Source organism: Centipeda infelix ATCC 43532, assembly GCF_000234095.1.
GTDB classification, from domain to species: Bacteria; Bacillota; Negativicutes; order Selenomonadales; family Selenomonadaceae; genus Centipeda; species Centipeda infelix.
In genome coordinates, this window is record NZ_JH376799.1 from 153,217 (window position 1) to 210,887 (window position 57,671).

A 57,671-nucleotide genomic window follows, 5' to 3' on the forward strand; every position below is an offset into this window, starting at 1 on the left:
GAAGTGGCGAGCGCAGCGAGTCGATAGGGGCGTTCGTGCAACAGTCCCTTTTCTATCGAGCAAATACACCTTAGAGCTGTGGGCCCGCAGGAACGAGCGCCTTGCCCTCCTCGTTCCCCTCGTACTTCTTAAAGTTCTTGATAAAGCGTGCGGCGAGATCGCGTGCTTTCTCATCCCACTCCGAGCGGCTCGCATAGGTGTCGCGCGGGTCAAGAATCTTCGGATCAACCCCCGGCAGCTCCGTCGGAACCTCGAAGTCGAAATATGGGATCTTCTTCGTCGGTGCGCTGTCAATCGAGCCGTCCTGAATCGCGTGGATGATGCCGCGCGTATCCTGAATGGAGATGCGCTTGCCCGTGCCGTTCCATCCCGTGTTCACAAGATAGGCACGCGAACCGTGCTCCTCCATCTTACGAACAAGCTCTTCCGCGTACTTCGTCGGGTGCAGTTCGAGGAACGCCTGTCCGAAGCATGCTGAGAACGTCGGGGTCGGCTCGGTGATGCCGCGCTCCGTACCCGCGAGCTTCGAGGTGAAGCCCGAGAGGAAGTAATACTTCGTCTGCTCCGGCGTCAGGATCGAGACCGGCGGCAGAACACCGAACGCATCCGCCGAGAGGAAGATCACGTGCTTTGCGTGTGGGCCGGCAGACTTGTCCGCGACATGACCGACCACAACGTTCTCAATGTGGCTGATCGGATAGGAGACGCGCGTATTCTCCGTCACACTCTTGTCCGCAAAGTCAACGTGCCCTGCAAGATCGACCGTAACGTTCTCAAGCAGCGCATTGCGGCGGATCGCCTGATAGATGTCCGGCTCCGCATCAGGGTCAAGGTTGATGACCTTCGCGTAGCAGCCGCCCTCGTAGTTAAACACGCCCTCGTCATCCCAACCGTGCTCATCGTCGCCGATGAGCAGACGTGCATTATCCGTCGAGAGCGTTGTCTTGCCCGTGCCAGAGAGTCCGAAGAAGAGCGTTGTGTTTTTCCCCTCTTTGTCCGTGTTCGCCGAGCAGTGCATGGAGGAGATGCCCTTCAGTGGGAGGTAGTAGTTCATCATTGAGAACATACCCTTCTTCATCTCTCCGCCGTACCACGTATTGATAATGACCTGCTCGCGGCTCGTGAGGTTGAACATGACTGCTGTTTCGGAGTTGAGACCGAGATCGCCAAAGTGCATGACGCGTGCTTTTGCGGCGTTGTAGACCACAAAGTCGGGCTTAAAGCTCTCGAGCTCCTCTGCCGTCGGACGAATGAACATATTCGTGACAAAATGCGCCTGCCATGGAACTTCCATAATAAAGCGGACGGCCATACGCGTATTCACATTGGCACCGCAGAACGCATCCACAACAAAGAGACGCTTGTTGCAGAGCTCGCGGATGGCAATGTCGCGCACGGCGTTCCACGCCTTCTGCGTCGCGCGGTGGTTGTCATTCTTGTACTCATCGGAGGTCCACCAGACTGTATCGTGTGAGGTCTCATCGTCAACGATGTACTTGTCCTTCGGGGAGCGTCCCGTATAGATGCCCGTCATGACGTTGACGGCATCGCCCATCTCCGTCACCTGTCCGCGCTCATATCCCTCAAGATCGGGGCGAAGCTCCTCGCGGAACAGCTGATCGTAGCTGGGATTGTGAACAATCTCTGTCGTCCCCGTAATGCCGTACTGTGTCAGATCAATCGTTGCCATGATATAACCTCTTTCTCCAATAACAGATTGGGAAGCATTGATAACTGTACTGTGTGAAAATTCTTCACACAGTCTGGAAATCCTTCTTTATCACGAAAATTTTATTGTTTTTTCTTACGAAATCGCTGATACGCGCCCCCTTATGATCGTGCAAATGACAGAACCGCCGCACGCATACCGTCGCGTTCGCAGATTCCCTCGTGCAGCACCGCTGCCGCACGCAGAGCCGCAAGGCGCGCGGGAATCTCCATCCCACTCCGCGCGTGCAGACGCTCCATCTGCGCGAACTCATCCAAGCCCGCCGTATCCTCACCGAGCGCGTGCAGTACACTCGCGCCGAACTTATACGGGCTTGCCGTTGAGAGCACAACCATCGGACGCGTGTCACCCGTCGCACGTCGATAGCCCTCCGCTGCACGATAGGCGACCGCCGTGTGTGTGTCGAGTGTGTACCCCGTCCGTTCATAGACTGCGCGGATCTCCTCCTCCGTCGCAGCATCATCCGCAAACGCCGCCCAGAAGCTTTCACGGAGTGCGGGCAGGAGGCGGCTCGCGTCATATTTTCCGACCTCTGCGAGTTCCCGCATCCACGCGGCGACCTGCGCCGTATCCTCCGTCAGATGGTAGAGCAGACGCTCAAGGTTGCTCGATACGAGAATGTCCATGGACGGCGACATTGTCTGATAGAAGTCGCGCTTGCGGTCATAGATGCCCGTCTGCAGGAAGTCCGTGAGCACATTGTTCGCATTCGACGCGCAGACGAGCTTTCCGACGGGCAGTCCCATGCGCTTTGCATAGTAGCCCGCGAGGATGTTGCCGAAGTTCCCCGTCGGTACGGTGAAGTTCACCGCATCGCCCGCCGCAATGCTGCGCTCCCCGAGGAGATCGGCATACGCGCTGAAGTAGTAGACGATCTGCGGGACAAGCCGCCCCCAGTTGATCGAGTTAGCCGAGGAGAGTTTCGTGCGGAGCGCGGCAAGTTCCTCCGCCATCGCCGCATCGCCGAAGATCTCCTTGACCCCGCGCTGCGCATCGTCGAAGTTGCCGCGCACCGCCACGACGGAGACATTCGCTCCCGTCTGCGTCACCATCTGGAGGCGCTGCACGGGGCTGACACCGCCGTTGGGGTAGAACACCATGATGCGGATGCCCTCGGTATCGGCAAATCCCTCAAGCGCGGCTTTCCCCGTATCGCCCGAGGTCGCAACGAGGATGAGAATCGTGTCTCGCTCCCCCTCCTTCACACGCGCTGTGCTCATCAGCTGCGGCAGGAGTTGCAGTGCCATATCCTTAAACGCGCTCGTCGGCCCGTGCCAGAGTTCAAGCACCTCAAGCTCCCCGACCGTTCGCACGGGCGCACGCCGTACATCATCGAACGTACGCCCGTAGGCACGCTCCACACAGCCACGCAGTTCAGCCTCTGTATAGTCCGTCAGGAAGAGGCGAAGGATGCGTACGGCACGCTCCTCATAGGAGAGCGGCACAAGAGCCTCGATCTCGGTGAGCGTCATCTGCGGGAACGATGCGGGGACAAAGAGCCCGCCATCCGAAGCAAGCCCCTTGAGAATTGCCGCAGCGGAGGAGATACACTCCGACGCACCGCGCGTGCTAAAATAATCCATTGTATACATCCTTTCGCGAATGATGTGTGCTATACTTATGTTACTAAATTATACCATCCTGACGTGTTAAAAATCAAATGCAAGGAGCAGCATCATGAAAATTGCACTGATCTCTATGGAGATCATTCCCGGTCGTCCGGATCTAAACGCGGCACATATGCGTGAAAAAATAAAGGAGGCGAAAGCGGCGGGTGCGGAGCTTGCCCTTTTTCCTGCGCTCAGTCTCTCGGGGCTCTTCCTCGGCGGTGTATGGAAACAGGAGGCATTCCTGCGCGACCTCGCGGACTACGCTGAGGAGATTGCCGCAGCCGTTGACGGCATCACCGTCGTCTTTGGAAATGCCGCGCAGACGGATAGCTGCACGGGTGTGCGCCGCACGCTGATGAAGGCGCGGGACGGCGCACTGCACGAGGTGGCACATACGCCGCTCCACGGCACAGGCACAAATTTCTCTCCGCTGCTCTATGAGCTGCCAAATGAAAACATCATCCTCGCCGCAGATGCATCGCCCTTCCCCATCTGCTTCGGTGCACGCACACTCGCAGAGACAGCACGCGAAAAGCATAAGTCTATTTTCTATGTCAATATGCTTGGACTACAAGACAAGGGCAAGACCGTCTACGCCTTCCCGGGCAGAGCACACGCATTCAACGAAAAAGGGGAACGCGTCCTAATATCCCCTGCCTATACCGAGGGTGTGAGCGTGATTGACACCGCACAGCTTCCCCCCGCCGTCACACAGCATACCGAGGAATCAATCGCCCCCATCCACCGTATGCTGCGCTATGCCGTGCAAAAATTTCTTGCACGCATCCATATGAAGCGCGTTGTCATCGGCATCTCGGGCGGCATCGACTCTGCTGTCGCCGCGGCTCTCTACGTCGACGCGATCGGCGCGGAGAACGTCCTGCTCGTCAATATGCCGAGCCGTTTCAACTCTGCAACAACGAAGGGGCTTGCCGCACAGCTCGCGGACAATCTCGGCTGCCGCCACATGATCGTCCCCATCGAGGAGAGTGTCACGCACACGGTCGATCAACTCACGAATGTTCCCATCATGGGAAAATGTGCGGCAGAGGGTGAGCACCTCACGATCTCCTCGTTCGTGCGCGAGAATATGCAGGCACGTGACCGCAGCGGACGTGTCCTCTCCGCCGTCGCCGCCGCATGGGGCGCAGGCTTTACCTGCAACGCAAACAAGGCGGAGTCCACTGTCGGCTACGCGACCCTCTACGGCGATCAGGCGGGCTTCCTCTGTGCGCTCGCCGACCTCTGGAAGTATCAGGTCTACGACCTCGCACGCTATCTGAACAATAGTGTCTATGGGCGCGAGGTCATCCCGCAGGGCATCATCGACATCGTACCGAGTGCCGAACTCTCCGACGCACAGAACGTTGACGAGGGCAAGGGCGACCCCATCCGCTACCTCTACCACGACTACCTCTTCCGTGCCTTTGCAGAAAACAATGAAACGCCCGAGGAAATTCTGGAATACTATGCCAAAAACACACTCGAAACACAGATTGGCTGTGAAAAAGGGCTTGTCGCAGCGTATTTCCCAACGGCAGCAGACTTTATCGCCGACCTCGAACGCTGGTGGGGACTCTATACAGGCATGGCAGTCGCCAAGCGCATCCAATCGCCGCCGCTGCTGTCCGTTAGCGGGCGTGCCTACGGCAGCGACCATCCCGAGTCCCAGATTGGTGCATATGAGACGATTCGTTATCGCGCATTGAAAGAGAAGCTGCTCGGAAAATAATTTGGAAAACACATATTGGCGTCCCTGTGTATTCGTGCAGGGACGCTTTTCATTTATAAAAATATCATCATTGAGAAATTTTCTCATTTACAAGATTCAATTTTTGTGCTATTCTCAATACAAATGAAAGGATGGTGCAAATATGCACGCAAAAAAATTATTCCCACGATTCCTGCTCACCCTCGCACTCGCCATGATGGCACTGGTCGCCGTCGGCTGCGGCGGAGGAGGCACAGGCAGCGACAAGGCAGCCGACACGAAGAAAACCGTGACGGTCACAACCTCATTTTTACAGGATATGACAAAACAGCTCGCGGGCGACTATGTGAACATCGAGCTGATTATCCCCGCAGGTGAGGATCCGCATCTCTACGTCGCGCAGCCTGCCGACCTTGAAAAGATCAAGAAGGCAGATCTCCTCCTCTACCACGGCCTGCACTTCGAGGGCAAGATGGCAGAGGTGCTTGAGAAGAAGGGGGTCGCGGTCACGAAGAACTTTGCGGACGCGAACATCAACTACATGGAGGAGGACGGCAAGAAGATCGTCGACCCGCATTTCTGGTTCGATGTCGCGCTCTACAAGCAGGCGACGGAAGCGGCGGCAGCCGAACTCATTAAGCTCGTTCCCGCACACGAGAAGGAGATTCAAGAGAATCTGAAGAAGTATCTCGCCGATCTGGATGCCCTTGATGCGGAGATCACACAGAAGATTGCACAGATTCCCGAGGGTCAGCGCAACCTCGTCACACCGCACGACGCATTCAACTACTTCTCTCATCGCTACCATGTGAACGTCATTGCACCGCAGGGTGTCAGCACAGATTCCGAGGTCGCAAATGCAGATATTGAAAAGACAGCAAATTACATTGTCGACCATAAAGTCAAGGCAGTGTTCGCCGAGAGCACGACAAATCCCGAGCGCATGAAGAAGCTGCAGGAGGTCTGCAAGACGAAGGGGTTCGATGTGGAGATCGTCGGCGGCGAGGGCAGCGAGCTCTTCTCCGACTCACTCGCGCCCGTCGGACAGAAGGGCGACACCTATATCACGATGTACCGCAGCAACATTGATCTGATTGTTTCGCATTTGAAGTAACTGTTCATATGCCCTGCGAACTCCACGCGAACACTTAGTTGCGCAAGCGATCACGTGCTTGTATGCTTAAATACCGGCGGACTTCTTAAACGCGCTTCGCTTGAACGAAAGAAATCCGCCGGGGCATACCGCACGTTTTACTCGCTTGCTCCACTAGGGTTCGCTTAGGAGCATCGCATGGCAACATACCAAACCATACAGAAGGGGCTCAGAATGACAGGAACAAACAGTGTGATCCACGTCGAAGACCTCACAATGGCATACCGCGATACCCCCGTGCTCTGGGACATCGACCTCGATGTGCCGGAGTGCGTGCGCTGTGCGATCGTAGGACCGAACGGCGCGGGCAAGTCCACCCTGCTGCGGGGCATCCTCGGGCTGCTGAAGCCCGTCTCGGGCGCAGTGCGTCTCTGGGGCAAGGCACTCTCCGCCGTGCACAAGCAGATCGCCTATGTGCCGCAGCGCGGCTCGGTACACTGGGACTTCCCGACGACGGTCTTCGATGTCGTGCTCATGGGACGATATGCGCATCTGGGACTTGTGCGCCGCCCCGGCAAGGAGGATCGCGCTCTGGCGATGGACGCGCTCGATAAAATGAAGATGGCAGACTTCGCCGACCGTCAGATCTCGGAGCTGTCGGGCGGGCAGAAGCAGCGCGTCTTCATCGCACGCGCACTCGCACAGGACGCACAGCTCTACATCATGGACGAGCCGCTTGCAGGCGTTGACGAGACGACGGAACGCATCATCATGGACAAGTTCATGGATTTACAAAAAGAAAAGCGCACCGTCATCGCCGTCCACCACGATCTCAGCACACTCGATGCCTATTTCGACTATCTCGTCGTGCTGAACCGCACGGTAAAGGCATCGGACTATCTCGCAGATATCGACAAGGAGGCGGCACTCGCGCGCGCCTACCGTGTGAAGGAGTGAGCGATGGACATTCTGACGAACTACACCTTTCAGATTGTCGCGCTCGGCAGCATTATCCTCGCCGTCGCCGCCGCCCCCGTCGGCGCATTCAGCGTCTACAAGGGGCAGAGCCTCATCGGTGATGCAATCGGGCACTCGACCTTTCCCGGTATCATCCTTGCCTACATGGCGTTCGCGACGCGCAGCCCCGTCATCCTCCTCGCGGGAGCAATCGCGGCAGGTGCGGCAAGCTACGCGCTCATCCAGCTCGCGCACAGGGACAAGCGTCTGGGGCTCGATGCAAACCTCGCAATCTTCCTCTCGGGCTTCTTCGGTCTTGGTATGGCACTCAAGAGTTTTATCCAAGGAAATCCCGACTACGCGGGCGCGTCACAGGCGGGGCTCGGGACGTACATCTTCGGACAGGCGGCATACATGCTTGAGGCGGATGTCCTGCTGATCGCCGTCGTGTCTGCCCTCGTGCTCACGCTCCTGCTGCTCTTTTACAAGGAGCTGAAGCTCTTCGTCTTTGACGCGGAGTATGCGGAGGTGGTCGGACTGCCCTGCCGACTGCTGAACCTCCTCCTGCTCGTCATGACGATTGCCGTCATCGGTATCGGAATCAAGGCAGTCGGCGCAATCCTCATCAGCTCCTTCCTCATTATCCCCTGCGTTGCGGCAAATCAGTGGTCGAACAACTTTGCACGCGTGCTCCTGCTGAGCAGCCTCATCGGTGCCGTCTCCGCACTCGTTGGAACATACATCAGCACGCTCGAACAGGGCATGTCGACGGGGCCCTCCATCATCCTCGTTGCCTCGCTGATCGCCTTTTTTTCCATTGTTTTCGGGACAAAGGGCATCCTCGGCAGCGTATTGAAACGGAGGCACTCACATGGATGACGCACTGCTCGTACTCCTGCTGACGGCGGCAGCGTGCGCACCGCTCGGCGTATTCCTCATCCTGCGCCGTCTCTCCATGATGGCAGACGCAATCAGTCACACCGTTCTGCTCGGCATCGTGCTCGCCTTCTTCGTAACGCATGACCTCGGCTCTCCGTGGCTGCTCTTCGGTGCGGCACTCATGGGCGTTGTCACGGTGTCTCTCGTCGAGCTGCTCGGCAAGACGCGCCTTGTCAAATACGACGATGCGATCGGTGTCATCTTTCCCCTGCTCTTTGCGCTCGCCGTCATACTCATCAGCAAATATGCGGGGAACGCCCACCTCGATACCGACATGGTACTCATGGGCGAAGTTATCTACGCAGGGCTGAACACGGTCGGGATCGGCGGCGTGGAGATTCCCGCTGCCGCGCTCAAGATGAGCGGGCTCGCCCTCCTGATTGCAGTGTTTATCACCGTGTTCTACAAGGAGCTCAAGGTCTCCACGTTTGACGGCGAATACGCACGGCTCATCGGAGTACCGACGGGCATCCTCTTTTACGCCTTTATGTCGCTCACCTCGCTCACGACGGTTGCGGCATTCGACGCGGTCGGTGCGATTCTCGTCATCTCGTTTTTCATCGCCCCCGGTGCGACGGCACTGCTCTTTACAAAACACCTGTCGCACACGCTCCTCCTCGCCCTCCTCGTCAGCATGGTGAACTCCGCTCTCGGTTACGCGCTTGCCGTCCATATGAACGCCTCGATTGCAGGGCTGTGTGCCGTCATAAATATGCTCGTCTACCTGCTTGCCCTGCTCATGGGGCCAAAGGGAGCTGTCACGGCATACATCCGCCGCAAAAGAAGTATGCGGCAGATGCAGCGGGACCTCTTCCTGCTTCACATCGGCAGACATACGGCTGAACGCGTTGAGAGTACGGAGAACCACGCGGACGAGATCGGCGACCATCTGAAATGGGAGGAAAGCAAAGTGCGCCGCGTCAGCCGCGAGCTCATCGATCAGCACCTCCTCCATCGCGAGGGCAGCTACTATCTGCTGACCGATGCGGGCGCGGCAACATACACCGCCCTGTGCAAAAGATACTATATCTGATTCAAAAAAGGCTTCTGTACGAATAAACTGCTCGTACAGAAGCCTTTTGATTTCCCAAAGATCAGCGCATAAAGTAAGACACACCCGACTCAAAGATCATCTGGTTCATTTCACCGGGCACATTCTTTGAGATGTTTTCACCAATGCGCTCCGCGTGCGCCATGCGCCCGTAGATGCGCCCATCAGGGCTCGTGATCCCCTCAATGGCGTTAACGGATCCGTTCGGATTATACGGCTGATCGAGTGTCGGCATTCCCTTTTCGTTCACATACTGGGTCGCAATCTGACCACGGATGCGGAGATTCGCCACGGTCTTTGCGTCCGCATAGAATCGACCTTCCCCATGCGAGACTGCAATCGTATGCGTATCCCCGACGCTCACGCCCGCAAGCCACGGCGAGAGATTCGATGCAATACGCACGCGCACGGTCTGCGAAACGTGCCGTCCGATATTGTTGTAGGTCAGTGTCGGCGAGCTCTCATTCAAATCAGTGATCTTCCCGTAGGGCAGCAGGCCGAGCTTCAGGAGTGCCTGGAAGCCGTTGCAGATACCGAGGATCAAACCGTCCTGATCGCGCAGGAGGCGCTGTACCGCCTCGGCAAGCACGGGTGCACGGAACATCGCCGCGATGAATTTACCCGTACCGTCCGGCTCATCGCCGCCGCTGAAGCCGCCCGGCAGCATGAGGATCTGTGATCGACGCAGTGCCGCAGCGAGTGCCGTCACGGTTTCTTCGACTGCCTTCGGCGTGAGATTCTGCACGACGAAAATCTCGGGAATCGCCCCCGCGCGTTCCCACGCACGCGCCGAATCGTACTCGCAGTTCGTCCCCGGGAATACGGGGATGCAGACACGCGGCTTTGCGATCTTGACCGAACTGCCAACGAATTTGCCCTGCGTATAAGGTGCATAGGTTGGACGATCGATCTGCCGCACGATCTGCGGCACTGTCGTCGGAAAGATCTTTTCAAGAGGCTCTGTAAACGCTTCATGCACATCACTGAGAACAATGGTGTCGATCTCCGTGATAATGCTCGGCACATCACGCGTCTTGCCGATCTCGACCGCCCCCGTTCCCGCGAGGTTCGCCGCCGTATCGAACGCAGAGGCGACCTCAAGCAGCATCGTTCCGTAGAGCGGCTTAAAGAGGTCGTCCTGGGGGATGAACGAGGTAAACTTGAAGCCAAGGTTGTTTCCAAGGCACATCTTTGAGATCGCAGCCGCAATGCCGCCACGCCCAACGCTCATAGCGGAAAACACCTTGTTCTCCGTTATCAGCTGATGAATTCTTTCAAAATTCTTGTTGAGGCGTGGAAATACCGGGAGATCCTGCACATCACGCGGAACAGGGATCATGACGACCTTGTTGCCAGGGTACTTGAACTCGGGCGAAAGGACCTCATTGGCGCGCATGGTCGCAACGGCAAAGGCAACGAGGGTCGGCGGGACATTCAAGTTCTCGAACGAACCCGACATGGAGTCCTTTCCGCCAATCGCGGGTATGCCCATCTCATGCTGCGCCCGCAGCGCACCAAGGAGTGCAGCAAAGGGCTTGCCCCACTTCTTTGGATCGGTACCGAGATGCTCGAAATACTCCTGCAAAGTTAGGCGTACCTTTGCCGCCTCACCGCCCACAGCAACGATCTTTGCCACCGCCTCGACAATGGCGTAGACCGCACCGTGGAACGGACTCCACGTCGAAAGATCGGGGTTGAACCCAAACGCCATCGCGGATGCCGTATTCGTCTCCCCGTGACGCACAGGCAGCTTTGCCACCATCGCCTCCGATGGAGTCAGCTGGTTCTTGCCTCCAAACGGCATAAGTACGGAAGCAGCACCGACCGTCGCGTCAAACCGCTCACCCAATCCCTTCTGGCTGCACACATTGAGATCACGCAAATTCTCGATCCACATATCCTCGAGTGCACGTCCCACTTTTTTCACAAGCGGCGGAAGCTGCTGCAGATATGGATTTTTTTCATTGGGCGGCTCAACGATAACGCGAACGTGCTGGCGCACACCGTTCGTTGCAAGGAAGCTGCGTGCAAGCCGCACGATTTCTCTGCCGCGCCACTTCATGACGAGGCGCGGTTCTGCTGTGACAATGGCGACTTCGGTCGCCTCGAGATTCTCCGCATCCGCATGACGCAGGAATGCAGCGACATTCTTCGGTGCGAGCACGACCGCCATGCGTTCCTGCGACTCTGAGATCGCGAGCTCTGTCCCATCCAGCCCTTCATACTTCTTCGGAACGGCATCGAGATCGATCGTCAGCCCGTCGGCAAGCTCGCCAATGGCAACGGCAACACCGCCCGCACCGAAGTCGTTGCAGCGCTTTATCATGCGACTGACCTCAGGGTTCCGGAAAAGCCTCTGAATCTTGCGCTCCGTCGGAGGATTTCCCTTCTGCACCTCCGCCCCCGAAGTAGTAAGAGAGTCTGACGTATGCTGCTTCGACGAGCCCGTCGCACCGCCGATGCCGTCACGTCCCGTACGCCCGCCGAGGAGGATGATGACATCTCCCGGCTGCGGACATTCACGCACCACCTGCGCGGCGGGTACGGCACCGATGACCGCACCGATCTCCATGCGCTTTGCGAGATAGCCCTTGTGGTAAATCTCGCGCACCTGTCCCGTCGCAAGTCCGATCTGGTTACCGTAGGAGCTGTATCCCTCCGCTGCACCGAGCGTGATCTTCTTCTGTGGGAGCTTCCCCGCCAGTGTTTCCTCGATCGGTACACGCGGGTCGGATGCCCCCGTCACACGCATCGCCTGATAGACATACGAACGCCCCGAGAGAGGATCACGGATCGCGCCGCCGAGACAGGTCGCCGCACCGCCGAACGGCTCAATCTCCGTTGGGTGGTTGTGTGTCTCGTTCTTGAACATGAGAAGCCAGTCCTCATCCTTGCCATCCACATCGACGGTCACACGAATGCTGCACGCATTGATCTCCTCGGATTCATCGAGATCCTTCAGCTTGCCCTCTGCGCGCAGCACCTTCATCCCGATGACGGCGATATCCATAAGTGTCATATCGCGTTTGTCGCCCGCATAGACCGCCCTGCGATCATCCGTATACTGCTGATAGGTCTCGATGATCGGCAGGGAGAAAAAGCCGTTCTCGATATTCACGGCATCAATCGCCGTGGTAAATGTCGTGTGTCGGCAGTGATCTGACCAGTAGGTGTCAATGACACGCAGTTCCGTAATCGTCGGGGCACGACGCTCCGTGTCACGGAAATACTGCTGCACAAATTCGAGATCCGCCTCGCTCATCGCAAAGCCATGTTCCCTACGGAACTGCTCGAGCTGCCCCCGCGAGAGCTGATTGAACTGCGCGAGAACCTCCACGTCCATCGGCTGCACAATGCGGCTCTCCAGTGTGGCAGGCGTTGCAAGCGATGCCTCACGGCTCTCCACCGTGTTGATGAGATACGCCTTGATCTGCTCATACACACGATCATCAATTTTTCCAATCAGAACAATGACGCGTGCCGTCCGCACATCGGGACGCTCCCCCTGTGTCACGAGCTGCACACACTCCGCCGCCGCTGCCGCTGTCGGATCGAACTGCCCCGGCAAGGGCTCGATCGCGAACATCCGCGCATCTGAAAAGAACGGCAGTGCATCCTCATAGACCGTATCGACCGGCGGATCGGCAAAGACGATGTTTCGTACCTGCGCAAACTCCTCGTCGCTCAGTCCCTCGATGTCATAGCGTGTAATGATGCGCACGGCACGCAAATCCGTCAGGCGAAACGTCTCCACTAGATCGTCACAGAGCCGCTGTGCGGGAATATCGAAGAATCCCTGACGTTTCTCCACAAAGATTCGTTTGACAGCCATAGGAAGCCTCCTTCTTGAACGCCATTTCCCCACGTTCTATTTTATCGGAAGTTAATGAAATATGCAAGGTTGATTCTGCATACAAAAAAGGGACTGTTGCACGAAGCTAGAAAACTTCATGCAACAGTCCCGTCCCACTATGAAAAACTATTCAACGGCCTTCAGCACATAGATGCGTGAATCAAAGTCTGTGGTCAAGCCGTTCTCTGCATTCGGCTCACCCGCCGTACCGTCCGTCGTAATGAGTCCGTAATTCATCAGCTCATCACCGTAGCAGCATGCACCGCTGCGGCTGTTCTCGTAGAGCACATCCGGCAGGAGCCCCGCAAGACGTACACGCTCGAAACGATAGTTCACACGGTTCAGTGTGCGGTACCAGCCGACGATCGCCGTCTTTTTGTCCCCGCTCACGCTCATCCATACCGTTACATTTCCCTCGAAGGGACTTTGCAGACGGTAGAATGTGCCGAACTGGAGGACCTCACGGTACTCCTTCATAAAGACGACCTGCTCCTTGACTTCGGCGATTTCCTCCTCCGTAAGTTTGTTGAGATCGAGCTCATAGCCAAACGTCCCGAAGTACGCCGTATTTGCGCGCGTATGCAGCGGAGTCATGCGGTTGACCTGATGGTTCGGCACGACGGAGACATGGCTGCCCATGCTGCTCACGGGGTAACACATGGATGTTCCGTACTGGATCTTCTGCCGCTCGGACGCATCGGAGTTGTCGCTCGCCCACGTCTGCGGCGCATAGTAGAGCATGCCGGGATCGAAGCGGTTGCCGCCCGAGGCGCAGGACTCAAAGAGCACATGGGGGAAGTTCGCTGTCAACCGCTCGTAGAGATCATAAAGTCCGAGGATGTAGCGATGGAACACCTCGCCCTGCTGCTCGGCGGGCAGTGCGTGCGACCAGCACTCCGTGATGCTGCGGTTCATATCCCATTTTACATAGGAGACCTTGCCGTTCGCGAGAATCGCCTCCATCTGCCCATAGATATTATCGACCACATCCTTACGCGAAAAGTCGAGCACGCACTGCGAACGTCCGAGCGACTTGCGCCGTCCCGGCACGGAGAGCACCCAGTCCGGATGGGAACGATAGAGGTCGGAGTCCTCGTTGACCATCTCAAGCTCAACCCAGATGCCGAACTTCATGCCGCGCGCCTCGATCTTCTCCGCGAGCCCGTCGATGCCGTTCGGCAGACGGTCGCGATTGACCGTCCAGTCCCCAAGTCCCGCATAGTCGGACGTGCGTGCGCCGAACCAGCCGTCGTCGAGCACGAAGAGTTCGATGCCGCACTCCGCCGCCTTGTCCGCGATCGTGAGCAGCTTCTCCTCCGTAAAATCGAAATACGTCGCTTCCCAGTTGTTGATGAGGATCGGACGTACCTTCTCGCGCCACTGCCCGCGCACAAGACGCTTTTGATAAAGACGATGATAGGTCTGACTCATGCCGTTCAGCCCCTCATCCGACCAGACGAGCACCGCCTCGGGGGTCTGGAACTCCGCACCAGGTGCAAGTTTCCAATCGAAATCCGTGCTGTGGATGCCTGCCTGCAGTCGCGTCACACCGTGGTTGTCAACCTCTGCAAGCATCTCGAAATTGCCGCTGTAGACGAGGCTCATGGCGAGCACCTCGCCCTGCGTTTCCGTCGTTCCGCGCCGCAGGAGTGCCGCAAACGGATTATACTGCCCCGAGGAATGCCCGCGACGGCTGCCGATTGCCGTGATGCCCGTTGCAAGCGGACGGATCTCGACGTGACGCTCACGCGTCCACGCCCCCGTCAGCTCCATCCAGTCGTATTCCGTATCGGGCAAGTCAAGCGACATACTCATGACCTTCTGCAGGTGCAGCACTTCCTTGCCGTCGTTGCTATAGCGCACACTGCGCGCAATCGCGGCGCCCTCGGCAAAAATTGTATAGAGGAGTTCCGCACGCAGCCCCGTGACCGCATCCTTCACCTCAACGATGAGGGTCTTTGCCTCATCGTCCGACTCCACGTAGGTCGCGGGCAGCCCCGCGAGCTTCGGCTTGCCGTCCACGATACGATGCGCTGTATACTGCATATCAAGGATGCGGCTGCCGTTCTCCTGCAATACGTTCAGCGCGGGACGGCGAAAATCCGACGAACCGTAGGTCGGAAGCTCCTGCCGAATCGCATCCAGAGAGTAGTCGCGGCAGTCCGCAAAGACGCACGCCGACATGCCGCGATGGACACGCTCAAAGAGGTGCTCAAATCCCGCGCGGTCGCGCAGCACTTTTCCGTAGTAGAGCGATCCAAGCCCGCCGTGGGGCAGTACCATGAAGATGTAGCTGATGGAATCGTTGAAGAGATGAAAGACCTTGCCCCGCTCATGATATACGATATTCATTTATATCCCCCTTCGATTGGTTGTTCGTTTTACTCCATGCGAAAGCCCGTCGTCTCACGCTCAACCACGGTATTGGCAAGCATGACATTCTCCGTCACGTTCTCCTCGATCTGCTTTAACATGAGACGTGCCGCCTCCCGCCCGAGATCGCCCATATGCTGATCGATGGTTGTGAGCTTCGGTGCGGTATATTGGCTGAGTGCCGTGTTGTCGTAACCGATTACCGAGATGTCCTGCGGCACGCGTCGCCCCATGCGCTGACAGGCGTTGACCGCCCCCATCGCCATGAGATCGTTGCAGCAGAAGATCGCCGTCGGTGCGAGCCCCTGCATCATATCCATGAGAATGAACATGGTATTTTCCACCGTCTCGATGCGGTTGCCCTCGCCGACGTTTACAATGTCCTCCGGATGGAACGCCCCGCGCTCCCGCATGATCTCGCGGTAGACCTTCTCCTTGATGCGGTAGGAATCACTGTTCTCGCCCTGCACAAAGAGGATACGCTCATGCCCATAGTGAAAGAGATGCTCGAGTGCCGCACGCGCCCCGCCGCGCTGATCGCTCGTCACATACGAGATGCCCGCAAGTTCGCGCGCGCTGTTGACAAAGACCAGAGGCAGACGCGCCGCCGTGTTCTCGTAGAACTCCGAGACTGCCGTCTCCGTATTCGGACTGACGACGATAACGCCCGAAACATTGCGTGTGATGAAGTCCCGCACACACTCCTCCTCGCGTGCCGCATCGTTCTGCGCACACGCGAGGAGCAGAGAGTACGAGCTCCGCCGCAGACGTTCCTCGATGCCGTCGAGCACCTGGGCAAAGAACATATTGTCAAAACTCGGTACGACGACCCCGATGCTCGAGGAACGCTGCGTGTTCAGCTCGCGTGCCTGCAGATTCGGCACATACTCCAGTTTCTTGATGGCGTTCTCCACCTTGAGCCGCGTCTTTTCACGCACGGGATAGTTTCCGTTCACGACGCGCGAAACCGTCGCGACAGACACGCCCGACTCCTTCGCCACATCAACGATCGTCGCTTTCATTCGCTCTTCCCCCTGTTATACCCCCGCTATGCTTTCAATCCATCGGTCGAACGCCGCCATCCCTGCCGTGTCGCGCTTGAACACACCTGCGTGCGTGAGCACCTCCAGGAACACCTTTCCGATCTCGTCGCGCAGAATCCCATCAACATTTCCCTCCGTGACCGTCGTGTGCGCCGCACGTACCGAACGATACCAGTCTGCATGCTTCTCGATGTCCGCGATACCCGCAATGTCCGCTGTTCCCCGCAGCAGCTCCGCACGGATCTGCTCCATCTCCGATTTGAGACGCGCGGGCAGGATCGCCAGCCCCAGCACTTCGATCAGGCCGATGTTCTCCTTCTTGATGTGGTGCACCTCCGCGTGTGGGTGGAACAGCCCGAGCGGATGCTCCGCTGTCGTGCGGTTGTTGCGGAACACGAGATCGAACTCGAAGTCCGTACCGCGCCGCCGCGCGATCGGGGTGATCGTATTGTGTGGCGCATCCGTCTCTGCAAGAATGTCCACGGAGGCATCGCTGTATGTGCGCCATGCCGTGAGAATCGCCGTCGCAAGCTCCACGAGCGCATCCTTGTCGGAGGACGTGAGCCGCAGCGTCGACATTGGCCACTTCACACGCCCCGCACGCACCTGCGGATAGTGCGCAAAGGTATATTCCTGCTCCACCGCCGCACGTTCCATCGCAAACGTATAGCGTCCGCCCTGATAGTGGTCATGCGAGAGAATCGAGCCACCCACGATTGGCAGATCGGCATTTGACCCCGCGAAATAGTGCGGGAAGATCTCAAGAAATGCCGTAAGATTCTCGAACGTCTCACGCGAAATCACCATCGGCACATGATCGCTGTTCAGCACGATACAGTGCTCGTTGTAGTAGGTATAGGGGGAATACTGTAAAAACCATGGATGTCCCGCGAGGTCCAGAGGAATGAGACGATGCGTCTCACGTGCGGGGTGGTTCACACGCCCCGCATAGCCCTCGTTCTCGCGGCAAAGCAGACACTTCGGGTAACCTGCTGCCTTCGCGAGTTTCGCCTTGGCAATATCGCGCGGATCCTTCTCCGGCTTCGAGAGGTTGATTGTCACGTCGAGATCCCCGAACTCCGTCGCCGTCTTCCACGCAATGTTCTTGTCGATGCGCGCCTTGCGGATGTAGTTCGAGGCGATGCTCAGCGCATAGTAGTAGTCCGTCGCCTCGCGCGGGGATGTCTCATAGCGCGTGTGGAACTCGTGCACAACCTCGGACGGACGCGGCATCACACAGTCCATGATGCGCGTGTCGAAGAGGTCGCGCTCGTCCGTCGTGCCTTCGATCAGCCCCTTCTCTGCAGCGTAGTCGAGCATACACTCCAGAATCGGCGTTGCCGTTTCAAGCGTTTCATCCACCTCTTCGGGCACATAGTCCTCGACGTGCAGCACATCAAGGAGGCGATTCGCCGCATAGACCTCGTCCTCGGGCGCAATCAGCCCCTTCTGACGGGCAAAGTGCAGGAGGCGGCTGATTTCATGCTGAATGTCACACATGATACACCCTCCCGTCCTAGTCCTCATACCCGTGCGGATGGCTCTCATGCCACTTCCACGCCGTCCCGATCACCTGCTCCACATCCGTGAACTGCGGCTTCCACCCGAGCACGGTACGCGCTTTCTCGCTTGACGCAATGAGCTGTGCAGGATCGCCCGCACGGCGTGCGCCGATCTCCACCTTGATGGAGCGTCCCGTTGCCTTTTCCGCCGCCGCAATCATCTCCTTCACGGAGAACCCCTGCCCGTTGCCGAGGTTGAAGATGTCGCTTGCGCCGCCCTTTCTGAGGTATTCGAGCGCAAGCACATGTGCATCCGCGAGATCGACCACATGGATGTAGTCGCGCAGACACGTCCCGTCCGGTGTCGGATAGTCGTCGCCGAACACCGTGATATGGTCGCGCCTGCCCGTCGGTACTTGCAGGATAAGCGGAATCAGATGCGTCTCCGTCTTGTGATCCTCGCCGATCGAGCCATCGGGCAATGCACCCGCCGCGTTGAAGTAGCGCAGGGAGACATAGCGCACGCCGTTTGCGCGGCTCACCCACTTCATCATCTTCTCCATCGTGAGCTTCGTCTCGCCGTAAGTATTCGTCGGACACGTCTCGTCATCCTCGTGGATCGGCACGCGCTTCGGCTCGCCGTAGGTCGCCGCCGTCGAGGAGAAGACAATCTTGTCCACGCCGTGCCGCACCATCGCCTCAAGGAGTACCTGCATTCCGTAGACGTTGTTGTTGAAGTAAAGCAGCGGCTTTTCCATGCTCTCGCCGACAAGCGAATTTGCCGCGAAGTGAATGACCGCCTCGATCTTATTCTCCGTGAAAATCTTATCGAGCACGGAGGCATCGCGAATATCGCCTTCGTAAAATTTCGCCGCAGGGTTCAGTGCGCCGCGATGCCCCGTCTGCAGATTATCGACAATGACGACCTGCTCGCCCTTTTCGACGAGCACGTGCACCGCATGGGAGCCGATGTAGCCCGCACCGCCGCAAACCAAGATAGCCATGAGTATGCTCCTTTCACCTTACAGGCGGCGTGCGCCGTCCGCAATATTTGCCACGTAGAAGCTCGGTGCATAGCCGATCTTCGCCGTATACGCCTCTGCAACATTCTTCTCGAATGAGGGAATCGCCTCGTCGCGCACAATGCTGACCGTGCAGCCTGCAAAGCCGCCGCCCGTCATGCGTGAGCCGAGCACGCCCTCCTGCTGCCACGCAAGTTCTGCGAGCGTATCCAGCTCCGGTCCTGTCACCTCGTAGTCGTCGCGCAGGGAGACGTGGGAGTCGTTCATCAGCGCACCGAAACGCTTCACATCGTTTTTCTCAAGTGCCTCCACCGCTTCGAGCGTGCGGCGGTTCTCGTAGACCGCATGGCGTGCGCGTCTGCGCTCGACCTCATCCTCGATTACAGCGGCATTCTCATCGAACTCTGCGTTTGTCAGCTCGCCGAGTGACTTGATCGCCATCACCTTCTGCAGCGCCTTGAGTGCCGCCTCGCTCTGCATCCGACGCTCGTTGTACGCCGAGGTGACGAGGCTGTGCGCCTTGTTTGTATTCGTGATGACGATGCTGCAGCCCTTGAGGTCGAGCTTGCTGTAGCGGTACGCAAGCGTGTTGCAGTCGAGGAGGATCGCACAGTCCTTCTTTCCCATACCGACGGCAAACTGATCCATGATGCCGCAGTTCATGCCGACAAAGATATTTTCCGCCTTCTGCGCGAGCTTCACGAGTTCCACCATGTCGATGCCAAGCCCGAGTTCGTCGTTCAGGATAACCGCCATCAGCACCTCGATGGATGCAGAGGAGGAGAGACCCGCGCCGTTCGGCAGATTGCCGTAGAACAGAATGTCAAAGCCGTGCGCCGCCGCGTGACCCGCATCCGCCATCATGCGCACAACGCCGATGGGGTAGTTCGCCCAACCGTAGGCATCCGTCTTCACCGCGCCGTGCATGGGGAACTCCACCACGCCCTGCTCCGGCAAATTCATCGAGTAGAGCCGCGACACGCCGTCCGTGCGCGGTGCAACGAGCGCATACGTACCGAGCGAGATCGCGCACGGGAAGACATGTCCGCCGTTGTAGTCCGTATGCTCGCCGATGAGATTCACACGCCCCGGTGAGAAATATGCGTGTGTGTCCGCCGCACCGAACTTCTCTCGAAACACTTCGTTCATCTCGTCCAATATCGCCATCGTCTGCATCCTCCGTTCATCTTTGGGTAAGCATCAAAATGTAGCCAAGCGAAAGTAAACGTTTTCTTTTCCGTTTTCCATTCTATCTCTTTTTGCAAAAAAACGCAAGAGCTTTTTGAAAACTCCTGCGTTTTTGTTTTTCCTCAAATCCCCTTCAGTGTAAACGCCAGATGCCGCGTTTCGTTTTTCTGCACATACTCCGCAAGCACGGGTGCGCCCCAGCTGTCGTCTCCGCCCACGCCACACATCCCTGCCGACGCACGCAGATACGTGTGCTGCGGACGCGGCAGATCGTATGCATGACGCGCATTCTCAAGCTCATGCGGGCTGTATGGCAGTGCCGACGCCTCGAACGGCACATCGCCCGCAATGCGAATCCCATGCCCGCTGCGATCCGTGACCTCGATCCAGCGCACACCGCAATGATTGCCCGTCTCCTGCGGGCGCAGATACGGCTCAACCGCGTCTGCCGTCGTACTCTCATAGATACCGAGCCGCGCACCCTCGCAGCGGTCAATATAGTTCTCCTTCGGCCCGTAACCGTAGAAGCGGATGCGGTCATACTCCGCAGAGAGCGTAAAGAGCATCGCAAAGTCCGGCATCTCGGGCAGCCCCTCTGCCGCCTCATAGTCGAGTGCAACGCGGAGCGCCCCCGTCGCATCCACCGTATAGGTGACGCTGCAGGTTGCTGCGGGCGACGCTGTGAGTGCATAGGTAAAGCGCACAGTGACGCTCTTGGCGCGGCGTTCCTCCTGTCTGCCGAAGAATCCATCCACCACCGTAAACGCAGCATCATCCACGCTGTACTCAATCCGCGTACAGCGGCGATAGAGGCTCGCAAGCTTCCACTGCGCACAGTCCGCCATGCGTCCGCTGCCGTAGTCGTTGTCAACAGGCGCACGCCAGAACGACGGCTGCGGCAGTTCCTCGATCAGCTCCCGACCGCCATAGCGATAGGAAACGAGATTTCCCTGCGCACTCGAGAATATAAGGGAGAAGCCCGCCCCCTGCACACCGAGATTGATGTCCCCCTGCACCACGCGCAGACTTCCGTTCTCCACGAGCGGTGCATAAACGGGTGCGGAAGGACACGCCGCAACGACATCGCGGATCTGCAGTGCGTCGCCCGTCCATGCCGGCAGAATCGCCTGACCGAATGCAACCTCATGCCCCACGTTTGCCCAACGCTCCTCCCGTGCAAGCACGAGAGACGCTGTCAGCACATGTTCCCCATTGCCAAACGAGGGTACGGCGCAGGGCAAACAGCGCGTTTCTTCCGGCGGTATGGAGGGTGCCGGCATACGCCGCTGCCAGACCTTCTGTCCGTCCACGGCAAGAACAAGCTGCAGCACATAGCGGTCCGCATTTGTAAAGAGACTCTTGTTCTCGATCTCCACACCATTCCACGAAGGGCGCAGCGTGAAATTCTGATAGTTGAACTTCACATCCTGCAGTTTTGCCGTCGGACGACGATCGGCAAAGAAAATACCGTTGCCGCTGAAGTTGTAGTCCGACGGACGGTCGCCGAAGTCCCCGCCATAGAGAAATACATCCTCACCGTACCGCCCGCGCCGACGAATTGCCTGATCGCCGAAATCCCAGATAAAGCCGCCCTGATAGAGCGGTTCGCGCTCCGTCAGCTCCGTGTACTTGTGCATACCGCCGCAGCTGTTGCCCATCGCGTGCGTATACTCACAGCAGATAAAGGGCTTGTCCCTGTGCTCCTTGAGGAACGCCTCGATGTCCGCCGCCTTCGTATACATCTGGCTTTCCATATCGCTCGTTGCGGGATAGATGCGATCCCAGAAAATTCCCTCGTAGTGAACGAGGCGCGTCGGATCGACGCGGCGGAAGTATTCGCTCATCTCGTAGATGTCACGCCCGCCGCAGGACTCGTTTCCACACGACCAGATGAGGATGCTCGGGTGGTTCTTGTCCCGCTCGTACATCGACTGTGCGCGGTCAAGCACAGCGGGCAGCCACTCTGCACGATCACCGGGCACGGTATGCTCGTCCTTCGCACATGCTCCGTTCTTCATCCACGAGCCGTGCGTCTCGAGATTCGTCTCATCGATCACGTAGAGTCCGTAGATATCGCACAGCTCATAGAGACGGCTGCTGTTTGGATAATGTGACGTGCGGATCGCGTTGACATTCGCGCGTTTGAGCGCGATAATATCCTGCTCGAATAGCACGGGATCCATCGCCCGCCCGTGGTCGCAGTCGAACTCGTGGCGGTTCACCCCCTTGAACACAATGCGCTTGCCATTGATCTGCATCAGTCCATCCCTGAGGCAGAACTCACGGAAGCCGACGCGCACACGCAGCGTTTCCTGCAGAAGACCATCCGCATCATAGACACAGAGAACGGCATGGTAGAGATACGGCTCCTCCGCACTCCACAAGCGAATCCCCGCAATGTCCGCCGAAAGCTCGTACGCCGTCCCCACAAAATGCTCATTGATCTGCAGCACCTCGGTGCCATCCGCATCGTAGAGATCGAGCATAACGCCCTTTTCCCCCGCATCGCCGAACGAGAGACGAATGGAGAGCTGACCGTCCGCATAGTTATGAACAGGAATTGCACGGACTTCGATGTCCTCGATGTGCACGGCGGGCTTCGTATAGAGAAGGACATCGCGATAGATCCCCGAGAACCGCCAAAAATCCTGATCCTCAAGCCAGCTCGCGCTCGCATAGCGGAACACCATCGCCGCCAGCTTGTTCTCGCCCGCCACAAGATACGGTGTCAGATCGAAGTCCGCAGGTGTGCAGCTGTCCTCACTGTAGCCGACGAAATGCCCATTGAGGAAGAGTGCGAGTGCCGCATCCACGCCGCCAAAGGAGATGAAAACATTTTCCCAGTCCTCCGGCACGGTGAAATACTTCACATAGCAGCCGACGGGGTTGCTGCGCGTCGGAATCTCCCCCGGCGCGATGCTCTCGTGTCCGTCCCACGGATACGTCGTATTCGTATAATGCGGTACACCGTGTCCCTCCATCTGGATATGCGCCGGCACATGGATCGTCTCCCAGTCGTGACAGTCGTAGTCCGCTGCCTCAAAGCCCTGAGGGATGAGTGCCGTATTCCGCGCATAGGCAAAATGCCAAATGCCGCCGAGCGTGCGGTAGAACGAGGATACGCCGCGTGCCAGTTCCGCCTCGTCACGATAGAAGATATGGTCGCTGTGCGCGGGCAGGCGGTTCTCCGCAAAATACTGCGGGTCTTTCAGTTTCTCAAAATCGAAGCCGCTCATATCAAGACCTCCATTTCTGCAAAGAAAGCGGCCGACACCGACCGCTTTCCCAATATTAAGGAAGCACTGATAAATTCAGCCGCGCCATCTTGACGCATCTTTTTTGCCCGCACTGTGTCGGCAAATCCTCCACATAGCTTTGGCTATGCGTCCGGTTTGCCTCCTTGTTCGGACGAAAAAATCTACGCCAATCTGACGGACTTCATTTTATCAGCGATTCCTTAACACAGATTACTGATTCATTTCATCCCATTTTTCTTCCAGTTCCTCCACGATGCGCGCGTGCTCCGCCTCCGTCAGTGTCACCTTCGCACGATAGAGAATTGTACCGAGCAGGATGAACACAAACGGTGCTGCGAACATCACGAGCTTGAAGTTAAAGAGGTTCTCCGGCGTAATCGTCGCCGCCGTCGCACCGCTCGTCATACCGACCCAGATCGCGGTCAGACCGATCAGACCGCTTGTAATCGCACCCGCGAGCTTGTCCACCAGAGGACGCACACAGAGAACCAGTGCCTCATCGCGGTGTCCGAGCTTCAGCTGACCGTACTCCACCGTATCCGTGATCGTCATGAGCACGACGAGGAAGACCAGCGGCTGCGGCAGGGCAAAGAGACCTGCAGCAAAGAGCGTCATAACAACGCTTGTACCCGCCATCGCATAGAGCACGATGCCGACGAGCATCACGGCGACCGAGCCGAAGAAGAGCCTGCGGCGGCTGAACTTCTCCGTCAGCGTCGGGAAGAGCGCGACGGCGAGCAGCCCGATGATGACGTTGATGACGCCGAGGAACGAGAACTGCTTCGCGTCGCCGAGCACATAGATAAAGTAATAGAGGTTGAAATTATTGATGACATTCTGCCCAAGAACAAAAACAAGATACGCAATCGCCACCCAGAGCAGCTGATCATTCTTGATGAGGATCGAGAACACGTCCTTGAACGAGGTCTCCGTCTTGTTCTCGCGCAGCGCAGAGTCCTCTTCCTTTGTCCCAAGGCCGAGGATAATCGCGCCGAGTGTTGCGATGCCGCCGCCGATGACCGCAAACGCAAACCACCCCGCAGAGTCGCCCGCGCCGCCGTTCTCGTTCAGCGAGAAATAGAGCACGACGGGCATGACGATCGCCGTGACCAGCTGACCGCCGAACACCGAGCCGATACGCGCGTAGGTCGCCGTCACCTCGCGCTCACGCGAGTCGAACGAGAGCGCCGGGATCATCGACCAGATGGCAACATCCTTTGCAGAGTAAAAAATATCCATAATGAGATAGAGCAGTGCGAAGAGGACGAGGTAGAGCATCGGATTCGATACCGTCAGCCCGCCCATATCCGTGAAGAGAATCGCCAGCGTGATCGCCGCGACGAACGCGCCCACGATGACCCACGGCTTGAACTTGCCCCAACGCGTCTTCGTCTTGTCAATCGTATTGCCGATAAAGGGATCAAGAAAGAGTTCACCGATGCGCAGTACAAGAATGATCGTCGTTACAATTCCGATCATATAGGCATCGTGCTCGTGATTGTCGGAGTGGAACAGATTGCTCGTGACAAAGATCATGAAGTATGTACCGAGCATAGCATAGAACACATCATGTCCGAAGGTGCCGCAGGAATACGCGATGCGCGGCCAGAACTTGCTCTTTTTGTCCGACATGGGAAGCCCTCCTCAGCCTTTGACCGTGCGGATGTAGGCAATGATGCCGTCCGCAATCTGCGCGAGCGGTGCGCGCCCCGCATTCACAACGAGATCATAGTGTGCACCGTCGCCCCACTTGCGCCCCGTATAGTAGTCATAGTAGCGCGCGCGTTTCTCGTCCTCGCGATCCATCTCCTTGAGCGTCTTGCCCTCGTAGACCGTACGTCCGCGCTCCTCACGGTAGTCGTCGTCCGCACAGACGAAGATGGAAAACACATCGTCGCGCTTCCGGAGCGCATAGTCCGCGCAGCGCCCGAGGAAGATGCACGGACCGTCATCAGCAAGTTTCCGCACAACGTTCGACTCCGCCATGAACATCCCCTGACTGGACTCGCCCATCGCCATGCCGAACGAGTGGAACGGAATGAAGCGCGAGGACAGCGGCTTCACCGTGTTCTCAAGCTCGAGCAGCTCCTTCTCATGCAGATCGTTGATGCCAAGCTTTGCCGCCGCGAGATGGACGATCTGGCGATCGTAGAGATGAACGCCCAGCTTCTCAGCGAGAATGTTCGCGAGTTCCCGACCACCGCAGCCGTACCGACGGCTGATTGTGAGGATAAATTTCTTCTCCTCCATGTAACTCCCTCCTTCATCGTGGGAAACGGATGAGTGTCTCCCGTAACCAACTCTTAAAAACGGTACAACTGGAAAAGAATCTTGAAAAGTAAACGTTTTCTTTCTTGTGTTTTATTATACGTCATCATTTTCCAAAAAGCAAACGTTTTCTTTCGAGTTTTCGATGATAATTTCATGAGTTTTTCAGTCAAAACAACTCAAAAAAACTGCTGCACGAAGTCCAAAGACCTCGTACAGCAGCTTAGGGAAGCACTGATAAATTCAGCTACGCCAATCTGACGGACTTCATTTTATCAGCGATTCCTTAGGTAATTTACACTTAGCCAATCGCTGTCTCAAGCGCGATCTTGATCATGTCGCTGAACGTCGTCTGCCGCTCCTCTGCCGTGCACTTCTCGCCCGTGACGAGATGATCGCTGACGGTAAAGAGCGCGAGTGCCTGCCGCCCGTATTTCGCCGCGAGCGTATAGAGCGCTGCCGCCTCCATCTCGACCGCGAGCACACCGTACTGACGCAGCTTCGCATTGTCGATCTCCTCATCATAGAACCGGTCGACGGAGATGACATTGCCGACGCGCACGGGGAGGTTCAGCTTCTTTGCATTCTCTACCGCAGCGGAGAGCAGCTCGTAGTCCGCGAGCGGCGCATAGTTGATCGAGCCGCCGAAGATGCTCCGAATCATGCCCGAGTCCGTCGTTGCGCCCTGCGCGATGAACACGTCGCGCAGCTTTACCTTCTCGTGCATACCGCCGCAAGTGCCGACGCGGATGAGCTTCTGCACGCCGTAGTAGTCCATCAGCTCATTCACATAGATGGAGATGGACGGCATGCCCATACCCGTGCCCTGCACGGAGACGGGAACCCCCTTGTATGAGCCCGTGTAGCCGAGGATATTGCGGATGGAGGTGTACTCCTTCGCCCCCTCAAGGAAATTCTCCGCAATAAACTTCGCGCGCAGGGGATCCCCCGGCAGCAAAATACGCTCGGCGATCTCGCCCTTTTCAGCGGCAATGTGCAGTGAACTCATAGTCTCTCTCCTCTTTCCATTTGATCAATGATTCCATTATATGTCTATGTGCGGAAGAACGCAATACAATCATTCACGCAAAAACCCTCGAGAGCTGTTACAAACTCTTGAGGGTTGTGTGTGCCATGTTTCGATATTCAGCGGATGTTCATGCGCTGCGCTTGCTCGCGCAGACGTGCGATGCGCTCCTGCGTATCGGGATGGGTCGAGAACAGGCTCTTGAACGAGATGTCCCGTCCCGTCAACGGGTTGATGATGCACATATGCGCCGTGGCGGGGGTCGCCTCGGGCAGCGGTGCGCCATGTACGGCATAGTATTCGATCTTCTCGAGTGCCGATGCGAGGTAGTTCGGGTTGCCGCAGATCTCTGCGCCTCCCTCGTCCGCGCTGTACTCACGTGAGCGCGAGATCGCCATCTGGATGAGTGCCGCCGCAATCGGTGCGATGATCGCCGTTGCGATGAGCCCGATGATGCCGCCGCGGTCATCGTCGCTCGAACGTCCGCCGCCGAAGATCGCCGCCCACTGGGCAATGCTCGCGGCATAGGAGATGACGGTCGCCATCGTCGCCGCAATCGTCGAGATGAGGATGTCACGGTGCTTGACATGCGCGAGCTCATGTCCGAGCACGCCCGAGATCTCGTTATAGTCGAGCGCACGCATCAGACCCGTCGTGACCGCAACCGCCGCGTTTGACGGGTTACGTCCCGTCGCAAATGCATTCGGCGCATCCTCGTTGATGATGTAGACACGTGGCATCGGAAGCCCCGCGCGTCCCGCAAGCTTTTCCACGAGCCCGTAGAGCTCGGGCGCGCGCTGACGGTCAACCTCCTGCGCATTATACATGCTGAGCACCATGCGGTCGGAGAACCAGTATGAGAAAAAGTTCATGCCGAGCGCAATGATAAGCATGATGGTCATGCCTGTATGCCCTGCAAAAATGCCGCCAAGGGCAACCATGAGTGCCATCAGGAGGGCCATCAACATTGTTGTTTTAATTGAGTTCATAGGCATTTGCCTCCTTAATTTCAATTGATACTTTGTCCTTTTGACTATATCATAGCGGACAATTATGGAAAAAGGATGAAATTCCCTCAGATCGTCTCAAAGTTGACAAACTTTGCGTCGAAGATGCCGTCGATCGCAAGCACACGTGCAAGCGTATCATCGGGGATGTCGTGGTCAATCGTGAGTGCCATGATGCTCATGCCCTCGCGCTTGGACTTGCCCACCTGCATGGACGAGATGTTGATGCCCGCCTCGCCCATGATGGAGCCGACCGTGCCGATGACACCGGGGCGGTTGATGTGCGGGCAGATGAGGAGACGTGCGTGCGGGTCGATGTCCACACGGAAGCCGTTGATCCGTACAATGCGCCCCTCCGTACCGAAGAGCGTGCCCTGCACCTCTGCCGTGCCCGCTTCTGCTGTCCCCGCCGCCGTCGTGACACGCACGGTGATGAGCGTCGAATAGTGTGAGGTTTCCTTTTCCTTGATCTCCGTCACCTTGATGCCGCGCGACTTCGCAACACTCGGCGCGTTGACATAATTGATCTCGCTCTCAAGGATCGGATTGAGCATCCCCTTGAGGAGTGCCGTCGTAAGGAAACTCGTGTTGACCTCGGTAATCTCGCCATTGTAGACGACCTCCACATGGGAGATCGGCCCTTCAGCGAGGGAGCAAACGGTGCAGCCGAGCTGCTCCGCGAGTGTGATGTAGGGACGAATGACGCGCATGACCTCCTTCGATACAGGAGCCATGTTGACCGCCGCCGTCACGGGTTCGCCGCGCAGAGCCGCACGAATGCCCTCTGCCACGTCGACGGACACGCCGATCTGTGCCTCCACGGTGGATGCGCCGAGGTGCGGCGTGAGCACAACGCCCGGAACGCCGCGCAGCGGATGATCCTCCGCGAGCGGCTCGCTCTCGAACACGTCGATCGCCGCCCCCGCGACGATCCCATCCTTGACCGCCGCCGCTAAATCACTTTCGTTGATAATGCCGCCGCGCGCACAGTTGACGAGACGCACGCCCTTCTTCATCTTACGCAGCTCCGGCATCGAGATCATACCGCGCGTCTCCTTCGTGAGCGGCATATGTACCGTGACAAAGTCCGCCGCCGCAAAGATATCGTCGAGCGTCCCTACAGTCACGCCAAGCGCCTTTGCACGTTCCTCATTGATGTACGGATCATACGCAATGATGTTCATATCAAAGGCGAGTGCACGCTTTGCAACGCCGCTGCCGATGCGCCCCATGCCGATGATACCGAGCGTCTTGCCGCGCAGTTCCACGCCGACGAATGCCTTGCGATCCCACGCGCCCGCGTGCATCGTTGCATCCGCCGCAGGGATGTTGCGTGCGAGCGAGAGCATCATCGCCATCGTGTGCTCCGTCGCAGCAATCGTATTGCCGCCCGGCGAGTTGATGACAATGATCCCGCGCTCCGTCGCCGCCTTTACGTCAATGTTGTCCACGCCGACACCTGCGCGTCCGATGATCTTGAGTTTATCGGCGCGCGCGAGCACATCCGCCGACACCTTCGACGCGGAGCGCACCATGAGCGCGTCGTAGTCACCGATGATCTCCACGAGTTCCTCATGCGCGATCTTATCGCGTACGTCGACCTCATAATCCGCCAGCAGCCCGATCCCCTCGGGCGAAATCCCATCCGCAGCCAAAATCTTCATCCGTAAGCCCTCCCATGCGGCACAGTACCGCAGTCAATTTGCATCGTGTAATACGGTTCATTATAGACAAAATGGGCGATGTGTGTCAAATGCTTGAAAAATCACCGATAAATTCACATATATTCATATCTTTACGCTTCGGTTGACAATCTTCTTCCATAGGGGATATACTAAAAATTATTGTCTGACAGATAACTAATAAAAAAACAATTGTCCACTTCAAAAACCTACAATATAATGGAGCATCTATGACGTACAAGACCATCCTCGGGCGGTGTCTGCAATTCATCCCCGTCTTTTTCGGCATCACCCTGCTTTCCTTCGGACTCATCTACATCGCCCCCGGCGATCCCGTCGGCATTCGTCTCTCAGCGGGCGGCATTGCCGCCGATCCGCAGCTCGTGGAGCGGATGCGTGCGGAGATGGGGCTCGATCAGCCCTTTCTCGTGCAGTACGGACACTGGCTCATCCACTTCCTCCAAGGCGATATGGGCAAATCCTACATCACCGATCTGCCTGTCGCTGCGACGTTTTGGAAGGCACTCCCCTACACGCTCCGTATGGCAGGTACGGCGATGGGGCTCACACTCCTCATCTCCCTGCCGCTCGGCATCGCCATCGCCGCGTGCTGCAACAGCCGCATGGACTATGTCGTTCGCTTTCTCACATTCGTCCTGAATGCAACGCCCGGCTTTATCATCGGGATTGTCCTCATGTTTATCTTTTCCTATCGGCTCGGATGGATTCCGGTACTCGCGACGACAAAGCCGATCGGCATGGTATTGCCTGCGCTGACGCTTGCGCTCGTCATGTCCTCGCGCTACATCCGGCAGATTCGCGCGGCAGCACTCGACGAACTGGCAAAGGACTATGTCATCGGGCTTCGGGCGCGCGGCATCACGGAGCGCACGATCCTGTTCCGCAACGTCCTAAAGAACATCATGGTCATTGTCATCACACTCACGGGCATCTCTGTCGGTTCACTGCTCGGCGGCACGGTGATTATCGAGACGATCTTTAACTGGCCGGGCATCGGCAGCCTCATCATGGGGGCAATCGGAAATCGCGACTATCCCGTCATACAGGCGGTTGTCGTCTGGATGGCACTCGCGTTTTTCCTGGTAAATCTCCTTGCCGACCTCTCCTACCGCTATTTCAACCCCAAAATCAAGGATCTGTAAAACGATGAACTTCTTTCTGCAAACACCGCCGCTCTTTCGCGTACTCACATTCCTCGCGGCATTTATTCTTCTTGTGAGCCTTTTCTCTGGACAGCTTGCCCCATACGATCCGTATGCAACGGATCCGCAGCTGATCCTAAAGCCGCCGTCGGCGGAGCATCTCCTCGGCACGGACAACTACGGCAGGGACATTCTCTCACGCATCCTCGCGGGCGGGAAAACGTCCATCTTTGCTGCGCTCTTCATCATTCTCATTGCAGGATCGCTTGGCAGTCTCATCGGGCTGCTATCGGGCTACTACCGCGGGCGAATGGATGCCATGCTGATGCGCGTGACAGACATCTTTCAGGCATTCCCCGACATCGTCCTTGCCATTGCGGTCGCGGGTGTGCTCGGCGGCGGGCTCGTCAACGCCATACTCGCACTCATCGTAACGACGTGGACGCAGTACGCACGCATTGCACGCAGCGCGGCCATCGCGGCGCGGGAGGAGACATACATACAGGCGGCGCGGCTCTCGGGCTGCACCGACACGAGCATCCTGTTCGAACACATCCTGCCGAACATCGCGGGACCGCTCGTTGTCACCGCTGTGCTCCACGTCAGCTCTATGATGATGGGGCTCGCGGGGCTGTCCTACCTCGGCATTGGGGTTCAAATCCCCGCAGCGGAGTGGGGCGCGATGATCAGCGAGGGGCAGAAGTATCTCCAACAGGCACCGTGGGCGGCACTCGCACCGAGCGCGGTGATGGTCGCCGTCATGATGGTGTTCAATATGTTTGGCGATCAGCTGCGTGACCTGCTCGATCCCAAGATGCGGGAAAAACGCGTATAGGAATACGCTTTTCATAGAAACTATATCTTACCTATTTTAAGGAGGAACCATGAACAAAACACTGAAACGTCTCTGCGCCGCGCTTCTGCTCGCCGTTCCGCTCACGATGAGCGGCTGCGGCGGCTCGGATCAGGCGGCAGACAGCAAGAAAATCGTGCGCGTCGGCGGCACAGTCGCCGTGACGAGCTCGATGGATCCCGCGAAGGAGTGGCTCGGCTGGTACACTGTGCGCTACGGTGTCGGCGAAACACTCTTCCGTCTCGACGACAGTATGAAGCCGCAGCCGTGGCTCGCCGAAAAGGCGGAGAATGTCGAGCCGACGGTCTGGCGCATCACACTGAAGGACAATGTCACCTTCTCGAACGGCGAGAAGATGACGGCGGACAAGGTCATCGCCTCGCTCAAACGCACGGCGGAGACGAATGACCGCGCCGCATGGCTGAAGGATGCAGAGTACACGGCAGAGGGAAATGTCCTCACGATCCGTACGAAAGCGCCGTATGCGACCCTCGTCAACGATCTCTGCGACCCGTACGCTGTCATCGTCGATGTTGCAGGCACGAAGGACTTTGAGAATGCGCCCATCTGCACGGGTCCCTTTGTTATGAGCAGCTTTGAGGCGGACAAGCACGCCGTCATGACGAAGAACCCGAAGTATTGGGGCGGTGACGTGAAGGTCGACGAGGTCGAGTATACGAAGATCGCAGACTTCAACACGCTTGCAATGGCACTGCAGGGCGATGAGATTGACGTAGCACTGGATCTCAGCCCCGAGACGGCAGAGACGATTGCGGCGAATGACAAGTTTACGGTTGTCAAGACACCGCAGACGCGCACCTATCAACTCTACATGAACCTCGATAAGCTCACCGATCCTGCGGTTCGTCAGGCGATCATGTACGGTGTCGACAAAAAGACCATCGGCGACCAGTACCTCAAGGGCGCAATGACAGCGTCGAACAGTGCGTTCCTCGCCTCCACGCCCTATGGCGATCCCGCACTCAAGGCACGCTCCTACGATCCCGAAAAGGCAAAGCAGGTGCTCGCGGCGGCAGGATATACGGACACGAACGGCGACGGCATCGTCGAGAAGAACGGACAGCCGCTGACCGTCGAGATGGGCGTCTACAAACGTCTCTTCAACGAGAACATCACGACGGAGATGCAGGCACAGCTCAAGAAAATTGGCATTAACGTCAACATCGTTTCACATGAGAAATCGAATTACTACAAGGCGGGCGAATACGAGATCGGTCTTTACTCCGTCATCACCATGCCAACGGGCGACCCGTATGCATTCCTGCGTGACGTACTGAGCGCAAAGGGCGTTGCAAACTTTGGGCACTACACGAACCCCGTGGTCGAACAGGCACTTGCGGATTTGCCGAACACGTTTGATCCCGCGAAGCGCATTGAGCTTGCCAACCGCATTCAGCAGCAGGTCATCGACGATGCGGCGATGGACTTCATCGGGTTCAACAATATGCAGGTCGGTATCTCGAAGAAGGTCACGGGTTTCCTCTCCACGCCGAGCGACTACTATCATGTGACAAAGGATCTGGATAAGAAGTGAGCGCACACACAGCGCACAGCGGAGCAGCATCATGCAGGAACTCTTACGAATTGACCATTTGACTGCGGGGTACGGCGGCGATGCCGTGATCGAGGACATCAGCATCAGCCTTCACACGGGCGAGGTGCTTGGCATTGTCGGAGAGAGCGGCAGCGGCAAATCCACCCTGCTCAAGGCAATTGCGCAGATCCGTGGGCTCTCCACCGAGATTCACGCAGGTACAGTCTCCTTTGACACGAAGAACCTTGCCGTACTCTCCGAGGGAGAGCGGCGCAGACTGCGCGGCGAGGAGATCGCAATGGTGTTTCAGTACGCAGGCGCATCGCTGAATCCTACGCGGCAGATTGGCACGCAGCTCGTTGAGACGATGCGTGCGCATACCGATTTCTCACGTGAGGAAATCTACGCGCGCGCAACGGAGGTATTCGGCGGCATGGGTTTTACTGATCCTCGCCGCATCCTCGCGACCTATCCGTTTGAACTCTCGGGCGGTATGGCACAGCGCGCTGCTATCGCACTCGCCGTCATCCTGCGCCCGCAGCTGCTCCTCGCCGACGAGCCGACCTCGGCCCTCGATGCGACGATCCAGCGGCAGGTACTTGACGAACTGCGTGCGCTCAAGGAGCGGACAGGCACGGCGATCCTCTTCATCACGCACAACATCGGGGTCGTGCGGCACATCGCCGACCGCGTCGCCGTCATGTGCAAGGGGAAGATCGTCGAGCAGGGCAGCGTGAATGAGGTGCTCGGAAACCCGCAGCATCCCTATACACAGGAACTCCTTGCAGCCGTACCGAAGATGTCCGCTGCGACACATACGGACTGCGACCACAGAGATCATGCAGAGGATGCCGTTGCCTCCCCCACTCTTACGGGAGAGGCAGACTGCGTAAGCAGTGATGGACGTTCATCTCCTCTCCTGCGCTTTGACAACATCTCCATGCACTTTGATGATGCAGGAGGACGCGTACAAGCAATCGACGGCATCTCCTTCTCCCTTGCGCAGCGCGAACTCCTCGGCATCGTCGGCGAGAGCGGCAGCGGCAAATCCACCGTTGCAAAGCTCCTCACGGGACTGCATACACCGACGGGCGGGAAGATTCTCCTCGACGGCAAGGATATCACCCACGCAGTCGGAAAGGAGCGGCGCACGCTCTACACGCGCATCCAGATGGTGTTTCAAGACGCAGTGGGGTCGTTCAACCCGCGTCGCACTGTTGGTGCGATGATCGGCGAGACCATCTGCCGCCTCTGCACACCGGACGCACGCGCAACAGAAAAACGTGTCGCCGAGCTCCTTACGGAGGTGGGACTTCCCTCCTCCTATGCCAATCGCTACCCGCACGAGATGAGCGGCGGCGAGTGCCAGCGGGCGGCAATTGCGCGGGCGATGGCGGTTCATCCTGAGATCCTCGTCTGCGACGAGGCGACCTCGGCACTCGATGTGTCCGTACAGGCAAAGATCATCGCCCTCCTCCTGCATCTGCAGCGGGAGCACGGCATGAGCCTCCTCTTCATCTCACACGATCTGCCGCTCGTCAGCTCCATCGCCGACCGCGTCCTCATCATGCAGAATGGACGCATCGTCGAGCAGGGCGAGACCAGCCGCGTCCTCAGAGAACCAAGCGAGGACTACACGCGTAATCTCCTGCAGGCGGCACTGTAAAGGAAGCACTGATAAATTCAGCCACGCCATCTTAGCGCATCTTTTTTGCCCGCTTTTTGTCGGCAAATCCTCCACATAGCTTTGGCTATGCGTCCGGTTTGCCTCCTCAATCGGACAAAAAATCTACGCCAATCTGACGGACTTCATTTTATCAGCGATTCCTAAACTCACGCAAAAACGGGACTTCCGTACGAAATACCATTTTATTTCGTACGGAAGTCCCGTTTACTTATCTATGAATGGATATTCTTTTACACAGCAGCAGCTTCGGGCGCATTTACCTCAATGCCAAACATTGCCATATCGTCCTCAACATTCGTGATTCCACCGATGCCGAAAGTCTCGACGAGTACCTTTGCGACGTTCGGAGAGAGGAATGCAGGGAGCGTGGGTCCGAGGTGGATGTTCTTCACGCCGAGGTGGAGCAGTGCGAGAAGAACAATGACCGCCTTCTGCTCGTACCACGCGATGTTATACGCAATCGGGAGCTTGTTCACATCATCCAGACCGAATACTTCCTTCAGCTTCAGTGCGATGAGCGCGAGCGAGTAGGAGTCGTTGCACTGCCCTGCATCGAGCACACGTGGGATACCGCCGATGTCACCGAGATCCTTCTTGATGTACTTGTACTTCGCGCAGCCCGCCGTGAGAATGACCGTGTCGTGCGGCAGAGCCTCCGCGAACTCACCGTAGTACTCACGCGACTTCATGCGGCCGTCGCAGCCTGCCATGACGACGAACTTCTTGATCGCACCGCTCTTCACCGCCTCGACGACCTTGTCCGCGACAGCAAAGACCTGCTCATGCGCGAAGCCGCCGACGATCTCGCCCGTCTCCAGCTCCGTCGGAGGCGCGCACTTCTTCGCACACTCGATTACAGGCGTAAAGTCCTTCTCACCGTTCACGAGAGGAATGTGCGTGCAGCCCGGCACGCCAACCGCAGCCGTTGTGAAGAGACGATCCTTGTAGCTGTCCTTCGGCGGAACGACACAGTTCGTCGTCATGAGGATCGCGCCGTTAAACTTCTCGAACTCCTCTTTCTGCAGCCACCATGCGTTGCCGTAGTTGCCGACGAGGTTGTCGTACTTCTTAAATGCGGGGTAGTAATGCGCGGGAATCATCTCGCCGTGCGTATAGACATCGACCCCCGTGCCCTTCGTCTGCTCCAAAAGACGCTCGAGATCCTTGAGGTCATGCCCCGAGATGAGAATACCAGGGCGGTTTCCGACACCGAGCTTCACCTTCGAGATCTCGGGATGTCCGTACGTGCTCGTGTTCGCGCCATCGAGCAAAGCCATACCGTCCACGCCCCACTTGCCTGTCTCAAGCACAAGTGCCGTCAGCGCGTCACCGTCCATCGTATCGTCGAGGAGCTGCGCAAGCGCACGCTGCATGAACGCATCGATCTCCTCGTTCTCGTGGCCGAGTGCATTCGCATGCTCAACGTAGGCGGACAGCCCCTTCAGGCCGTACGTCGTCAGCTCGCGCAGACTGCGGACATCCTCGTTCTCCGTCGCGAGTACGCCGACCGTCTTTGCCTTTGCCTCAAAATCCGCACGCGGAGCCGTCCAATGTGCCGCCTCGGGCAGCTTCGACGCATCTGCAACCTGCGCGAGCAGATCCGACTTCAGCGCGAGCGTCTCCTCGATCACGTCGATGATCGCCTCACGGTCGAAGTTCGCATTCGTGATCGTAATGAAGAGGTTCATCGTCACGCGGTGGTTGACCTCGATCGCAACCTTCTTGCCCTCTGCGCGCAGTGCCGTCGTCACAGCACCGAGCCCCTTCGTCACATAGACGAGCAGATCCTGCATCTCCGCGACATCCGGCTTCTTGCCGCAGACGCCCTGCACCGTGCAGCCCTTGCCGCCCGCCGTCTCCTGACACTGATAACAAAACATTTTAGCATCCATGAGAAACTCTCCTTTGCTGTCATATACAATACACATTTGTTGTGCTGATTATAGCAAAGAAGTCTCTCCATAGACGTAACATATGTTACTGGTCAATAATCAATAGAAATTCTCATCAAAAGCGCCCCCTCATGCTGCATCGCTGCAACATAAGGAGTTTTTGCAGCCGATTCCGTCATCTGAATTTTGGATCAAACGCTAGAATATCCGAAAGGGTGTCGAATTCATAGATAATTCCCTGTGGATAGCATTTCCGATACAAAATCAATTCATTGAGATGCTGCATATAGACTTGCTCCCAGAGCATTTCACGTACTGCGGCATCTATTTCATACGCGTGCCGCAACAGCGTACGAAATTTCTCGCTGAATGCACGTGTGAAATACACATGCCCCATCATATACCAGCCGCGCGCGCCGCCAATCTGCACCCCCGTGATGCGGTCATCCGCATCCACGGACAGATAGTATTCCTCCGTCGGCTCGTCTCCATAGGTCGCTGCATAATAGGAACGGTAGACATAGGGTGCAAAGACATTCTTCGTGAAATAATTATCCGCCGAGCAGATATATGTGTTGTCGAGTTCATCCAACACACGATAGAGCGATGATGTGTTGTTATAGCGGTGATAGTCCGGATTCTCCACAATGTGGACATGTGGATGCGTCCCAAGATAGGCAAACTGTTCACTTCGATATCCCGTGACAAGGAAGATATCTGCAACGCCCGCCTCAACAAGCTGCTCAATCTGCCGCTCAACCAGAACCTCACCGCGTATCCGCAGCAGCCCCTTCGGTATTTGCTCCGTGATTGGTCCAAGCCGTGATCCGTAGCCCGCTGCCATTAGCACAGCATTCTTCACGCGGTAGGGAGTGAGCATATCTCTCGCATGCAATCGCTGTGCTTCATCCTCTGTCTTTTGTGCAGCATAGAGTTGCAAGAATTCCTCATTCGTCACAATGTCGTTTCTTCTTTCTGTGGATAAAGCGAGACCAATAATACACCCGCAAAGACAAGCGCACAGCCGAATACCATCAGCCTCGACGGTGGATCATTACCAAGCCCCCATTGCAGCAACGCTCCCCATATGATATAGCTCGCATTGGTCGCCATTCCATGCGCACAACCAATCGCACGATTAACCGCATACCAGAGGAAGTAAGACGCGCCTGCAGCGACACCTGCAAAAACAAGTGTTCCGAGTGCTAACATTTTATCGGAGAAGGAGAGCCACACAGAGCTGCCGGACAAGAACACGAATGTCACGACAAGCAGCACCACACCGGAGATACTTTCACGCAGCGTAATGGCAAGCCCCGGTGAAATATCATCCATTCCCCGTACCGCAAGCACGATTTCACTGCCCCAGCAGAGAGCAGCAAGGAGACTGCAAAGGATCCCCCCAGAAAGCAGCGGTGGAACAGTCTCCGGCTCAGTCAAACCCGCAAGAACGGCCCCCACCACAGCGAGCAAAATACCAATACACATACCTGTATTCATCCGCTGATGCAGGAAAATACGTGCCAAAACACAGCCAACAACGGGATAGAGTGCCGAAAGTGCCAGTGCGTACGTCGGTCCCGCCCACAGAATACCGAGACAATAGGAAAGCTGTCCCAAAGGACCGCCGAGGAACGCCGCAGCAATCAGAAAAGCACCGGAGCGACTGACAATCACAGTATGGCAAGAGCGAAGGACACCACGTACACCATTGAGTACAAGTAAAAAGACAGCCGCACTCACATCGTTGATCGCCGTACAAACGAGTGGGAAAAGAATACCGATGGGCAGAAGTCCCTCCGTCGCCTCATACACACCCGCCGCATACAGATAATTATTACAGCCCCATAGGAAGCCACTTGCAACACCGAGCAAAAGCCATAGAGGATAGCGGTTCATCACATATCCCCTAACAGATCATGCACCTTTGCCGGATACGTCTTTGCGAAGCGCAGCTGATTCTCAGCATACACACCAAAAGATGCGCCAAGAGAGCTTTTATAGGCACACCATAGACTCCACAAAAGTCCGCCCACCGCCATATAGGCATATACCCTCGCCTTGATTTGCTCGTCGGCCCCCTCGGGAAAGTAACCCGCAAGCAGCTGCGTTGTCTCCGCTTCCGCGTAGTTCGCATAAATCGCAAACATCGCGACATCAACAAGAGGATCGGAACATGCCGCATACTCCCAGTCAATAAGGTAGGGGGATTCACGCCCCTCAACGAAGAGAAAGTTATCAGAAATCGAGTCAATATGGCAGAGTGTATCTCTATTTTCTAAGAACGGCGCAAGAAATGGTCGCAAAGAAAAAACAGCTTCCCTTATACTCATGTATTCAGGACAGACATTTATCCCTCCATTAAGGACTTCTTCATAATGGATCACAGCCTCAAAAGGGTTAAACGTACTCGCACCACACAGTCTGCGCTCATGAAAAGAACGCAGCGCTTTCATGCAGGAATGCACCTCATCCATATTCATAGGATCGCAGACATGAGAGTCTTCATAGTAGCGCGAGATCTTATAGCCCGGTTCAACGCTGAGCACAACAATATCCTCTGTGATGTCCGTACAGCGAAGCATCTCATAGACAGCCTTCTCATTCTCACGATCGATTAAAAGCTCGGTCCCCTTTCCGTTGCAGCGAAAGATATATTTCTTCCCCTGCACGTCAAATAGGAAGGAATCATTTGTCATACCTTCCTTGAGGGGCAACAGGGCCCCGGATGCCGCCTTCTTGCCAAAATACTGCTTAATCGTTCTCCGAATGAATATTTCTTCTGCCGAAATGGGACACGTCTGCCTATCAAGCGCCATCAGATCTCGCTCCATTTCCCCAGCACGCAAGCCCCAACTCCGACCGCTGCTCGGCAAAGACCTCCCGCAGATCTGCATACAGCCCCTCCGGGAAAAGATCCACTTCAAGCGGCACAGGAAGTGTCAGAGGATCGGCATAGAGCAACATTGCAAGGGTAAGGCAGGAACGATGCTCACGGCAATCAGCAGCAACATACAGTTCCTGCAATTTTGCAAGAATCTGCTGTTCTCCCCACACCAGATTTTCATTTCGGACACGCAGCTGCAAGAGAGCCAGATATCCCTCGTACCACTCCTGTTCACAGAAATGGGCAAGCCACCCCTCTTGCCATTTCCCGATCACAGGAACAAGTTCTTTCTTTCGCTCAAAAATCCATCGGTCGATTTCGGGTAAATAGGCCTCCGCAGGATGCAGACTATCGGCATAGTCCCGCTTGAGCCGCGCGACGATGCGCTGCGCCGCTCCCATATGCTTCCTGCGGAACACAGCAATAATTTCCCGGCGTCGCGCTGCCGCGGGATCGTCGCCACGCAGCAGATGCTCCAGATGATATTCTGCCTCGTCCCAGTTTCGGGCGACATAGCTGCCGTTGAGCATCTGCCTGTAATCATCCGTCGGTTCAGAATCATTCGGACAGTAAATCATTGGACGATCGAGCAGGAAGAACGGCATATTGAGTGAAGAAAAATCCGTCAGCAGTATATCCGCCGCACGAAGAGCCTCCTCAGCAGCAAAACGCCCCTCATCCAATTCAACGCCATATACCGTCAGCTGTTCCTTATAGTCCGCAACCTCCTGTGCCGTCATCTGCCCCTTTTGGACAAAATTGTCAAACATAAGCGGATGCGGTCGTATTGCAAATTTCAGCTCTTCACTTCCATACTTTTTTGCGAATGCCAGAAATACATCCTTATAGTCAAAGAAATGACTTCCGCCAATCCACTTCTCCGTATTCCAACGCGGCATCCATAGAACTTTTCGTATGGCACGGTCTTCATGAGATGTATTCAAATACGGTTCAAAGCCGGGATACCCAAGATCCTCAAAGTGCTGCACACCGGCATTGACCGTCATCGGATAGGCGGATTCCATCATGCTCTTTTCTTCCTCAGAGTCACAGAAGAAAAAACTCAGATGTGAGAAAAACTCCGGCATCTCCATCTCTGCATGAATAAAGAACTTCATCCCCTGTGTCCCATATGGGAGGTAACAAAGCTTTGCAAATTTGGTAAGTTCGCGCGCATGTGTACCGCAGAGTGGACGAAGGGCTTCGTATGGGGTCGGCAAAAAGATATAGTCGGGCGCAAAAATACGCAGATCGTAAGCATTGGTAAAGTCATAGACATTGGGATAGTGCTCATGAAAGGACTTCCAATAGTGCATATCATACCGCCCCACCGAATTCTGTGCGGCAACGTCTGTTGCCTTGTAGGTTGGGACAAGTACGATGACGGTCTCCACCGTCGCATCTGCAGCAAACACATCATAGACAGGCTGCTGTTTATCCCAGATCACCGGATCATGCACGAGAAAAAGGACGCGCATCTTGCGATCTGTATGTGCACGGTTATGAATTTCCTGCAAATAGTACGCCGCTGTTTCGCGATTGGCAAATGCATTTGCCCTCATCATATCCTTCCCTCTCCTGCTTGATTCATCCGTATTTCATCCCGTGACAGACGCTGAGCAATATGCTCCCGTACAGAGAGCCAATCTGCCTGAGAACGCACATACTCCCCTTGCCGCATGCCGTTCACGATAAGCTCATCTGGGAATTGTACGACGCCATCATTCCGATGAAACCCATATTTCTCATGATAACGGATGGAAGCAATGTTATCGTGCACGATATGCGCATAGCAAGTATCTACGTCAAATGCACTGTACATATAGTCCGCAAAAAGGAAACTTGCCTCTGCAAAGAGCAGGCTTCCCCGATAGTGACGGTCACCGACGAGCAGCCGTCCCGTGATGCAGCGCCGCCGCTCCGAATCATAGTCGGTCCACCCCATTGTGGCAAATGGCGTGTCCGTTTCTTTGTCCACGACGATGAGAAGCCCCTGCGTTGGATCGGTACAATAATATTCATACCATACACGCTGTTTTTCCAACGTGAGCAAAAAGGGCTGATTCAGATAGCGGTTATTCTCGGGATCATTGCGCCATGCAATGATGTAGGGAAAATATGCCTCCACAGCCTCCACCAAATATACCGATTGCCCATCAAGTCGAATCCCCTGCATAATACGCTCCAAGCATCTCGTTATCTACTGTTACATTCCGTCAATTTCTGCAGTTCATAGGGGTTGACATCCTGCAAATACGTGTCTGTGGCAATGATCTGATCCACCTCAGCATAATACCTGCGAACGATCTCTGCATAGGGGGAGTTCGTATCACGCCGCCCCTCTATGTGCCACTTGCAAAGGGCCCTGAACTCCGTATGCCGCTCCGCCATGATTGCAAGCATCATTTGATTGTCGCGCAAAAGTCGAGTTTTCCACTCTTCGGATGCCACATTTGATATACCATGACTGCTTTCGTACCATACGAAATTATAATCCCAAAAGCCGAGAGATATGTCATCCGCTACCATCAACGCATACGCCGAATCCTCCATATACACAACAGATCCGAGAATAAGATCTGTATACGAGACCATACGTGTACGCTCCCCCATAAACGAAGCTCCACAGGCATAATCCTGACACACGAGATATGCCTCTTTGATCGCCGGAAGGTTTCTCTCTCGATATGGCTTCAGCTGAAATGGCTGCATCCGATCATAGATATGGTACTTCCCTTCTGCCCTGCCGTAAGCGCAGCTGCGCCCAAAGGCAATGTGGTATCCTTCCTGCTCCATAAACTGGAGCATTCCTACAAGCGCCGTATCATTGTATAGGAAATCCCCCGAGGAGATCGGCTTAACATATCTTCCACGTGCGATTGCGTACGCGTTCCATACGTTACGAACCGTTCCATGGTTCTCCATGCTGCGTACGATGCAGTAATCGGTGATCCCATGCACCGTCATCCATGCCTCGACCATATCCTGCCGAAAATCCGGCGTCCCATCGTCTGCAATGATAATTTCGTAGGAGCATCCCTGTTGACGAATGACAGAGGTAAGAGTCATGAACAGCTTCTCATAATCCGGTTGATAGGTGAGGACACAGACCGAAACATCAACCGCTGTCATGTACCGCACACTCCTCCGCATAGACATTGACCGTCCCGATTCCGAGCTCTTTGCGCTGCTCAGCAAAGGCCTCCCGCAAATCTGCATACAGTCCATCAGGGAAAAGATCTATTTCAAGAGGAACAGGCAGTATCAGTGGATCGGCAAAAAGCAGCATCGCAAGGGTAAGACAGGCACGATGCTCCCGCTCCACGGCAGTGGCGTAGAGTTCCTTCAACTTTACGAGAATCTGCTGCTCGCCCCATACGAAATGATCGCTCCATGGATGCATGGAGAGCATCTCCAGATAAAGAGGGTACCACTCCTGTTCACAGAAATGCGGCAGGAGATCAGAACTCCTCCCCATGATCGAAACAAGAGTTTTCTTCGCCTCAAAAAGCCGCTGCTCGATCTCGGGCAGACAAGCCGTACGCGGATGAACGCTTTCTGCGAAATCTCTTTTGATGCGGTCAGCAATGCGCTGTGCGGCGCCGATATGCTTCGCCCGAAATTCCTCGACGATCCCCCGCCGCTGATACGCCACCGGATCTTCATAGCGAATCAGCCGCTCCAAATAATGCTCTGCCGCCCCCCATGTCTCAGCAACATAACTGCCCGCAGCCATCTTCTTATAATCATCCGTCAATTCACTGTCATTCGGACAATAGATGAGCGGTCGGTCCAGCAGGAAAAAGGGCATATTGAGCGATGAGAAGTCCGCCAGCAGGATATCCGCCGAGGTCAGCGCTTCAAAAACGCTGTATTGTCCCTCATCCAGCACAATTCCATATGCCGCCAGTTGGGCCTTAAAGTCGGCAACCTCCTGCGCCGTCATCTGCCCACTATGGATGAAATTGTCGAACATAAGCGGGTGCGGACGGATGGCAAACTCCAATGTCTCGCTGCCATATTTCCGTGCAAACGCAAGAAACGCATCCTTGTAGACTAAAAAATGACTTCCCCCAACATTTGCCGCCGTATTCCAGCGCGGTATCCATAGAACTCGCCGCCGAATGTGTGGCTCACATCGATATTCCAGATAGGGCTCGAAGCTCGGATAACCGATATTCTCAAAATGCTGCACGCCGGCTGCGACCGTATCCGGGTAGGCGGCTTCCATGGCGATCTGCTCCTCCTCGGAATCGCAGAAATGAAATGACACATGGGCAAAGAATGGCGCGAGTGAAGCCTCCACTTGAATAAAAAACTTTGACCCAGGTGTCCCATACGCGATATAGCAAATCTTTGCAATCTTGGCAAGCTCTGATGTGTGTGTCCCGTGAAGAGGACGCAGTCCATCATACGGTGTCGGCAAAAAGATGTAGTCAGGCTGAAAAACGTTCAAATCAATAACATTGGTAAAATCGAATACATTAGGATAACGGTCATGAAAGAAGTGCCATGTCTTGTCCACATATCGCCCCGCAGGTTTATGCTCTGCCGCATCAATTGCATTGTAGCTGGAAAGCAGCACAAGGGTTGTCTCCACCATGTCATCGGCAGCAAACAAATCGTACACATATTCCTGCTTGTCCCAAAGGGACGGCTCATGTACCAGAAAAAGAACGCGCATCTTGCGATCTGTATGTGCGCGGTTATGGAGTTTCTGTAAATAGTAAGCAGCCAAATCCAAACTGCAAAAACCCGATTCTTCCATAGCCCGTCCTCTCAATCAGTCACCGTTTTTATAGGAATTGCTGATAAAATGGTTGAGCCCAAGGAGATTCTTATCGTCCAAATGATATCGCACCTAATCGCAGTCCCTTATCTCTTAGTCGTTCCATCACAGCATGACGTACTGTACACTTCCCTCGAGTACGCGTTGACCGTATCAATCACATAGTCAATCTCATCCGCCCGCATCCCATTGAATATCGGCAGGCTCAGCACCTCGTCCGCGTACTGCTCGGCGACGGGGAAACTGCCGTGTCCATAGCCGAGCTGCGCATAGCACTCTGCCAGATGCGGCGGGATCGGATAGTGAATAACCGTCTCGATGCCGTGGTCCTTGAGATATGCCTTAAAATGATCGCGCGTTGTCGTCCGCACAACGAACTGATGATAGACATGTTCCGCCCCATCACGCAGCTGCGGCAGGATGATATACTCGTTATGAATCCCCGCAAGGTATTTCGCTGCAATCTCTCTGCGCTCTGCGGTCAGCTCTGACAAGTATCCGAGTTTGACACGCAGCAATGCCGCCTGAATCTCATCCAGACGGGAGTTGATCCCGCATAGTTCGTTATGATACTTCTCCTTGCTCCCGTAGTTGCGAAGCATCCGGATACGCTCAGCAAGTCCCGCATCATCCGTCACAATCGCCCCCGCATCACCAAATGCGCCGAGATTTTTCGTCGGGTAGAAGCTGAAGCAACCAACATCCCCGAAACGTCCTGTCATCGTCGTACCGAAGTGTGCGCCGTGCGACTGGGCGCAGTCCTCAACGACGGCAAGGTGGTGACGCGCCGCAATCTCCCCCATGCGCCCCATATCAGCCGCCTGCCCGTAGAGATGAACGGGCATGATGGCACGCGTACGCTCCGTAATCACGGATTCGAGTTTCGATGTGTCCAGATTGTAGTATCCGTCAGGTTCGACGAATATGGGAGTTGCTCCGTTTGCCGTGACCGCGAGCACGGTTGCAATATAGGTGTTCGCCGGCACAATGACCTCATCGCCCGCACCAATGCCGAGCGCGGCGACTGAGAGCGTCAGGGCGTCAAGTCCCGAGTTCAGCCCGACCGCATATTTCGCGCCCGTGTATGCTGCAAACTCCTCCTCGAATGCCTCGAGTTCCGGTCCCATGATGTACCACCCCGAACGCAGGGCACGCAGTGCCGCCGCCTCATACGCTGCGGCGTGGAGCTCATACTGCCGCCCGAGTACAGCAAGATCAATCTTCATGCCCGTTCCTCCCCATGCACCATACGCAGGAATTCATCATAGTCGCGAATATAGTCTGCCTCATCGTAGACCTCGGACGCGAGCACCATGAGCACGGCATCCTCGGAGAAGTCGTACATCTCTCGCCACATCGCATTCGAAAGGTAAAGACCCTCATACGGTTTTTCGAGCGGAACGACCTTCTTCTCGTGTCCATTGTCGAGCCGCACCTTGCAGCTCCCGTGAATACAGATCAGGATCTGCTCCAGTGTCCGATGTGCGTGATGCCCGCGCACCACCCCCGACACGGTATCATACATATAGTAGACGCGCTTGATACGAAACGGGATATCGTTGAACTCCTCGAGCGCGACAAGCATCCCGCGCTCATCGCCATGCGGCTGAAACATATATTTTACGATCTGCATAGTGCACTCCCATCGCTTAAAGAAGCACTGATAAATTCGGCCACGTCATTTTGACGTATCTTTTTTTGCCCGTACTGTGTCGACATCCTCCACATAGCCCTCGCTATGCGTTTGGTTTGTCTCCGTGTTCGGACAAAAATCTACACCAATCTAACGGACTTCATTTTATCAGCGATTCCTGTTCTAAAAGGTATGCTCCGATAAAGCTACTCGGAATCCGCCTCATCCCACTTTGCCTGTTCCCAGAGCTGCGCATACAGAACCTCCTGAACCCGCAGATCGACGTCGAATACCTGGATGGGATAGTCCGAGCGATTCTCGCGCAGGATCTTCGCCAAATTCTCCGCAAATTCGTCCTCTGTAATAACGAGTTTTTTTGCACGAAATACGCTCTCTTTCATTTGACGGTAGGTCGGATCTTCGATAAAGTTCCGCAGTTCCGCAAGAAACTCCTCCATATCCGTATACTCGATGCCCAGCTCTTCCACAGGCAGAAGTACCGAGGGAGCACCCGCCCCGTACGGGAGACAGAGGAAGTTGAACGGCGGTCTGCCCGCCAAGGCGGCATACTGTGTCATTAATCCACCGATTTGCGGACAGGTATTGAGATACATATCCACATTCTGCATGATTTGGAACAGGTCTTCACACTCTCCCGTAAGAAAGACCCGTCCCACATATTTTTGCTCCAAGGCTCGCAGATCCAAAAACTGATTCTGCGGCCCCGTTCCCGCATACCAGAATTTCACCTGAGGGAAGTTCGCAAGACAGAAATCAACAATCTGATAGTATGTTTTTATTCGGTCAAGCGTTTTATAAACAGCCCCACCCGAGAATATGATAAAGTCCCCAGTCGCCTTTTCAAACGGGAACCCTTGAAACGGAAGCGTCCTATCGATACAAGGATAGTAGAGCTGTTTCAATATTTTCTGTGGTGCGATCTTTCGATACTGCCGTGAGACATTTGCTCCGAAATCGCGGAACTCAAGACAATAGTCAAACGCATTCACACCAAGCCAGAAGGCATGATCCGTCAGATTGATCTGATATCGCTTCATGCGTCCCGCAAAGCGCATGAATGTCAGAATCCCCGCAATATCCCACGGTGTCGTATATAAAAATCCAATGTCGGGTCGGATCTCATCCATGAGACTGCACAGAAAATGTGTACGCGACCATGCGCCCGTCTTCGCCGCATCCGGCAAGAAGCAAATGCAGCCGCCGCATTCATTCAATATCGCTTCCAGTCTCGGAATATTTCCCCGTGCAGACTCCGGTGCGATATAGTAGAGATCAACATCCATGCGGCTGAGTGCGCGGAGATAGATGAAGGCAAGTCCGCGTATGTCGTATCCGAATGCATCGTAGAATACAATGCGCTGTCGCTCATGGGGTTCCTGCACAGAAGACGGCTCCGGCAGCAGCTTTGACAGAGTGGAAAGATATTCTTCGAGGACTTCATCGGTATAGGTCTGATTGCAGTGATAGAGGATGGTCGCTAGATATTCCATCGACCTCATGACGTTCTCATAGGCTTCACTGCGAAGCTGTTGCCCGACGACCTCACGCAGCTGCGACACTTTTACAAAAAAATTATTCAGTTTTCGCTGGGTCTCCTCCGCCAATATAACGGGGCGTTCAAATGCCTGTGCATCGGAGTGTCGCACAGAATTGCCTTCTGCGGCATTCTCATTCAATGCAAATAAAACTTCCCCATGAACGAGTTTTTTCAGCTCGTTCGGATCGACACTTTGCAGATAGGACGTTGTTTCCCGTACCCGTCTCATTTCAGCATAGTACGCTTCCATGATCTTCATGTATGGCACATCCGACGGCTTTCGTCCACCGACATGCCATGTGCACAATTCCCGCAGTTCCGGATGCCGCTGCGCGATCATCATGAGGACAGTACAGTGATCCCGTCCCAGACGCTCGATCCACTCCTGTGACGGACCGCCGGAAATCCCGGTCTCACACTCATACCAGATAAAATTATGATCCCAGAATCCGAGTGGAATATCATCTGCGACCATCATAATATGAACACCGTCTTCCATATAGGTCACATGACCGACGATATCCCTTGTATAGGAGATCATCAATTCGCGGTCAACAAGAAAGGCCGCACCAACCGCATAATCCTGACAGACGAGATACGCCTCCTTGATCGCAGAAACAGCGCCTTCTCGATATGGACGCAAATAATGGGGGTTCATACGATCCACAATAATGTATTGATTTTTTTCCTTACGATAGTTACAAGAACGCCCGAATGCAAATTGATACCCGTTCTGCTTCATGAACTGCATCATATCTGCTAAAGCGTGATTACTGTAAAAGAAATCGCCCGGAGATAGGTTCTTAATATAGTGTCCACAGGCGTGAATATACATATTCATATAGTTCAGGACTGTACCCCGATTCTCGGCACTATGCAAAATCGTATAGTCCTTGAACCGATGCTGCAAAAGCCACAGTTCCACACGCTTCACATCAAAATGCTCTGAACCGTCATCCCCCACCAGAATCTCGAAGGAACATCCCCGCTGCTGAACAATCGAAGTAAGCGTCGCAAAAAGCATTTCATCGTCAGAATGATATGTCGCAACACATATGCTGACATCACAGGTCTTTTGATACGGCATCCAGCCGGCGGCATGCACAACCGATGCGCCCATCCCGACGGCAATACGGGTGCAGTGCGAAGAAAGCTCGTCCGCTGTCGCGATCAGGCAGTCCTCCCGCCGCAGTGCCGCATAAAAAAAAGCATCTGAATATAGATGTGCAAGCACAAGTGGAGCATCTTCGCCGAGTGCCGCAAGGAGTTCGAGCATCTCGCCCAGCTCTGCTGAGGCATCGGCCTCCGGCAGCATCAGAATAAGCGCCGCTTGATTTTCGGCGGAGTAAGCGCGGAGGTACGAACGGAAGACACTGCACCACAAGCCCTCATCCGAGGCAAAATCGGGCACAAAATAATAAAGACGGCACCCCTGTGCTCTAAGTTCTGCAATCCGACGAACGGCTTCTTCTGTCTGTGAACCACTGTGTGCGGCTTTTTGTTCCCTCATACTCCGCCCTTTCTCCGCATACAAACGCCCATATACTTATATCGAAAGAATCTGCTTGTTTGCTAAAGCATTCCTTGTTCCGTCAAAACTGCGGGAATCTCCCCCGCAGGAGCGGCAGGAGGAAAAAGGCGATGATGCTGTTGACAAGTCCCTCCATGATAAGTCCCAGCGTAGAGGTAAGTGCGGCGGACATACTAGCGTAGAGCACCGCACCTGCAAGGGTATATGCCGCTGCCATCCAGATGCTTGAGAGGAGGAGCGCGGCGATGATGCTCACACGCGGTGCAATTGCATCTCCCCTGCGGCCGACGCGATAGACGATCTCCGCCATGACAAATTTGATGACGAGCGTCGGCACGATCCAAATAGCAAATCCGCCGAGAAGATCGGCGAGTGCCGAACCAAAGCACGCGGCAACGAGCGCACTGCGGCGCGGCGTGAGAAGCGCAAGCAGGAAAATCACCGCGTCGCCGAGATGCGCATAGCCGAGCGGGATCGGGATGTGCGGCAGATAGGTTGCAACAAAGACGAGTGCTGTCATAAGTGCAGTAAAGACGAGTTCCTGTGTGGTGAATGATGTGTTTTTCATGTACGGATATTCCATAAGCCTTTCCAAATGTTAGGTAATTTCCTTCTATACCATAGCACACAGTGTCCCAAAATTCAATCTGCACAAACGAAAACGACCGCCCCGCCGCAACAACGCGATGAAGGGAGGTCGTTTTCATTTTGTTTAGGATAGAATACGCACGAGATAGGTGAGCGAGTCCGACCAGAGCAGAACGCCGAGGAGGACGAGCACAATGCCCGCCGCCTGTTGGATGCGTGGGAGATACTGGTAGAACGCACGCAGCTTCATGATGTGCCGCCGCCAGATGACGGCGAGCAGAAAGAACGGCACGGCAAAGCCGAGACTGTAGACGAGGAGGAGCAGAGCACCCGCACCGACGGTCGCCGTATCCCCCGCATAGAGGAGAATCGTCGCGAGCATCGGGCCGGTGCACGGTGTCCATCCGAGTGTGAAGCCGCAGCCGAGAAGGAACGCGCCGCCGATGCCGTCAAAGCCGCGCCGCTGAAACGGGCGGTACTCACGCAGAAGCAGCGGAATCCGTATCCAGCCCGTCATGAAGAGTCCCATGACGATAATCAGCACAGCTGCCCCCTGCCGCAGAAGCTCCTGATAGGAAAAGAGCCACGCGCCGAGCAGCGATGCCGATGCGCCGAGCAGGACAAAGACGAGCGTAAAGCCCGCGAGGAATGCGGTCGTATTCGCATACAGCCGCCGTGCCTCACCGCCGTCCTGCTGACTGTTCTTCGCGAGAATCAGCGAGAACGTGGGCAGGAGCGGCAGGACACACGGCGAGATGAACGAGAGAAAGCCCGCGAGGAATGCCCCGCCGAGCAGGGTCATTTCCATACGGTTCTCCCTCCCTGCGTCACACTTTTATAGCTTGCCAATGACATCTTCCAGTTCCTCTTTCGTCACACCGCCTGTCTTGCGGTAAGCAACCTTGCCCTCCTTGTCCACGACGACAGTCGTCGGGATCGCGCGTACGCCATAGAGTGTCGCCGCCGTGCCCTTCGTGTCGAGCACGACGGGCAGATCTGCCTTGCGCTCCTGCATGAATTTCTGCACGGGCGCAGCATCCTCCTGCAAGTTGACAGCGTAGAAGTCCACCGCATCCTTGTGCGCCGCATGGAACGCCGCGAGGTCGGGGATCTCCGCCTGACAGGGGGGGCACCACGTCGCCCAGAAGTTGATGATGTAGGGCTTGCCCTTCGCCTCGACGGCGACATCCTCGCCCGCGAGGTTCTTGAGCGTGAACGTCGGCGCAGCCTCACCGCGCTGCCCCGAGCCTTTGCTCTGTTCGGCGGACGGCTGCGCCTTTGCCGTCGTTCCCTGATCCGCGCTGTTGCTCGTGCCGCAGCCCGCAATCATGCTGACTGTAAACACCGCCGCAAACAGTGCCGTATATCTTTTCTTCATCATTTTTCCTTTCTGAATCATCAAAACGCAAAATTACCCAGTTCGTACTGCGTCACGGCAAGAGCCGCAAGTGCCGCCGTCTCCGCGCGCAGAATCAATCGTCCAAGCGAAACGGACTGCGCCCCCGCCACTTGGATTGCCGCTGCCTCGGTGGGGGAAAATCCCCCCTCCGCACCAACGATGAGAACGATGCGCCGCGCGTCGACGGAGCGCAGCACCGTGCGCATGGACTGCGTGTGTTCCGCTTCGTAGCAGAATACAACTGCCGTATCGGGTGTGTCAAAAAGTGCCGCATCCTGCAAGAGCGCAAAGAGCGGCGCAATCGCCGCAACGCGCATCAATGCACTGCGCCCACATTGCTTTGCCGCCTCGTCCGCAATCTTCTGCCAGCGCACAGACTTCGCCGCTGCCTTTTTCGCATCGTAGCGCACGACGACGTGCTCCGTCTCGATCGGATAGAGTGCGGATGCACCAAGCTCAACCGCCTTTTGCACGACAAAGTCCATCTTCTCGCCCTTGAGAAGTGCCTGCACGAGAATGACCTCCGTGGATGCAGACACTTCGGGTGCCATATACTCCACCAGATGAAGGCGCACAGCATCGCGGTCAATCCCGCTGACACGCATGCGGGCAGTCCGCCCGTCACCATCTGCAACGACGACCTCGTCTCCGAGCTGCGCACGCATAACACGCGCGAGATGGTGTGCATCACCGTCCGTGATCTCGATCTCCTCCGCGAACTCCCCCGCATAAAACAAGCGTCGCATCAGAGCTTCAACTCCGAGCTGCGGCGGATAATCATCGCCGCCCATTCCTTTTCACAGGTCATATCGAGCACGGTATAGCCATGCTCCGTCGCTGCGCGTTCAACATCCACAATGCGGTCGTCGATGATGCCCGAGGCGAGCAGAATCCCGCCCGGCGCGAGATGGCGATCGAGTTGGTCAAAGAGGCGGATGATGATATCGGCGATGATGTTCGCCGTGATGAGCTCCGCCGGCTCTGTGCCCGCGCAGATGGAGAGCAGGTCGCTCTCGAACACGGCGACGTTCGTAACATTGTTTGCGCGGATATTTTCCTCTGCAACGGAGACCGCCACGGGATCGTAGTCCATTGCAATGACCTCGCCCGCGCCGAGCTTCGATGCGGCAATCGCGAGGATGCCCGAGCCACAGCCCACATCGTAGACGCGCATCTGCGGGCACACGATGTGTTCCAGCCATCGCAGACACATCGCCGTCGTCGCGTGTGCGCCTGTACCAAACGCTGCGCCGGGGTCGAGGTCGATGACGATCTCATCTCCCTGCGGCGTGTACTCCTCCCACGTCGGGCGCACAACAATGCGTCGCCCGATCTTCTCCGTGTGGATGTAGGCTTTCCATGTCTCCGCCCAGTCCTCATCGGCAACAAACGTGTGCGAGATCGTCCCCGCACCGATGGGCGCATCCACACCGCGCAGATTCTCCACACGCTCCGCGAGCGTCAGGAGACTGCCCTCCAGACGCGCGTCCTCGGGCAGGTAGGCACGCACGGTGACCGTGTCCGTGTCCTCGGCACGCGGCAGATCGGTGTAGTCCCAAAGCCCCGCATCGATGTACTCGTTCACGAGCGACGGATCGTCGATCTCCGTCCCTGCCGCGCCGAGCTCCATCAGGATATTCCCTATGAGATCCGCGCCCTCGTGCGTCGTGACAACGCTCACCTGTGCCCAGCGCATTCCATCGCCCCCTATAACTTCTTCCAAATTTTTCTCCATCGATGAGATTCATTATACAGGAAGAAGATTGGAAATGCGATATTTTTTTGCCAAAGAGGATAAAAAGCCGTCGCAAGAATATGCGGCGGCCTTCTCTCTATGCGGATTTCTCAGAACTCCGTCTGCCAGAGCCCATGCAGGTTGCAGAACTCGATGACCTTCACCGGCGCATCGCCGTCCGCGAGACGGAACGTCGCCTCGGGTGCATCCGTCGCTGTGAGGTTGACGCGCTGAACGCCCTTCTTTGTCACAAGGATGATGTAGGCGATGAGATGCTCCTCGGTCATCGGATGCGTGACCGAGCCGACCGTGACATGCACCTCGTTCTTCGCGGCATCGTACGTCGCCACGGGAACGTGCTTCTCCTTCGCCGCATCGACCGAGTTCGGATCGATCGCCTTCAGCGGCGTACCGCAGCACGCGAGATCCAGAGCCTCATCACCGTAAACCTCGACCACATGGCTCTTGCCTGCAAGATAAAATACTGACATAGTTAACCCTCCTATTGCGGAAGCATTTGCTTCCTATCGTAAATACACAGCAAAGTAAATGATAGAAACATTGTGGAGTGTGAAAGATGCCATAGACCGTATCTATTTTCTCTTTCACGAATAATAATTCTCCACAAAATAAAATTCTCCTTCTTTTCTCCCAAAAAATTTTCGAGAAAAATTTTATTTTCTATCCTCCGTATTCGTATCAATAAAATCCTGCACAAGATAGCGCGGACGACGTTTGACCTCAAGGTAGATCTTCGCAACGTACTCACCGATGACACCGATCGAAAGCAGGATCAGTCCGCCGAGAAACCAGAGCGAGACGACGAGACTCGTCCAGCCGACAATCGTCTCGCCGATGAAGTGGCGCACAATCGACCAAATGAGCATCAGGCCGCTGATGAACGAGATGAACATCCCCATCTGCGAGATCAGACGAATTGGACGCGCCGAGAGCGAGGTCACACCCTCCCACGCAAACGCAGCCATGCGCCGCCACGGATATTTGGAGTCACCTGCGAGACGCTGTCTGCGCGTGTAGTAAACAATATCATGCCTGAGCCCGATCATGGGCACGATTCCGCGCAGGAAGAGGTTGACCTCGGCGTACTCCGCAAGTGCCGTGAGTGCGCGCCGATCCATCAGACGAAAATCTGCATGGTTGAACACGATGTCCGCGCCAAGCGCACGCATGACACGATAGAAACTCTCCGCCGTAAAACGCTTGAGAAAGGTATCCGACGCACGGTTTTCGCGCACACCGTAGACGATGTTCGCGCCTGCCGCATGCTTTTCGAGCATCGCATCGATCGCGTCGATATCGTCCTGCAAATCTGCATCCATGCTAATCGTCACATCTGCATACGGAAGAACGGTCATCAGTCCTGCGAGCAGGGCGTTCTGATGGCCCTCGTTATGCGCGAGGTTGATGCCCGAAAAGAGCGAACTGCGCTCTGTGCACGCCGCGATCAGCTCCCATGTGCGGTCGCGGCTGCCGTCATTGACAAAGGCGATGCGGCTCTGTGGGCTCACCTTTTCTGCCGCAATCAGCGCGGTCAGTTTCTGTCCAAGCTTCTCCGCCGTATCGTCCAGTACTTCCTGTTCGTTGTAGCAGGGCACAACGAGATAGAGTACAGGTGCCGTCATTCCACATCATCCTTAAAGATACAGAGACCATCCTTCTCCTCGACAAGCTGCCAGTGCTCCGCACCGAGCTCCTTCTTCATCTTCTGATACATGAAGTCACGCATGATGATGTACTTTGGACGTTCATCTGCACGCAGAGCAGCAAGAGACTCAGCATGGTTTGTGTCCGCCTCGATGCCGGGGATGTCCGTGTAGAGCATCACACCCGGACGCAGCTGTTTGTCGATGTAGAGCGCACGCCCTTCCGCCTCTGCCGCCGCATGATAGTTTGCAGCGTAGTGGAGTGCAAGCTGCTTGACGCTGAAATGCCCCTCGATTGCGGGCATCATAAAGCCGAATGCGATCACCATGGTGACGACACCCGCGCCAACGTGCAGCCATGCCGCACGCATGAGGTCATGGGACGCTGTGATACAGTAGACGATTGCCGCACCGAGGAGAAGCGTGATCGTACCGAGCCAGAGACCGCCCTCGGCGAGCGGCGCGAGGCTGTCCCCACTCATGAGCCAGCCCAACCCCAAAACGAGGAACATGAGTGCACTGCCGCCTGCCCACGCGAAATGGGTCTGCCGCCAATCCTCAAGCATCCGCGCGAGATTCCACCCGATGATCGTCGCGAGCGCAGGGGTCAGGAGCAGCATATAGGAGACCTGCTTCGTCTGCGCGATGGAGAAAAATACAAATACGAAGATCCACCACACCTGAAAGAAGGCGAGCTGTTGTGCCTCCTCACCAAAGCTGTGGCGAAACGCATTTTTCACCGACTGGATGAGCAGCCCTGTCCACGGGAAGAAGCCGAGGAGCACGACGGGCAGGTAGAACCACCAATGTGCACGCACGGGATGGAGCGGTGCGGTGAAGCGGCTGACGTTGTGGAAGCCGATGAACTCGTAGATAAATGCCATGCCGTGCATCTCATACATATAGAGATACCACGGCAGACCGACGACAACGACGAGCAGGAGACCGCGCAGGACATGCATACGAAAGAGCCGCTCCAACTGGCGTGTCGCAAGCAAATAGAAAAAGACAATCCCTGCCGGGAAAACCACGCCAATCGGTCCCTTGGTCATCACCGCAAGCCCGCACGCAAGATACATCAGCCAGTACTGGCGATGGATAAAGGAGAAGAGCGCCGCTGTCATAAAGAAGAGCAGCGTACTGTCGGTCACGGATGCCTTTCCCATATACATGAGGATGATGCTCGTCCCCATGACCAGCCCCGACCAGAAGCCCGTCCGCGCACCGAAGAGACGTGCTGACGCAAGCGCCGTCATGAGGATCGAGCCGATCGCCATGAGTGCGGCGGGCAGCCGTGCCGCGATCTCGCTGAATCCGCCGAACAGCTTCAGTGATGCCACAACCAGCCAGTAGAAGATCGGCGGCTTATCATACCAGAACTCGTTGTAGATGCGCGGCGAAAGATAGTCGCCAAAGTGGATCATCTCCTTCGCTGTCTCCGCATAGACGGGCTCATCGGGATCGAGCAGCGCCGTCCCGCCGATGCCGAACAGGATCTGAAAGGATATGATAACGAGCAGGACGAGATAGACCGGCCATGCAAGATTTTTTTCGTCATTCACGCAGATATACACCTCACATATTTGAGGAAGCACTGATAAATTCAGCCGCGCCGTCTTAGCACATCTTTTTCGCCCTGTCTTTGTCGGCAAATCCTCCACATAGCTTTGGCTATGCGTCCGGTTTGTCTCCTTGATCGAACAAAAAATCTGTACCAATCTGACGGACTTCATTTTATCAGCGATTCCTTGAAATCATCTGCATTGTACCATATAAAAAATTTTTTACAATCGAACACGAGTACACCGTCATTTGTTTGGCAATGACAGACACAAAAAAGGGAGCCGCCGCTGCTGCGGCAGTCCCCATAAAATAGGCACTCAATGGATTTCGATGGCAGCTCCTGCCTTGATATCATCCTTTGTGAGCGGCACATCTCCCTGGAGCATGATGCAGCCGGGACGCTCCGCCGCAGTGCCGCCCTTGAACGAGAGCGTACAATGCCCGAGCGACCTCAGCGTATGAAGGGCCTCATCTCCGATCGCCGTGATCGTAAATTGCTTGTCGCAAACGATCACCGTATCACCGACGGCAGGATCTTCGCTGTACTTCGTCGATGTATGGAGCACAGAAAACTCCACCAACTCCTCCGGCGCATCATCGTTGAAAATAATGATAAAATTCGCGTTCGGATCGTCGAGGAAAAGAAGGGCCTCATCGCCCCAACGTGTGATCTTACAGTGGAATTTCATGCTGCATCCTCCCGTCTCACGGAAATCCTAATAGCTCTCTGGATATATCATACTATATCCCCATGATTTAGTAAAGAGCAAAGGAGGCGTGTGTTATCATAAAGAAAACAGCCCATCCTCTTGGATGAGCTGCACACGTAGTGATATCTCTATAAACGGATTTGATTCAGTAAACTTCGATCGTCGTGCCCGCCTTGATATCATCCTTCGTCAGCGGTTCGTCGCCCTGCAGCATGATGCAGCCCGGACGCTCCGCTGCATCACCGCCCTTGAACGAAAGGGTGCAGTGGCCAAGCTCCTTCAGCGTATGAAGAGCTTCGTCTCCAATCGCCGTGATGGTAAACACCTTGTCGCAGACGGCCATCGTGTCACCGACGGCGGGATCTGCATTGTAGTTTGCCGGCGCATGGAGCACGGAGAACGACGCCAGCTCCGCAGGCGCATTGTCGTTGAAGATAATAATGAAGTTCGTGTCCGGATTGTCGAGGAAGAGAAGAGCCTCATCGCCCCAGCCCGTGATTTCGCAATAGTATTTCATGCTGCATCCTCCTGCTGTATCGAATGTTCCGCTTCTGCCAATCTCAGCCGCGCGTCTTGCCGCCCGCGACGTTGTAGGTGACGCCGTGGATGTAGGAGGCACGCTCGGAGGCGAGGTAGACAACAAGGTCGGCGACCTCGGCGAGCTTGCCGCTGCGTCCGAGCGGTGTAGTCTTCGTGCTCGCATAGCCCTTGCGCAGATCATCAACCGTGATGCCGCGCGTATAGGCGAGTGCTTCCTCATAGGCGAGGGTACGCAGCCCCGTCGCTTCAAGAATGCCGGGTGCAACGCCGATGACGCGCACGCCGTACTTTCCGAACTCCTTTGCCCACGAACGCGTAAAGGAGTTGACGGCGTTCTTTGTCGCGGCGTAGATGCTCTGTCCCTCAGAGCCCTCGATGCCGCTCTCGGAGCTCATGTTGATGAGTACGCCGTGTCCCTGTGCGACGAGCTCGCGCCCGACTGCCTGTGCACAGAGGTAGACCCCCTTCAGGTTGACCGCCGTGACCTTCTCGAATACGCTGTCGTCCAGTTCGTACTTCCCGTGCGGGTCGTTCGGGTCGACGAGAAGGCGCGGGATATTGATGCCGGCATTGTTGACGAGGATGTCGATGCTGCCAAACCTCTTCTTTGCC

The 57,671-nt window shown here is 56.0% G+C and carries 45 protein-coding genes (1 of these 45 running past the window's edge); 9 read left to right on the plus strand and 36 right to left on the minus strand.

What is annotated here, in order from left to right; genetic code table 11:
- Positions 1-70: 70 nt before the first annotated feature.
- Positions 71-1,690, minus strand: a complete 1,620-nt coding sequence (gene pckA / locus HMPREF9334_RS06805) for a phosphoenolpyruvate carboxykinase (ATP) (protein WP_006692741.1) — start codon at positions 1,688-1,690, stop codon at positions 71-73.
- A gap of 140 nt (positions 1,691-1,830) precedes the next feature.
- Positions 1,831-3,321 (minus strand): threonine synthase, encoded by a 1,491-nt coding sequence (thrC, locus tag HMPREF9334_RS06810; RefSeq protein WP_006692742.1) that lies wholly within the window; start codon positions 3,319-3,321, stop codon positions 1,831-1,833.
- Between the two features lie 85 nt (positions 3,322-3,406).
- Here thrC and nadE point away from each other — a divergent pair, with 85 nt between their 5' ends.
- The 5 genes from nadE to HMPREF9334_RS06835 all read left to right on the plus strand — a co-directional run bounded on the left by nadE (position 3,407) and on the right by HMPREF9334_RS06835 (position 9,072).
- Positions 3,407-5,071 (plus strand): NAD(+) synthase, encoded by a 1,665-nt coding sequence (gene nadE, locus HMPREF9334_RS06815; RefSeq protein WP_006692743.1) that lies wholly within the window; start codon positions 3,407-3,409, stop codon positions 5,069-5,071.
- Between the two features lie 142 nt (positions 5,072-5,213).
- On the plus strand, positions 5,214-6,164 hold the full coding sequence (locus tag HMPREF9334_RS06820) for a metal ABC transporter solute-binding protein, Zn/Mn family (protein ID WP_006692744.1): 951 nt from the start codon (positions 5,214-5,216) through the stop codon (positions 6,162-6,164).
- A gap of 213 nt (positions 6,165-6,377) precedes the next feature.
- A complete protein-coding gene (locus HMPREF9334_RS06825; RefSeq protein WP_039957404.1) occupies positions 6,378-7,100 on the plus strand; it encodes a metal ABC transporter ATP-binding protein in 723 nt (240 codons plus the stop codon).
- 3 nt (positions 7,101-7,103) lie between these two features.
- On the plus strand, positions 7,104-7,979 hold the full coding sequence (locus HMPREF9334_RS06830; protein WP_006692746.1) for a metal ABC transporter permease: 876 nt from the start codon (positions 7,104-7,106) through the stop codon (positions 7,977-7,979).
- A complete protein-coding gene (locus tag HMPREF9334_RS06835) occupies positions 7,972-9,072 on the plus strand; it encodes a metal ABC transporter permease (RefSeq protein WP_006692747.1) in 1,101 nt (366 codons plus the stop codon). The genes HMPREF9334_RS06830 and HMPREF9334_RS06835 overlap by 8 nt, the downstream gene beginning before the upstream one ends.
- A 61-nt stretch (positions 9,073-9,133) precedes the next feature.
- Here HMPREF9334_RS06835 and HMPREF9334_RS06840 read toward each other — a convergent pair whose 3' ends face one another.
- From HMPREF9334_RS06840 to serA, 12 genes are all read right to left on the minus strand, one after another.
- A complete protein-coding gene (locus HMPREF9334_RS06840; protein WP_006692748.1) occupies positions 9,134-12,922 on the minus strand; it encodes a phosphoribosylformylglycinamidine synthase in 3,789 nt (1,262 codons plus the stop codon).
- A 147-nt stretch (positions 12,923-13,069) separates the two neighbouring features.
- Positions 13,070-15,295 carry an alpha-galactosidase gene (locus HMPREF9334_RS06845; RefSeq protein WP_006692749.1) on the minus strand — a complete coding sequence of 742 codons (2,226 nt, stop codon included), beginning with the start codon at positions 15,293-15,295 and terminating at the stop codon, positions 13,070-13,072.
- A 29-nt stretch (positions 15,296-15,324) separates the two neighbouring features.
- The gene (locus HMPREF9334_RS06850; protein ID WP_006692750.1) at positions 15,325-16,338 is read right to left on the minus strand and encodes a LacI family DNA-binding transcriptional regulator; all 1,014 of its coding nucleotides are present in this window, start codon (positions 16,336-16,338) and stop codon (positions 15,325-15,327) included.
- Between the two features lie 15 nt (positions 16,339-16,353).
- Positions 16,354-17,859 (minus strand): UDP-glucose--hexose-1-phosphate uridylyltransferase, encoded by a 1,506-nt coding sequence (locus tag HMPREF9334_RS06855; RefSeq protein ID WP_006692751.1) that lies wholly within the window; start codon positions 17,857-17,859, stop codon positions 16,354-16,356.
- 16 nt (positions 17,860-17,875) lie between these two features.
- The gene (gene galE / locus HMPREF9334_RS06860) at positions 17,876-18,865 is read right to left on the minus strand and encodes a UDP-glucose 4-epimerase GalE (RefSeq protein ID WP_006692752.1); all 990 of its coding nucleotides are present in this window, start codon (positions 18,863-18,865) and stop codon (positions 17,876-17,878) included.
- A gap of 18 nt (positions 18,866-18,883) precedes the next feature.
- On the minus strand, positions 18,884-20,050 hold the full coding sequence (locus HMPREF9334_RS06865; protein ID WP_006692753.1) for a galactokinase: 1,167 nt from the start codon (positions 20,048-20,050) through the stop codon (positions 18,884-18,886).
- A gap of 143 nt (positions 20,051-20,193) precedes the next feature.
- Complete coding sequence (gene lacZ / locus HMPREF9334_RS06870; RefSeq protein ID WP_006692754.1) at positions 20,194-23,307, minus strand: beta-galactosidase, LacZ type; 3,114 nt, start codon at positions 23,305-23,307, stop codon at positions 20,194-20,196.
- 231 nt (positions 23,308-23,538) lie between these two features.
- Positions 23,539-24,960, minus strand: coding sequence for a glycoside-pentoside-hexuronide (GPH):cation symporter (locus HMPREF9334_RS06875; protein ID WP_006692755.1), 1,422 nt, complete (start codon positions 24,958-24,960; stop codon positions 23,539-23,541).
- Positions 24,961-24,972: 12 nt separating this feature from the next.
- Positions 24,973-25,578, minus strand: coding sequence for a cytidylate kinase-like family protein (locus tag HMPREF9334_RS06880; protein ID WP_006692756.1), 606 nt, complete (start codon positions 25,576-25,578; stop codon positions 24,973-24,975).
- 319 nt (positions 25,579-25,897) lie between these two features.
- A complete protein-coding gene (gene deoD / locus HMPREF9334_RS06885; protein ID WP_006692757.1) occupies positions 25,898-26,605 on the minus strand; it encodes a purine-nucleoside phosphorylase in 708 nt (235 codons plus the stop codon).
- A 137-nt stretch (positions 26,606-26,742) separates the two neighbouring features.
- On the minus strand, positions 26,743-27,612 hold the full coding sequence (gene htpX, locus HMPREF9334_RS06890; protein ID WP_006692758.1) for a zinc metalloprotease HtpX: 870 nt from the start codon (positions 27,610-27,612) through the stop codon (positions 26,743-26,745).
- Between the two features lie 86 nt (positions 27,613-27,698).
- Positions 27,699-29,294: a phosphoglycerate dehydrogenase gene (serA, locus tag HMPREF9334_RS06895; protein WP_006692759.1), complete on the minus strand. Its 1,596-nt coding sequence runs from the start codon at positions 29,292-29,294 to the stop codon at positions 27,699-27,701.
- A gap of 248 nt (positions 29,295-29,542) precedes the next feature.
- On the opposite strand from serA, the gene HMPREF9334_RS06900 reads away from it, so the two are divergent.
- The 4 genes from HMPREF9334_RS06900 to HMPREF9334_RS06915 are packed head-to-tail and all read left to right on the plus strand — an operon-like array spanning position 29,543 to position 34,549.
- Positions 29,543-30,475, plus strand: a complete 933-nt coding sequence (locus HMPREF9334_RS06900) for an ABC transporter permease (RefSeq protein ID WP_006692760.1) — start codon at positions 29,543-29,545, stop codon at positions 30,473-30,475.
- A 4-nt stretch (positions 30,476-30,479) separates the two neighbouring features.
- Positions 30,480-31,310: an ABC transporter permease gene (locus HMPREF9334_RS06905; RefSeq protein ID WP_006692761.1), complete on the plus strand. Its 831-nt coding sequence runs from the start codon at positions 30,480-30,482 to the stop codon at positions 31,308-31,310.
- Between the two features lie 49 nt (positions 31,311-31,359).
- Complete coding sequence (locus HMPREF9334_RS06910; protein ID WP_006692762.1) at positions 31,360-32,883, plus strand: ABC transporter substrate-binding protein; 1,524 nt, start codon at positions 31,360-31,362, stop codon at positions 32,881-32,883.
- Positions 32,884-32,914: 31 nt separating this feature from the next.
- Positions 32,915-34,549, plus strand: a complete 1,635-nt coding sequence (locus HMPREF9334_RS06915) for a dipeptide ABC transporter ATP-binding protein (RefSeq protein WP_006692763.1) — start codon at positions 32,915-32,917, stop codon at positions 34,547-34,549.
- Positions 34,550-34,800: 251 nt separating this feature from the next.
- Here the strand turns inward: HMPREF9334_RS06915 and hcp are convergent, their stop codons facing one another.
- The 22 genes from hcp to HMPREF9334_RS07025 form a co-directional block, all read right to left on the minus strand.
- Positions 34,801-36,462 carry a hydroxylamine reductase gene (hcp, locus tag HMPREF9334_RS06920; protein ID WP_006692764.1) on the minus strand — a complete coding sequence of 554 codons (1,662 nt, stop codon included), beginning with the start codon at positions 36,460-36,462 and terminating at the stop codon, positions 34,801-34,803.
- Positions 36,463-36,637: 175 nt separating this feature from the next.
- The gene (locus HMPREF9334_RS06925) at positions 36,638-37,420 is read right to left on the minus strand and encodes an NTP transferase domain-containing protein (protein WP_006692765.1); all 783 of its coding nucleotides are present in this window, start codon (positions 37,418-37,420) and stop codon (positions 36,638-36,640) included.
- Complete coding sequence (locus HMPREF9334_RS06930; protein WP_006692766.1) at positions 37,417-38,361, minus strand: DMT family transporter; 945 nt, start codon at positions 38,359-38,361, stop codon at positions 37,417-37,419. The genes HMPREF9334_RS06925 and HMPREF9334_RS06930 overlap by 4 nt, the downstream gene beginning before the upstream one ends.
- A complete protein-coding gene (locus HMPREF9334_RS06935) occupies positions 38,361-39,296 on the minus strand; it encodes a phosphotransferase (protein ID WP_006692767.1) in 936 nt (311 codons plus the stop codon). The genes HMPREF9334_RS06930 and HMPREF9334_RS06935 overlap by 1 nt, the downstream gene beginning before the upstream one ends.
- Positions 39,271-40,914 carry a CDP-glycerol glycerophosphotransferase family protein gene (locus HMPREF9334_RS06940; RefSeq protein ID WP_006692768.1) on the minus strand — a complete coding sequence of 548 codons (1,644 nt, stop codon included), beginning with the start codon at positions 40,912-40,914 and terminating at the stop codon, positions 39,271-39,273. The genes HMPREF9334_RS06935 and HMPREF9334_RS06940 overlap by 26 nt, the downstream gene beginning before the upstream one ends.
- Entirely contained in the window at positions 40,911-41,525 is a 615-nt protein-coding gene (locus HMPREF9334_RS06945) for a GNAT family N-acetyltransferase (RefSeq protein WP_006692769.1), read from the minus strand. The genes HMPREF9334_RS06940 and HMPREF9334_RS06945 overlap by 4 nt, the downstream gene beginning before the upstream one ends.
- A 20-nt stretch (positions 41,526-41,545) precedes the next feature.
- Complete coding sequence (locus tag HMPREF9334_RS06950; RefSeq protein ID WP_245535234.1) at positions 41,546-42,481, minus strand: glycosyltransferase; 936 nt, start codon at positions 42,479-42,481, stop codon at positions 41,546-41,548.
- A complete protein-coding gene (locus HMPREF9334_RS06955; protein ID WP_245535235.1) occupies positions 42,468-44,087 on the minus strand; it encodes a CDP-glycerol glycerophosphotransferase family protein in 1,620 nt (539 codons plus the stop codon). Before HMPREF9334_RS06955 ends, HMPREF9334_RS06950 begins: the two co-directional genes overlap by 14 nt.
- A gap of 137 nt (positions 44,088-44,224) precedes the next feature.
- The gene (locus tag HMPREF9334_RS06960; protein WP_006692772.1) at positions 44,225-45,364 is read right to left on the minus strand and encodes a DegT/DnrJ/EryC1/StrS family aminotransferase; all 1,140 of its coding nucleotides are present in this window, start codon (positions 45,362-45,364) and stop codon (positions 44,225-44,227) included.
- On the minus strand, positions 45,361-45,771 hold the full coding sequence (locus tag HMPREF9334_RS06965; RefSeq protein WP_006692773.1) for a sugar 3,4-ketoisomerase: 411 nt from the start codon (positions 45,769-45,771) through the stop codon (positions 45,361-45,363). Before HMPREF9334_RS06965 ends, HMPREF9334_RS06960 begins: the two co-directional genes overlap by 4 nt.
- Positions 45,772-45,977: 206 nt before the next feature.
- On the minus strand, positions 45,978-48,839 hold the full coding sequence (locus HMPREF9334_RS11715; RefSeq protein WP_006692774.1) for a glycosyltransferase: 2,862 nt from the start codon (positions 48,837-48,839) through the stop codon (positions 45,978-45,980).
- An 82-nt stretch (positions 48,840-48,921) separates the two neighbouring features.
- Entirely contained in the window at positions 48,922-49,428 is a 507-nt protein-coding gene (locus HMPREF9334_RS06975) for an ECF transporter S component (RefSeq protein WP_245535236.1), read from the minus strand.
- Positions 49,429-49,572: 144 nt separating this feature from the next.
- Positions 49,573-50,256, minus strand: coding sequence for a cytochrome c biogenesis CcdA family protein (locus tag HMPREF9334_RS06980; RefSeq protein ID WP_006692776.1), 684 nt, complete (start codon positions 50,254-50,256; stop codon positions 49,573-49,575).
- A 27-nt stretch (positions 50,257-50,283) separates the two neighbouring features.
- Entirely contained in the window at positions 50,284-50,826 is a 543-nt protein-coding gene (locus HMPREF9334_RS06985) for a TlpA family protein disulfide reductase (protein WP_006692777.1), read from the minus strand.
- Positions 50,827-50,846: 20 nt separating this feature from the next.
- Positions 50,847-51,593, minus strand: coding sequence for a 16S rRNA (uracil(1498)-N(3))-methyltransferase (locus HMPREF9334_RS06990; protein WP_006692778.1), 747 nt, complete (start codon positions 51,591-51,593; stop codon positions 50,847-50,849).
- Positions 51,593-52,543 carry a 50S ribosomal protein L11 methyltransferase gene (prmA, locus tag HMPREF9334_RS06995; protein WP_039957407.1) on the minus strand — a complete coding sequence of 317 codons (951 nt, stop codon included), beginning with the start codon at positions 52,541-52,543 and terminating at the stop codon, positions 51,593-51,595. The genes HMPREF9334_RS06990 and prmA overlap by 1 nt, the downstream gene beginning before the upstream one ends.
- A gap of 149 nt (positions 52,544-52,692) precedes the next feature.
- Positions 52,693-53,073 (minus strand): desulfoferrodoxin family protein, encoded by a 381-nt coding sequence (locus HMPREF9334_RS07000; protein ID WP_006692780.1) that lies wholly within the window; start codon positions 53,071-53,073, stop codon positions 52,693-52,695.
- Between the two features lie 183 nt (positions 53,074-53,256).
- The gene (locus tag HMPREF9334_RS07005; RefSeq protein ID WP_006692781.1) at positions 53,257-54,225 is read right to left on the minus strand and encodes a glycosyltransferase family 2 protein; all 969 of its coding nucleotides are present in this window, start codon (positions 54,223-54,225) and stop codon (positions 53,257-53,259) included.
- A complete protein-coding gene (locus tag HMPREF9334_RS07010) occupies positions 54,222-55,808 on the minus strand; it encodes an ArnT family glycosyltransferase (protein ID WP_039957408.1) in 1,587 nt (528 codons plus the stop codon). Before HMPREF9334_RS07010 ends, HMPREF9334_RS07005 begins: the two co-directional genes overlap by 4 nt.
- Positions 55,809-56,126: 318 nt before the next feature.
- Positions 56,127-56,498, minus strand: a complete 372-nt coding sequence (locus HMPREF9334_RS07015; RefSeq protein ID WP_006692783.1) for a PTS glucitol/sorbitol transporter subunit IIA — start codon at positions 56,496-56,498, stop codon at positions 56,127-56,129.
- Positions 56,499-56,664: 166 nt separating this feature from the next.
- On the minus strand, positions 56,665-57,036 hold the full coding sequence (locus tag HMPREF9334_RS07020) for a PTS glucitol/sorbitol transporter subunit IIA (protein ID WP_006692784.1): 372 nt from the start codon (positions 57,034-57,036) through the stop codon (positions 56,665-56,667).
- Positions 57,037-57,079: 43 nt separating this feature from the next.
- Positions 57,080-57,671 carry the 3' portion of an SDR family oxidoreductase gene (locus tag HMPREF9334_RS07025; RefSeq protein WP_006692785.1) on the minus strand. 218 nt of this gene lie beyond the right edge of the window, so only the last 592 of its 810 coding nucleotides appear in the window; its start codon lies beyond the right edge, outside the window; its stop codon occupies positions 57,080-57,082.

Bases quoted from the DNA above. Each gene is read 5' to 3' on its own strand.
- pckA (WP_006692741.1), bottom strand. From the start codon at position 1,690: ATGGCAACGATTGATCTGACACAGTACGGCATTACGGGGACGACAGAG.
- thrC (WP_006692742.1), bottom strand. From the start codon at position 3,321: ATGTATACAATGGATTATTTTAGCACGCGCGGTGCGTCGGAGTGTATC.
- nadE (WP_006692743.1), top strand. From the start codon at position 3,407: ATGAAAATTGCACTGATCTCTATGGAGATCATTCCCGGTCGTCCGGAT.
- HMPREF9334_RS06820 (WP_006692744.1), top strand. From the start codon at position 5,214: ATGCACGCAAAAAAATTATTCCCACGATTCCTGCTCACCCTCGCACTC.
- HMPREF9334_RS06825 (WP_039957404.1), top strand. From the start codon at position 6,378: ATGACAGGAACAAACAGTGTGATCCACGTCGAAGACCTCACAATGGCA.
- HMPREF9334_RS06830 (WP_006692746.1), top strand. From the start codon at position 7,104: ATGGACATTCTGACGAACTACACCTTTCAGATTGTCGCGCTCGGCAGC.
- HMPREF9334_RS06835 (WP_006692747.1), top strand. From the start codon at position 7,972: ATGGATGACGCACTGCTCGTACTCCTGCTGACGGCGGCAGCGTGCGCA.
- HMPREF9334_RS06840 (WP_006692748.1), bottom strand. From the start codon at position 12,922: ATGGCTGTCAAACGAATCTTTGTGGAGAAACGTCAGGGATTCTTCGAT.
- HMPREF9334_RS06845 (WP_006692749.1), bottom strand. From the start codon at position 15,295: ATGAATATCGTATATCATGAGCGGGGCAAGGTCTTTCATCTCTTCAAC.
- HMPREF9334_RS06850 (WP_006692750.1), bottom strand. From the start codon at position 16,338: ATGAAAGCGACGATCGTTGATGTGGCGAAGGAGTCGGGCGTGTCTGTC.
- HMPREF9334_RS06855 (WP_006692751.1), bottom strand. From the start codon at position 17,859: ATGTGTGACATTCAGCATGAAATCAGCCGCCTCCTGCACTTTGCCCGT.
- galE (WP_006692752.1), bottom strand. From the start codon at position 18,865: ATGGCTATCTTGGTTTGCGGCGGTGCGGGCTACATCGGCTCCCATGCG.
- HMPREF9334_RS06865 (WP_006692753.1), bottom strand. From the start codon at position 20,050: ATGGCGATATTGGACGAGATGAACGAAGTGTTTCGAGAGAAGTTCGGT.
- lacZ (WP_006692754.1), bottom strand. From the start codon at position 23,307: ATGAGCGGCTTCGATTTTGAGAAACTGAAAGACCCGCAGTATTTTGCG.
- HMPREF9334_RS06875 (WP_006692755.1), bottom strand. From the start codon at position 24,960: ATGTCGGACAAAAAGAGCAAGTTCTGGCCGCGCATCGCGTATTCCTGC.
- HMPREF9334_RS06880 (WP_006692756.1), bottom strand. From the start codon at position 25,578: ATGGAGGAGAAGAAATTTATCCTCACAATCAGCCGTCGGTACGGCTGC.
- deoD (WP_006692757.1), bottom strand. From the start codon at position 26,605: ATGAGTTCACTGCACATTGCCGCTGAAAAGGGCGAGATCGCCGAGCGT.
- htpX (WP_006692758.1), bottom strand. From the start codon at position 27,612: ATGAACTCAATTAAAACAACAATGTTGATGGCCCTCCTGATGGCACTC.
- serA (WP_006692759.1), bottom strand. From the start codon at position 29,294: ATGAAGATTTTGGCTGCGGATGGGATTTCGCCCGAGGGGATCGGGCTG.
- HMPREF9334_RS06900 (WP_006692760.1), top strand. From the start codon at position 29,543: ATGACGTACAAGACCATCCTCGGGCGGTGTCTGCAATTCATCCCCGTC.
- HMPREF9334_RS06905 (WP_006692761.1), top strand. From the start codon at position 30,480: ATGAACTTCTTTCTGCAAACACCGCCGCTCTTTCGCGTACTCACATTC.
- HMPREF9334_RS06910 (WP_006692762.1), top strand. From the start codon at position 31,360: ATGAACAAAACACTGAAACGTCTCTGCGCCGCGCTTCTGCTCGCCGTT.
- HMPREF9334_RS06915 (WP_006692763.1), top strand. From the start codon at position 32,915: ATGCAGGAACTCTTACGAATTGACCATTTGACTGCGGGGTACGGCGGC.
- hcp (WP_006692764.1), bottom strand. From the start codon at position 36,462: ATGGATGCTAAAATGTTTTGTTATCAGTGTCAGGAGACGGCGGGCGGC.
- HMPREF9334_RS06930 (WP_006692766.1), bottom strand. From the start codon at position 38,361: ATGAACCGCTATCCTCTATGGCTTTTGCTCGGTGTTGCAAGTGGCTTC.
- HMPREF9334_RS06935 (WP_006692767.1), bottom strand. From the start codon at position 39,296: ATGGAGCGAGATCTGATGGCGCTTGATAGGCAGACGTGTCCCATTTCG.
- HMPREF9334_RS06940 (WP_006692768.1), bottom strand. From the start codon at position 40,914: ATGATGAGGGCAAATGCATTTGCCAATCGCGAAACAGCGGCGTACTAT.
- HMPREF9334_RS06945 (WP_006692769.1), bottom strand. From the start codon at position 41,525: ATGCAGGGGATTCGACTTGATGGGCAATCGGTATATTTGGTGGAGGCT.
- HMPREF9334_RS06950 (WP_245535234.1), bottom strand. From the start codon at position 42,481: ATGACAGCGGTTGATGTTTCGGTCTGTGTCCTCACCTATCAACCGGAT.
- HMPREF9334_RS06960 (WP_006692772.1), bottom strand. From the start codon at position 45,364: ATGAAGATTGATCTTGCTGTACTCGGGCGGCAGTATGAGCTCCACGCC.
- HMPREF9334_RS06965 (WP_006692773.1), bottom strand. From the start codon at position 45,771: ATGCAGATCGTAAAATATATGTTTCAGCCGCATGGCGATGAGCGCGGG.
- HMPREF9334_RS11715 (WP_006692774.1), bottom strand. From the start codon at position 48,839: ATGAGGGAACAAAAAGCCGCACACAGTGGTTCACAGACAGAAGAAGCC.
- HMPREF9334_RS06975 (WP_245535236.1), bottom strand. From the start codon at position 49,428: ATGAAAAACACATCATTCACCACACAGGAACTCGTCTTTACTGCACTT.
- HMPREF9334_RS06980 (WP_006692776.1), bottom strand. From the start codon at position 50,256: ATGGAAATGACCCTGCTCGGCGGGGCATTCCTCGCGGGCTTTCTCTCG.
- HMPREF9334_RS06985 (WP_006692777.1), bottom strand. From the start codon at position 50,826: ATGAAGAAAAGATATACGGCACTGTTTGCGGCGGTGTTTACAGTCAGC.
- HMPREF9334_RS06990 (WP_006692778.1), bottom strand. From the start codon at position 51,593: ATGCGACGCTTGTTTTATGCGGGGGAGTTCGCGGAGGAGATCGAGATC.
- prmA (WP_039957407.1), bottom strand. From the start codon at position 52,543: ATGCGCTGGGCACAGGTGAGCGTTGTCACGACGCACGAGGGCGCGGAT.
- HMPREF9334_RS07000 (WP_006692780.1), bottom strand. From the start codon at position 53,073: ATGTCAGTATTTTATCTTGCAGGCAAGAGCCATGTGGTCGAGGTTTAC.
- HMPREF9334_RS07005 (WP_006692781.1), bottom strand. From the start codon at position 54,225: ATGACGGCACCTGTACTCTATCTCGTTGTGCCCTGCTACAACGAACAG.
- HMPREF9334_RS07015 (WP_006692783.1), bottom strand. From the start codon at position 56,498: ATGAAATTCCACTGTAAGATCACACGTTGGGGCGATGAGGCCCTTCTT.
- HMPREF9334_RS07020 (WP_006692784.1), bottom strand. From the start codon at position 57,036: ATGAAATACTATTGCGAAATCACGGGCTGGGGCGATGAGGCTCTTCTC.